The 47,372-nt window shown below is 63.9% G+C and carries 47 protein-coding genes and 1 pseudogene (1 of these 48 only partly in view); 16 read left to right on the top strand and 32 right to left on the bottom strand.

Features of this window, described 5'->3' with window-relative positions:
* Nucleotides 1-255 precede the first annotated feature (255 nt).
* Nucleotides 256-1,008 (top strand): DUF5131 family protein, encoded by a 753-nt coding sequence (locus NKJ75_RS20935; protein WP_352500131.1) that lies wholly within the window; start codon nucleotides 256-258, stop codon nucleotides 1,006-1,008.
* Here the strand turns inward: NKJ75_RS20935 and tcmP are convergent.
* Together tcmP and NKJ75_RS20925 are read right to left on the bottom strand one after the other, a co-directional pair.
* Nucleotides 978-1,877: a three-Cys-motif partner protein TcmP gene (gene tcmP / locus NKJ75_RS20930; RefSeq protein WP_352500130.1), complete on the bottom strand. Its 900-nt coding sequence runs from the start codon at nucleotides 1,875-1,877 to the stop codon at nucleotides 978-980. The two genes, NKJ75_RS20935 and tcmP, sit on opposite strands and share 31 nt — an antisense overlap.
* A gap of 141 nt (nucleotides 1,878-2,018) precedes the next feature.
* Nucleotides 2,019-2,108 (bottom strand): annotated as a pseudogene (locus NKJ75_RS20925) (transcriptional regulator); the annotation flags it as partial.
* 643 nt (nucleotides 2,109-2,751) lie between these two features.
* Between NKJ75_RS20925 and NKJ75_RS20920 the strand changes: the two are divergent.
* A complete protein-coding gene (locus tag NKJ75_RS20920) occupies nucleotides 2,752-3,213 on the top strand; it encodes a hypothetical protein (protein WP_352500129.1) in 462 nt (153 codons plus the stop codon).
* Between the two features lie 35 nt (nucleotides 3,214-3,248).
* Here NKJ75_RS20920 and NKJ75_RS20915 read toward each other — a convergent pair whose 3' ends face one another.
* The 3 genes from NKJ75_RS20915 to NKJ75_RS20905 all read right to left on the bottom strand — a co-directional run bounded on the left by NKJ75_RS20915 (nucleotide 3,249) and on the right by NKJ75_RS20905 (nucleotide 5,738).
* Entirely contained in the window at nucleotides 3,249-3,410 is a 162-nt protein-coding gene (locus tag NKJ75_RS20915; RefSeq protein WP_352500128.1) for a hypothetical protein, read from the bottom strand.
* 14 nt (nucleotides 3,411-3,424) lie between these two features.
* On the bottom strand, nucleotides 3,425-4,783 hold the full coding sequence (locus tag NKJ75_RS20910) for a tyrosine-type recombinase/integrase (RefSeq protein ID WP_352500127.1): 1,359 nt from the start codon (nucleotides 4,781-4,783) through the stop codon (nucleotides 3,425-3,427).
* 412 nt (nucleotides 4,784-5,195) lie between these two features.
* Nucleotides 5,196-5,738 carry an autotransporter gene (locus tag NKJ75_RS20905; protein ID WP_352500126.1) on the bottom strand — a complete coding sequence of 181 codons (543 nt, stop codon included), beginning with the start codon at nucleotides 5,736-5,738 and terminating at the stop codon, nucleotides 5,196-5,198.
* A 159-nt stretch (nucleotides 5,739-5,897) separates the two neighbouring features.
* Between NKJ75_RS20905 and NKJ75_RS20900 the strand changes: the two genes are divergently transcribed.
* A complete protein-coding gene (locus NKJ75_RS20900; protein ID WP_023714481.1) occupies nucleotides 5,898-6,626 on the top strand; it encodes a GntR family transcriptional regulator in 729 nt (242 codons plus the stop codon).
* 30 nt (nucleotides 6,627-6,656) lie between these two features.
* On the opposite strand, the gene NKJ75_RS20895 is transcribed toward NKJ75_RS20900, so the two are convergent.
* Nucleotides 6,657-7,547, bottom strand: coding sequence for a sigma-70 family RNA polymerase sigma factor (locus tag NKJ75_RS20895; protein ID WP_023732742.1), 891 nt, complete (start codon nucleotides 7,545-7,547; stop codon nucleotides 6,657-6,659).
* A gap of 32 nt (nucleotides 7,548-7,579) precedes the next feature.
* Nucleotides 7,580-7,888: a hypothetical protein gene (locus NKJ75_RS20890; RefSeq protein ID WP_023687449.1), complete on the bottom strand. Its 309-nt coding sequence runs from the start codon at nucleotides 7,886-7,888 to the stop codon at nucleotides 7,580-7,582.
* A 147-nt stretch (nucleotides 7,889-8,035) separates the two neighbouring features.
* Here NKJ75_RS20890 and NKJ75_RS20885 point away from each other — a divergent pair, with 147 nt between their 5' ends.
* Both NKJ75_RS20885 and NKJ75_RS20880 read left to right on the top strand, forming a co-directional pair.
* Complete coding sequence (locus tag NKJ75_RS20885) at nucleotides 8,036-8,401, top strand: VOC family protein (RefSeq protein WP_352500125.1); 366 nt, start codon at nucleotides 8,036-8,038, stop codon at nucleotides 8,399-8,401.
* A 53-nt stretch (nucleotides 8,402-8,454) separates the two neighbouring features.
* On the top strand, nucleotides 8,455-9,303 hold the full coding sequence (locus tag NKJ75_RS20880; RefSeq protein ID WP_352500124.1) for an alpha/beta fold hydrolase: 849 nt from the start codon (nucleotides 8,455-8,457) through the stop codon (nucleotides 9,301-9,303).
* A gap of 85 nt (nucleotides 9,304-9,388) precedes the next feature.
* On the opposite strand, the gene NKJ75_RS20875 is transcribed toward NKJ75_RS20880, so the two are convergent.
* The 4 genes from NKJ75_RS20875 to NKJ75_RS20860 form a co-directional block, all read right to left on the bottom strand.
* Nucleotides 9,389-10,375 carry a Gfo/Idh/MocA family protein gene (locus NKJ75_RS20875; RefSeq protein WP_023834596.1) on the bottom strand — a complete coding sequence of 329 codons (987 nt, stop codon included), beginning with the start codon at nucleotides 10,373-10,375 and terminating at the stop codon, nucleotides 9,389-9,391.
* A gap of 78 nt (nucleotides 10,376-10,453) precedes the next feature.
* Nucleotides 10,454-11,029, bottom strand: a complete 576-nt coding sequence (locus tag NKJ75_RS20870) for a YceI family protein (protein ID WP_023681381.1) — start codon at nucleotides 11,027-11,029, stop codon at nucleotides 10,454-10,456.
* A gap of 68 nt (nucleotides 11,030-11,097) precedes the next feature.
* Complete coding sequence (locus NKJ75_RS20865; RefSeq protein WP_023834597.1) at nucleotides 11,098-11,676, bottom strand: cytochrome b; 579 nt, start codon at nucleotides 11,674-11,676, stop codon at nucleotides 11,098-11,100.
* A gap of 150 nt (nucleotides 11,677-11,826) precedes the next feature.
* Nucleotides 11,827-12,717 (bottom strand): LysR family transcriptional regulator, encoded by an 891-nt coding sequence (locus NKJ75_RS20860; RefSeq protein ID WP_023828832.1) that lies wholly within the window; start codon nucleotides 12,715-12,717, stop codon nucleotides 11,827-11,829.
* A 96-nt stretch (nucleotides 12,718-12,813) separates the two neighbouring features.
* Here NKJ75_RS20860 and NKJ75_RS20855 point away from each other — a divergent pair, with 96 nt between their 5' ends.
* Nucleotides 12,814-13,809, top strand: a complete 996-nt coding sequence (locus NKJ75_RS20855) for an aldo/keto reductase (protein WP_023834598.1) — start codon at nucleotides 12,814-12,816, stop codon at nucleotides 13,807-13,809.
* A gap of 148 nt (nucleotides 13,810-13,957) precedes the next feature.
* Here NKJ75_RS20855 and NKJ75_RS20850 read toward each other — a convergent pair whose 3' ends face one another.
* The 8 genes from NKJ75_RS20850 to infC all read right to left on the bottom strand — a co-directional run bounded on the left by NKJ75_RS20850 (nucleotide 13,958) and on the right by infC (nucleotide 21,222).
* Entirely contained in the window at nucleotides 13,958-14,560 is a 603-nt protein-coding gene (locus tag NKJ75_RS20850) for a nucleotidyltransferase family protein (RefSeq protein WP_023834599.1), read from the bottom strand.
* 159 nt (nucleotides 14,561-14,719) lie between these two features.
* Nucleotides 14,720-17,128 carry a phenylalanine--tRNA ligase subunit beta gene (pheT, locus tag NKJ75_RS20845; protein WP_352500123.1) on the bottom strand — a complete coding sequence of 803 codons (2,409 nt, stop codon included), beginning with the start codon at nucleotides 17,126-17,128 and terminating at the stop codon, nucleotides 14,720-14,722.
* A gap of 2 nt (nucleotides 17,129-17,130) precedes the next feature.
* Nucleotides 17,131-17,577 carry a GFA family protein gene (locus NKJ75_RS20840; protein WP_023696009.1) on the bottom strand — a complete coding sequence of 149 codons (447 nt, stop codon included), beginning with the start codon at nucleotides 17,575-17,577 and terminating at the stop codon, nucleotides 17,131-17,133.
* Nucleotides 17,574-18,626 (bottom strand): phenylalanine--tRNA ligase subunit alpha, encoded by a 1,053-nt coding sequence (gene pheS / locus NKJ75_RS20835; RefSeq protein WP_032885996.1) that lies wholly within the window; start codon nucleotides 18,624-18,626, stop codon nucleotides 17,574-17,576. Before pheS ends, NKJ75_RS20840 begins: the two co-directional genes overlap by 4 nt.
* Nucleotides 18,627-18,922: 296 nt before the next feature.
* Nucleotides 18,923-19,324 carry a 50S ribosomal protein L20 gene (gene rplT, locus NKJ75_RS20830; protein ID WP_023672281.1) on the bottom strand — a complete coding sequence of 134 codons (402 nt, stop codon included), beginning with the start codon at nucleotides 19,322-19,324 and terminating at the stop codon, nucleotides 18,923-18,925.
* A gap of 39 nt (nucleotides 19,325-19,363) precedes the next feature.
* The gene (gene rpmI / locus NKJ75_RS20825; RefSeq protein WP_006201248.1) at nucleotides 19,364-19,567 is read right to left on the bottom strand and encodes a 50S ribosomal protein L35; all 204 of its coding nucleotides are present in this window, start codon (nucleotides 19,565-19,567) and stop codon (nucleotides 19,364-19,366) included.
* 347 nt (nucleotides 19,568-19,914) lie between these two features.
* Nucleotides 19,915-20,553 carry a methyltransferase family protein gene (locus tag NKJ75_RS20820; protein WP_023755491.1) on the bottom strand — a complete coding sequence of 213 codons (639 nt, stop codon included), beginning with the start codon at nucleotides 20,551-20,553 and terminating at the stop codon, nucleotides 19,915-19,917.
* A gap of 132 nt (nucleotides 20,554-20,685) precedes the next feature.
* Entirely contained in the window at nucleotides 20,686-21,222 is a 537-nt protein-coding gene (gene infC, locus NKJ75_RS20815; RefSeq protein WP_023744911.1) for a translation initiation factor IF-3, read from the bottom strand.
* A gap of 246 nt (nucleotides 21,223-21,468) precedes the next feature.
* On the opposite strand from infC, the gene NKJ75_RS20810 reads away from it, so the two are divergent.
* The 4 genes from NKJ75_RS20810 (at nucleotide 21,469) to NKJ75_RS20795 (ending at nucleotide 24,942) form a co-directional block, all read left to right on the top strand.
* Nucleotides 21,469-22,233 carry an alpha/beta hydrolase gene (locus NKJ75_RS20810; RefSeq protein WP_352497043.1) on the top strand — a complete coding sequence of 255 codons (765 nt, stop codon included), beginning with the start codon at nucleotides 21,469-21,471 and terminating at the stop codon, nucleotides 22,231-22,233.
* A gap of 6 nt (nucleotides 22,234-22,239) precedes the next feature.
* On the top strand, nucleotides 22,240-23,382 hold the full coding sequence (locus NKJ75_RS20805; protein ID WP_023681390.1) for a benzoate/H(+) symporter BenE family transporter: 1,143 nt from the start codon (nucleotides 22,240-22,242) through the stop codon (nucleotides 23,380-23,382).
* 117 nt (nucleotides 23,383-23,499) lie between these two features.
* Nucleotides 23,500-23,985: a DUF2852 domain-containing protein gene (locus NKJ75_RS20800; RefSeq protein WP_352500122.1), complete on the top strand. Its 486-nt coding sequence runs from the start codon at nucleotides 23,500-23,502 to the stop codon at nucleotides 23,983-23,985.
* A gap of 198 nt (nucleotides 23,986-24,183) precedes the next feature.
* Nucleotides 24,184-24,942: a M48 family metallopeptidase gene (locus NKJ75_RS20795; protein WP_023681391.1), complete on the top strand. Its 759-nt coding sequence runs from the start codon at nucleotides 24,184-24,186 to the stop codon at nucleotides 24,940-24,942.
* A gap of 18 nt (nucleotides 24,943-24,960) precedes the next feature.
* On the opposite strand, the gene NKJ75_RS20790 is transcribed toward NKJ75_RS20795, so the two are convergent.
* Nucleotides 24,961-25,179, bottom strand: coding sequence for a hypothetical protein (locus tag NKJ75_RS20790; protein WP_023672288.1), 219 nt, complete (start codon nucleotides 25,177-25,179; stop codon nucleotides 24,961-24,963).
* A 109-nt stretch (nucleotides 25,180-25,288) separates the two neighbouring features.
* Between NKJ75_RS20790 and NKJ75_RS20785 the strand changes: the two genes are divergently transcribed.
* From NKJ75_RS20785 to NKJ75_RS20760, 6 genes are all read left to right on the top strand, one after another.
* Complete coding sequence (locus NKJ75_RS20785; protein ID WP_286461238.1) at nucleotides 25,289-25,948, top strand: phosphoribosylanthranilate isomerase; 660 nt, start codon at nucleotides 25,289-25,291, stop codon at nucleotides 25,946-25,948.
* Between the two features lie 90 nt (nucleotides 25,949-26,038).
* On the top strand, nucleotides 26,039-27,289 hold the full coding sequence (gene trpB / locus NKJ75_RS20780; RefSeq protein ID WP_023681393.1) for a tryptophan synthase subunit beta: 1,251 nt from the start codon (nucleotides 26,039-26,041) through the stop codon (nucleotides 27,287-27,289).
* Between the two features lie 2 nt (nucleotides 27,290-27,291).
* Nucleotides 27,292-28,131, top strand: coding sequence for a tryptophan synthase subunit alpha (gene trpA / locus NKJ75_RS20775; protein WP_023693067.1), 840 nt, complete (start codon nucleotides 27,292-27,294; stop codon nucleotides 28,129-28,131).
* Between the two features lie 101 nt (nucleotides 28,132-28,232).
* Nucleotides 28,233-29,159 (top strand): acetyl-CoA carboxylase, carboxyltransferase subunit beta, encoded by a 927-nt coding sequence (gene accD / locus NKJ75_RS20770; RefSeq protein ID WP_023672292.1) that lies wholly within the window; start codon nucleotides 28,233-28,235, stop codon nucleotides 29,157-29,159.
* A 62-nt stretch (nucleotides 29,160-29,221) separates the two neighbouring features.
* A complete protein-coding gene (locus NKJ75_RS20765) occupies nucleotides 29,222-30,547 on the top strand; it encodes a bifunctional folylpolyglutamate synthase/dihydrofolate synthase (protein ID WP_352500121.1) in 1,326 nt (441 codons plus the stop codon).
* Between the two features lie 27 nt (nucleotides 30,548-30,574).
* Nucleotides 30,575-30,994: a VOC family protein gene (locus tag NKJ75_RS20760; RefSeq protein ID WP_023687435.1), complete on the top strand. Its 420-nt coding sequence runs from the start codon at nucleotides 30,575-30,577 to the stop codon at nucleotides 30,992-30,994.
* 438 nt (nucleotides 30,995-31,432) lie between these two features.
* On the opposite strand, the gene NKJ75_RS20755 is transcribed toward NKJ75_RS20760, so the two are convergent.
* The 12 genes from NKJ75_RS20755 to NKJ75_RS20700 all read right to left on the bottom strand — a co-directional run.
* The gene (locus tag NKJ75_RS20755) at nucleotides 31,433-31,714 is read right to left on the bottom strand and encodes a cupin domain-containing protein (protein ID WP_023681396.1); all 282 of its coding nucleotides are present in this window, start codon (nucleotides 31,712-31,714) and stop codon (nucleotides 31,433-31,435) included.
* Between the two features lie 128 nt (nucleotides 31,715-31,842).
* Entirely contained in the window at nucleotides 31,843-32,166 is a 324-nt protein-coding gene (gene trxA / locus NKJ75_RS20750; protein WP_023672297.1) for a thioredoxin, read from the bottom strand.
* Between the two features lie 72 nt (nucleotides 32,167-32,238).
* A complete protein-coding gene (gene addA / locus NKJ75_RS20745; protein ID WP_352500120.1) occupies nucleotides 32,239-35,760 on the bottom strand; it encodes a double-strand break repair helicase AddA in 3,522 nt (1,173 codons plus the stop codon).
* A complete protein-coding gene (gene addB / locus NKJ75_RS20740; RefSeq protein ID WP_286489094.1) occupies nucleotides 35,757-38,894 on the bottom strand; it encodes a double-strand break repair protein AddB in 3,138 nt (1,045 codons plus the stop codon). Before addB ends, addA begins: the two co-directional genes overlap by 4 nt.
* Nucleotides 38,891-39,595, bottom strand: a complete 705-nt coding sequence (locus NKJ75_RS20735; RefSeq protein ID WP_031197320.1) for a nucleotidyltransferase family protein — start codon at nucleotides 39,593-39,595, stop codon at nucleotides 38,891-38,893. Before NKJ75_RS20735 ends, addB begins: the two co-directional genes overlap by 4 nt.
* 14 nt (nucleotides 39,596-39,609) lie before the next feature.
* Nucleotides 39,610-41,121 (bottom strand): tRNA (adenosine(37)-N6)-threonylcarbamoyltransferase complex ATPase subunit type 1 TsaE, encoded by a 1,512-nt coding sequence (gene tsaE / locus NKJ75_RS20730; RefSeq protein ID WP_023672299.1) that lies wholly within the window; start codon nucleotides 41,119-41,121, stop codon nucleotides 39,610-39,612.
* 8 nt (nucleotides 41,122-41,129) lie between these two features.
* Nucleotides 41,130-43,694 carry a sensor histidine kinase gene (locus NKJ75_RS20725; RefSeq protein WP_023672300.1) on the bottom strand — a complete coding sequence of 855 codons (2,565 nt, stop codon included), beginning with the start codon at nucleotides 43,692-43,694 and terminating at the stop codon, nucleotides 41,130-41,132.
* Between the two features lie 308 nt (nucleotides 43,695-44,002).
* The gene (gene ahcY / locus NKJ75_RS20720) at nucleotides 44,003-45,403 is read right to left on the bottom strand and encodes an adenosylhomocysteinase (RefSeq protein WP_023681401.1); all 1,401 of its coding nucleotides are present in this window, start codon (nucleotides 45,401-45,403) and stop codon (nucleotides 44,003-44,005) included.
* A gap of 207 nt (nucleotides 45,404-45,610) precedes the next feature.
* Nucleotides 45,611-45,901: an HPr family phosphocarrier protein gene (locus tag NKJ75_RS20715; RefSeq protein WP_023672303.1), complete on the bottom strand. Its 291-nt coding sequence runs from the start codon at nucleotides 45,899-45,901 to the stop codon at nucleotides 45,611-45,613.
* Nucleotides 45,898-46,299 carry a PTS sugar transporter subunit IIA gene (locus NKJ75_RS20710; protein ID WP_023672304.1) on the bottom strand — a complete coding sequence of 134 codons (402 nt, stop codon included), beginning with the start codon at nucleotides 46,297-46,299 and terminating at the stop codon, nucleotides 45,898-45,900. Before NKJ75_RS20710 ends, NKJ75_RS20715 begins: the two co-directional genes overlap by 4 nt.
* A 164-nt stretch (nucleotides 46,300-46,463) precedes the next feature.
* Complete coding sequence (locus NKJ75_RS20705) at nucleotides 46,464-46,925, bottom strand: HPr kinase/phosphorylase (protein ID WP_023687429.1); 462 nt, start codon at nucleotides 46,923-46,925, stop codon at nucleotides 46,464-46,466.
* Nucleotides 46,926-46,937: 12 nt separating this feature from the next.
* Nucleotides 46,938-47,372, bottom strand: the 3' end of a protein-coding gene (locus NKJ75_RS20700) for a sensor histidine kinase (RefSeq protein ID WP_023672307.1). Its footprint extends 1,347 nt past the window's final position; the window shows 435 of its 1,782 coding nt (coding positions 1,348-1,782); its start codon lies beyond the right edge, outside the window; the stop codon is at nucleotides 46,938-46,940.

The following is a 47,372-nucleotide window of genomic DNA, read 5'->3' as shown; positions in this document are numbered from 1 at the left end:
AAGCCATGGCGACCGCGCTGCTGTGGCTGCTGGCGAGCCCCGAGCGCGTCATGCCGAAACTCTCGATCGAGGAAGAGGCTGCCGAACAGAAGCGCGTCGACATCGCCCGCAAAGGCCGCGAGAACGCGAAACGGCGACGGCTTATCAAGGCGGCCGGCGACAGCCAGGCCGTCGCATAGGCCCGAGCGGTGCCTCAACGTTCGCACAAGCCCCAAGATGTAGCTAAGTTTGGCAAAATATAGGAGGATGGACCCTATGGCCGAAACCTCGATTGAATGGACCGACGCGACGTGGAATCCGGTGGCGGGCTGCACGATCCTGACTGCTGGCTGCACGAATTGCTATGCGATGCGTATGGCCGCGCGTCTCGAGGCGATGGGTATGGAGAAGTACCAGGGGCTGACACGCAAGACCGGTGGCCGAGCGAAATGGACCGGTAAAGTCGTCACCGACTCAAAATCACTGGCGATCCCTGCAACCTGGTCAAAGTCGCGTCGGGTGTTCGTCAACTCAATGTCCGACCTGTTCCATATCGACGTGCCGGCAGATTTCATCCGCCAAGTCTGGACTGTGATGGAGCAGACGCCGCGGCATACATATCAAATTCTGACGAAGCGCCCAGCGATGATGGCTGAGGTCCTGAGTCGCGGGGACTTTCCTATTCTGCCGAACGTTTGGCTTGGGACCAGCGTGGAAGATAGTCGCGTGCTCGATCGCCTCGACGACTTGCGCCGCGTGCCGGCCGCAATCCGCTTCGTCTCGCTTGAGCCCTTGATAGGCTCCGTAGCGGGCGCCAACCTGACCGCCATCCACTGGGCGATTGTCGGCGGCGAGTCGGGGCCGGGCGCTCGCGATATGGATCCGCGTTGGGTCGACGAGATCGAGACGATGTGCCGGCGCAGCGGAACGGCTTTCTTCTTCAAGCAGTGGGGCGGCCGCAACAAGAAGGCGACAGGCCGGACGCTTAATGGTCGAACTTACGATGAGATGCCCCGCTTGAGTATATGACTGCCGAACTTGCGTGCCAGGCCTAATGCTCGCGGATCGTCGTTCGACACCGCAAAAAAGAGCGAAAACAATTGGGGGCGACGGCGTACCGGCAGCGCGAAAGGTTCGAGAACCAATGGAAATATGGTGAGTAGTCGCCTCCGCACATAAGCCTCAAGGCCGGCGACGTCAGCATGACGCTGCCGGATTTCCGGTTGTTCAAGACCGCTGAAAATATCGTGTTGGCCCTGGTCAACCGAACTGTACAGCTCCTGTTCCCAAGCGTCCGTGCCGAGCATTCGGGTGAGCGCTCGACGTTTCGTCGGATCGACAGCCTCGATATTTCGGGCCGCCTGCCGATACAGGCCCGAAAGAGAAAACAGATACCACACGTCCACAGCTTTGGTATTAGCGATTGCCTGCAGCGTCTCCCACTCAACCTGCATTCCATACGGGTCAAGAAACATCACCGCTCTGGTGCTTCGCCAATCCGCCGCACGCAAAGCATCTGGGATCAGTTTGTTGGCGTCGCCGGCTAGGACAAGGATATCGCGGTCGCTATGAGCCTCGCGGAGCGCCATGAGCGCAGCGACATGCTTCGGCAACGCGTCCATTAAGAAGATTTTGTCGAACCTCGGCTCGATGTCGATGGCTATCGTGGCCGAGCCCCTGCGTTGCTCAACGCGCTCGGGATACCCTTCAGTCAGGAAGTCGGCCTCTTTGCCTGGGATCTTGACCGACCACGTCCCGGTGCCAGCAAATGCGTCGAAATACCAGAGCCTACGGAATTTCCCCCGAAGAGCTTTCGTGTAGGTTTCAAGGTACTCTCGAACGAGCGATAGCTTGATTTCTGTGTCTGCTGTCCCGAAAAAATGCGTCGGATCTGACATTTGTGAAGCGCCCGCTCTCGGCCAGGTGTGCCGGGAAGGCCCGATCGATCCGAGAGCTGGTAATTACGCACGGCGCGCCAGTCGGCGCAAGGCGCCCGGCAATGGGCCCGGTAGCCTTAGCCGCTCCCGACGATACCGCTGTCAGCTTTGTGCGCTCTTGCGCAATCTCACCCCGGCGCCGCCGCCGTTCTCCGGGATTAACTCGACGCCGGCGGCCTCGAGGGCGCGTCGAGATCGCGCGCAAGGGGCGCTAGAACGCGAAGCGGCGACGGATCAAGGCTGAATCAGAAAAGGCCGCCAGGTTTCCCTAAGCGGCCTTTCCAGGTGTCCGTGGTGGTTCCAACATTAACGGGCGATTTCAGACCCTCAACCTGGGGGCCTAACTCCCAGGAGCGCTCTACTCGGGAACCGCTGCTAATCGGGGCTGCAGCTGCTCAGCTACCCGAACCGAGGCGCCAGCCGAAGCCAGCTCCACGGACTAATCAGGAATACCGCAGGTGGCTGGCTTTACGCAATCGAATTGACGCGCATCAATGGGTTATCCCCAGGGGGGAGTTTCGCTTGTGCTTGACGAGAATCGGTGCGGAGAGCATCGTGTCCGTGGGCTTAGTAACCCGGACCTGGATACGGCGGCGCAACCCTTGGCGGGGCGGCTTCACCGAATAGCGTAGGAAGCCTGCACGGCTTCTGTGCGTATGTGGTGCGCCTTGGCGGGCGTCCCAACTCGGCTTTTATGGCCGGGGGCGGACGCCATGTCCAGAGGGAAACCTTAAAAGCGATCCGGCTTGTCTTCCAGGCAAGTTACTAACCCCCGGCTGCCGCGCCCGCTGCGCGGTGCGGGCCTTAGTAAGCCCTTACCTGGGGACACTTCAACATGACATCAGAGGCAACAACCATCGACCGGCGGCGCGTGCTGTTCGGTGCGGGGACAGTGGTCGCGGTATTGGGCGCCATTCCAGCCGCAGCGGGGCCAGGACGAGCGATCGGCGCTCCGGAGGTCCCAGACACCGCGCCAACCCTTCCGCAGCCACCTCTGGCGCGCCTGCATGCCCTGCATGATGAACTTTGCGAACTGGTCGGGGCACGTAACCAGCACTGTGGCGGCAAGTGGGAGTTGCGCGTCCGTGCACCCGCTGGCGACGGCTATCCTCCGATCGTCTATATGAACGTCGGATCGATAGCGCCGAGGGATCGCTTTGAGATGGCACGGCGCGAATTTATCGACGCCACGAAAGCGATGCATCCTGGTATCCATCTCTGGACCGTCCACGGCGAGGACTTCACTGGTGATCTCCCTGGATTTTCACTGATCTACGGGCAACGAGTGCAGGCCTAACCCGCCGTCGGCCCGCCGTCGAAAGGCGGCGGGCTTCAGCCCGCGAAAACCAACCCCACCGCAATTCCGACGCCGATCGCAATGCCGGTGGTTAAGTTCCCTGCCAGGCGCAGCGCCCAAGCCATCGCGACATCGCGCCAGTGCCGTTCTGGCAACGAGTGGAGAGCGTCAATCAGATCGTCGAAAACCCTATCCACGATGATCTCCCGTGCTATCTCACCTTCAACTGCGTGACGTTCTCAGGTCGCTTGATCCCGGCGACGATCTGCTCGAGCAGCAACGCCCATGCGTCGAGCGCACGCCGCTTCTCAGGCAGATAGTCGTTGTGATCGTAGTGCTTGCCTGTGACCGCCGCAGCACCGCCCGTATCGCCGGCATGGGCGATGATCTGCGAGACGATGAAACGGGGAAAGCCGATTCGCTCGCTGGTGAGCAGCGTGGCGCCAGTACGCCGCAGATCATGAGGGGTGGCCGCGCCTATCTTGACCGCCTCGACAAGTCGCTTCATCGCCCGCGAGAACGCCCGCCGGTCTAGCGGCTGGTCGTCTTCCGATCGAGGTGACGGAAACACATAGTCGCTGCCATTGCCTTCAACTGCGGCCTGCGCCTCGTCGAGCAGCGCAAGAGCGGCGGCGCTGAGTGGCACCATGTGCGCTTTCTTCCCCTTCATGCGCTCGGCCGGGATAAGCCAGGTCTTGGCTGCGCGGTCGATCTCGGCCCAGCGCATGCCGACCACCTCACCGCCACGCTGCAGGGTCACCGCCGCCATTCTGAGCGCGATACCCATCAACAGCGAGAGAGCCAGGTCGTCGACGTCCTGTGGCCGCTGGCAAGCTCGCCAGAAGGCTTTGAGGTCATCATCCTTGATCACCGTCGTCCCGACCTCTGGCGCCGCCACAGCGATGTCATGCGCCGGGTTGTGATCGATGACGCCTTCGCGTACTGCGAAGCTCATCAACTGGCGGATGATGTTCCGGCAATGCCGGCCGTTGGACTTGGCGCGTTTCCCCTGCTTGGTCACAAATTCGCGGATCTCAATACGCGTGATGCTGGCAACCGCGCTGTCGCCGAATTTCGGTTTGACCAGCTTGTCGAAGATGCGTTGTTCTTCGGCGATCGTGCTGGCACGCTTCGGGGCCGACTTCGGGCCTCCTTTGTGAGTCCCCTCTGCCGCCGCGATGAAATAGGCGTCGGCCAGGCCGGAGAGCTTGTGTAGGTGCTTACGACGTTGCTCGGCCTTGCTGGCACGATCGAGAGCCACGACATCGGTTCCAGTGGCGACGAGGCCCTTTGCCTTCCGTGCCTCGTCCCGCGCCTTCGCGAGCCCGACAGACGGGAAATAGCCAAGGTTCTTGCGACGGTGCTCGCCGGCGGCGTTGCGGTAGCGCACGGACCACGACCGAACGTCCTTGTCGGTGACCCGGAAGATCAGGCCGGCCTCGACGTCGTCGCGAATTTCAAGCCGCTTTCCATTCACTGGCATGGCATTCTTGACGACATCATTTGTCAGTTTCGACATGGAGCAAATTCTCCGGGGGCACACCGGGGGCACAAAAATGTTGCGCAACATCGCTTTTCCTTGCACATTGTCGCACACAAAGCAATTCAGCAAGTGGCGGTATTGCAAGGTTTCCGGGGATTTCGGGGATGGCTTCGCACAAGCTCGCACGCAGGCGTTCCCAGACTACGAATCTGGGGGTCAGGAGTTCGAATCTCTTCGGGCGCGCCATTTCCGCCGAAACTGTGATTTCCTGCGATCCGCTAGCCGGTCTTGGGCTCACATATGAAGAGCAGGTCGCGGAACACGTTGCCGAGCACCGCCTCATTCGAGTGCTGGAGAACTGGACGCCGCTTATTCCAGGCTTCTTCATGTATTACCCCAGTCACCAGCATCAGCCTGCCGCACTAACTGCGCTAGTCAACGCGCTGCGGTGTTCTTGAAATGGGCCGGTATGCGGCGACCGTTATTCCGCTTTCCCGGATCAGGGCCCAATCGGCCTCGCCCCAGCCAGATACCGCTCATTGTCGAACGGCTCGGCGTGGGTGCTGTCCGGGCTCCACATGTGGCGGTGGGTCTCGGTAAGATTGCCGAGATAGACATGCAGTGCGCCTGAGCGGGCGCTGCCGGTGTTGGCGACCGCGTGCACAGTATCAGGGGTCATGTGCACCACGGCGGGCGCCGCGATGTCGTGGCGTTCCGGCGCATCGATCTCGCTGCCGTCAACGGGATAGATGAAGTTGGTCTCGCTACCCTTGTAGATGCCGATCAGCGCATCCATCAGATGGTTGTGCGGCGGGTACTGCAGGCCGGGCGACAGCGTGATGTGGTAGATGGTCAAGTCAGGGCTGGCATGCAGCAGCACCTCATCGTCGTGTTCCTCATGCGCGAGCACGCCTGATGCATGGAAGCGATCGGTGTGTTCGCGCAGCACCGCCTTGACCCGTTCGAAGGCATGAGCACCTTTGGCTGCGTTGACGATATCGGCGGTTACGGCGTAGAGAGGCGAGTTGGCGGCAAGAGACATTGTCGTCATCTCCATTGGGAAGCTCAATCAATACAACTGAGATGCTCAGGCTAGCGAATGCCGGCAGACCCGTCAACCGGATGGTCGAAACCGGCAAGCAGACTACGCGGGCAGACCACGCGGGCAGACCACACGGGCAGACCACACGGGCAGGCAGATATGGCTCTTCCGAAATCAGTGTCACCGTCCGCCGTCAAGGCGCCGTCGACCGCCGACATATTGCGCAGCGAGGAAGCTTATGAGCAGCTGAAGAGCGACATCGTCGCCTGCGTCCTGCAACCCGGCGAAAGCCTGACCGAAAAGCAGATCGGCGACCGCTACCAGATCAGAAAGGCGACGATCCGCTCGGCTTTGGCCCGCCTGACGCAGGAAGGGCTGATCAAGAGCGAGCCGCGCCGCGGCTATGTCATCGCACCGCTTAGCCTGCGCGACGTCAACGAGATCTTCGACGTCCGCAGCCTGATCGAACCGGAAGTGTTCCGGGTGGCCGCGGCAAACCTCACCGAACGCGGGCTCGACGACATCAGGCTGGCGGCGCAGAAGGTGCTGAAGCCGGAGACGCTGCGCAGCCATGTCGCCTTTCTGGCGGCCGACCGCGCCTTTCGCCTGGCCCTGGCCGAACTCTCCGGCAATCTGCGGCTGGTTCGCCTGCTCGACCAAACGCTCGACCAGTCGGAGCGTGTCCTCCATCTCGGCTTCAAATCGCGCGACTTCACGCAAGCGATCATCGGCCAGCAGAAGGAGTTGGTGCTTGCCTGCGAGCTGGCCGAAGTCTCGGCCATCGCAAAGCTTGCCCGCTCGCAGTGCCTGTCGCTCAAGAAGCAGGTGCTCGAGGCCTTGCTCGCCGGCTCCAAGCTGCAGGACGCCAATTTGCAAAGCTTCGCCTGAGGCGCGAAGCCCGCGCTCTCTGGCCGATGCTTACTCGTCGATGAAGCGGATGTCCGCATCGGCAAGGCAATAGGGCGCGTAGCGGAAATCGCGGATATGGCTGACCTTTCCATCCTGCCAGTCGACCAGCATGAAGCCGCGCACGGCGTCATCTCCCGCTTGCGGGCTGCGGATCAGGATGGCCGGCCTGCCGTCGACGAAGCCGAGCGACAGCGCCCAATCCTGGACACGGTCGTAATTGCCGAAATAGTTGGAAACCTGCGCCTTGCCGCGCATGCGGGTGCGATTGACGACTTCAAGCTGGATGTCCTCGGCGATCAACGCGCGCACGGCGTCGAAGTCGCGCGCGTTGAACAGGTCGACATAGCGGCGCAGGCGCCGCTCGTCACCGGCGTCGAGTTTTGGGGCAGGCGCCTGCTCGTCCTGTGACGCCAGCAGGCGCAGCTGCGACCGCCCGCGATGCAGCGCTGCCTTGGTCGCGGCCAGCGTCGCGCCGGACACTTCGCAGGTTTCGTGCAGGCTGAGGCCAAGCACGTCGACAAGGATCACGGCGCTGCGCTGCACTGTTGCCAGCTGCATGAAGCTTCGCAGGCTGGCGGCGGTGGCGAGCCTCGCATCGGCGCTTGCGGAGGGGTCTTCGATCGTCGTCATGTCGGTCTCGCTCATGCGCGCCTGCTCCCGCTGGCGCCGGCGCAGATGATCCTGCGCGGCATTGTGGGCTATGCGGAACAGCCATTGCTCCGGACGCTCGACCGCGGCGTCGCCGTCGATGGCCTGCAGTGCCTTGATCAGTGTCTCCTGGACGATGTCCTCGCCATCGATCACCGAGCCGGCCATGCGGGCGCAGTAGCGGTGCAGCTTCGGTCGCAAGGAGCCGAGCATCGCCTCCAGGGCAACGCGGTCGAGTTTTGCTGTGTTCATCCTGTCCGTTCCCAAAATGCCGGTCTTTGCATTCAAGCCGGCACGACCTCGCCGGCCAGCATACGATAATTGCCGACGATCTTTGCCGGCGATCTGGCAAGCGGCGTCGAGCGGCGTCCGGCATGATCGGCGCTGAAGGCCTTGAAGGCTGCGAGCCCGGTCAGGCCGTCGCCATCCTGGCTGACAAGATGGATGAACTCGCCATTCTCCAGTTCCAGGACGAGGTAGCGCACGGATTGCGGCTTCGTGTCGTCGAGTGCCTCGAACACCTGTGCAACCAGCATACGGTTCTCGGCGATGCTTTCGTCCTTCACGCCGTAGCGGACGAGATTGTAGCCCATTGTCGTCTCCTATTTTTCAACTCTGCACGGAGAAGACGTTTCGCGACCTCGAAAAGATTCGTCGGCCGGCGAATCTTTTCGATCGTCCGGATCGTCTTTCCCGTCGACGGCTGCGCGGCAGCCATCGAGGAGCAGGAGAGATCCATCATGCACATCCAGTTTGCCGAATTGCCGGTGTTTGACCAGGACCGCGCCAAGGCCTTCTACACCGGCCATCTTGCTTGCCAGGTGGCGGAGGACCAGCTGATGAGCGACAGCGGCTGGCGCTGGATCGAGCTGACATTTCCCGGCGCCGTCACCAATTTGCATTTCGTCAAACGCCCCGATGACACGCCGGGCACTGAGCCCGTGCTGGTGCTCGTTGATGGCGATGTCGAGGCAACGGTCGCGGGCCTGAAGGCGCGCGGCGTCGAAATCATCACCGAGCCGCAGGAAGCGCCTTGGCAGCCGGGCCGCACGGTCGCCGAATTCCGCGACAGCGAGGGCAACCGCATGGTTGTCGCCAGCAAATGATCGGACCCGGCGCAAAGCCGAACTTTGACATGAGAACAACAGGAGAGATGGACATGACCCCCCAAACGTCGACGCTGAAAGTACCGGGCGCCAGCCTCTATTATGAGATGCGCGGTTCCGGCCCCGTACTGTTGATAATCCCCGGCGGACCGCAGGACGCCGGCGTCTTCGCCGATGTCGCGGGCCACCTCGCCGACCGCTACACGGTGGTCGCCTATGATCCGCGCGGCAATTCGCGCAGCACCTTCGACGGAGAGCCGCAAGAGCAGGACCTTGATGTCCATGGCGACGATGCCGCGCGATTGATCGAGGCGCTTGGCGCCGGACCGGCCTATGTGTTCGGCACCAGCGGCGGCGCCCAGATCGGGCTCAACCTCGCCGCCCGCCATCCCGGCCGGGTTCGTGCACTGGTGGCGCATGAGCCGCCCAGCATGATGCTGCTCGACGACCCGTCGCCGTCACTGGCCGGCATGCGCGACCTGCACGACACCTATCGCAGCCAGGGCGTCGAGGCGGCGATGCAGAAATTCTTCAGCGAGAACAGCCTGTCGGAAGGGCCGGGTCAGGATGAAGACGGGCCGCAGGACGGACCGCCTTCGTTCGAACCGTCGCCCGAGGAGGCCGAGACCTTTGCCAGGGTCAGCGGCAATTTCGAATACTGGCTGGCGCATGGCGTCATGCCGCTGTCGCTCTACCGTCCTGATATCGAGGCGCTGCGCGGCCGCCCGGTCGTGGTCGGCATCGGCGAAGAGTCCATCGGCCAGCCGATCGACGGCATGGGCAAGGCGCTGGCCGACAGGCTCGGCAGCAAGCGCGCCGCCTTCCCCGGCGACCATATGGGCTTTGCGCCCTATCCCGACCGCTTCGCCGAGACCTTGCACCTGACGCTCAGAGGCGCGTGAGATCGTCAGTCCAATAGGAAAGGAGCGTCCGCATGCACAATGCGGACGCCCTTCTCCCATGAAATTACCGGCTAAGATTGGTGTATCAGACGGCCTCCCAGCCTTCCTTGCCGCCGGCGCGGAAGATGGCGTCGATGACCTTCTGGTTGAGCACGGACTCCTCCAGCGTGAAGACACGCTCCTTGCCGCCCTGTGCCGCCCTGGCAAACGTCTCTACCTCGCGCCGGTATTGCTGGGTGCCGGGAAAGCGGAACACCTGCGCCTCCGTATGGTTCTGGTTGTGCAGTTCGATGCGGTGATGGTCGTAGAGCCCGGCATTGAACGGCGAGAACACCTCGATGAAACCTTTCTCGCCGTGGAACACCATCACCTGCCGCGCCGCCATCTGCGTCGACAGATAGAAGGACAGTTCGAAATCGCCGAAATCGGCGCGGATCGAGGAATAGATGTCGGTGCCGAATTTCTTGTCGCGCTCGATCGTCGCCTGCACGCGCAGCGGCTCCTTGCCGGTCGAAAACCGCGTCGACACCGTCGGATAGACGCCGATATCAGGCAGCGCGCCGCCGCCGAGATCGAGCTGGTTGCGCATGTTGGTGGGATCGACATTGTAATAGGAGAAGGCGCCCTGCACATGGCGCAGCCGGCCGATGGCGCCATCGGCGATGAGATCGCGCACCTTGATCCATTGCGGGTGGTAGATGACCATGAAGGCCTCGCAGACCAGCACCTTCTTCTGGTCGCGCAGCTTGATCAGCGGCGCGATGTCCTTGGCGTCGAGCGCCAGCGGCTTCTCCACCAGCACATGTTTTCCCGCTTCGATGGCCTTGGCCGTCCATTCGACATGCTGCGAGGTCGGCAGCGGGATGTAGACGCCGTCGACGTCTTTCGAAGCGAGCAGCTCCTCATACGAACCAAAGGCATGCCTGGCGCCGAACCGCTTGCCCAGGGCCTCGGCCTTCGACAGGTCGCGGCTGGCGATCGCGGACAAAACGCCATTCTCGGCCTCGACGATTGCCGGCAACAATTGCTCGCGGCCGATCTTGGCCGTCGACAAAACACCCCATCGGAACATCAGGCTTCTCCTATCGATTTACAGGCGAGGAGGTTTGCCCGAAATTGCGGGAAAAGCCAATGCGGATCGCTGGTCCTGCTAGCCTCGCTTGCCCGTCAGCGTCATGTCGAAATTGACGATATTCGAATAGATCGGCGTGCCGACATCCATGCCGTACCGGGAGCGCAGCACCTTGCCGGTGACGTGGAATTTAATGACGCCGCCCTTCAGCCCGCCGAGCTCGGCAGTGAATTTTTCCGCAAACGTCTTGCCGCGCGCCGTCAGCCGGCCGCTGACCAGCGCCGTGGTGTCGCTGGTTCGGGTTACGCTGGTCGAGCGGAACTGGATTTCGGGGCTGTTGGCCACGTCGAACACCGCATCGGAGCGCAGGAAGGCGTCGATGCGGCCCTGGCCGGTGCCGACGCTTTCGGGATAGATGGTGAAGTTGACCGCGGAACGGCCGACATCGCTGTTGTCGATGCGGATGGAGCCCTTGAAGCGGCCAAAGGCGCCGTCGAGGCCGCCGCCACCGACCTTGCCGATGGAGAAGCGAATGCTGGAGCTGGCCGGGTTGACCGTGTAGCTGCCGGCGGCGTCGCCGAGGTCCACAGCGGCGGAGACAGGCATGGCAAGGCAAGCGGCAACAGCCGCCAATCCGAAGATGCGCGCATACATGGGTTTTGTCCTTCTGGGGCAGGCGAAGTGTTGCGCCCTCACTCCAATGAACGAATGCGCGGCGCGCGCTATTCCATGTCCTGATCTGACGAAGGCGTGATCATGCGCGTGAGCACGCTGTCGCGCAGCCAGAAATGATGCCGCAGCGCCGCCAGCGCATGCAGCGCAACCAAGGCAATGCCGGCATAGGCGAGATACCAGTGTGCTGCCGCCCAGAAGTTTTCCGCCGCATCGGACACGCCGAGCGGCAGGTTCGGCATCACGAACAGATTGAACGGCATGCTGGGTATCTCCAGCATCGACACCGAAACCAGTGCCCAGCCGGACAGCGGCACCGCGAGCTGGAAGCCATAAAGTGCCAGATGCGCCAGCGGCGCCGTCCGACGCTCCAGGCCTCCGACCGAGGCCGGCAAGGCCGGGGCCGTATTGCCGAGCCGCCAGGCAATGCGCAGGATGAGGAGGCCGAGCAGCAGGAAGCCGAAGGATTTGTGCAGCTGGATCAGCTCGAAGGCGGTGCGCTGGCTGGTCAATAGCACCATGATGAAGCCGAGCATGAACTGGCCGATGAACAGGATGCCGATCAGCCAGTGGAGGACGATCGCCGCCCAGCCGTAGCGGGTTGAGTTGTTGGTGATGGATGCCGGCATGGTTGGTGAACGAATGGCAGATGGGCTTTCTTCCACCCTCCCCCTTGTGGGGAGGGTCGGCGCGAAGCGACGGGGTGGGGGTGTCGCCCTACGAAGACCCCCACCCCGATCCGCTACGCGGATCGGCCCTCCCCACAAGGGGGAGGGTGGCTAACCACTCACCTTGAAGAAATCCACAAACGCCCGCAGCGCCGGGCGCATCTGGCGGCGGCTGGGGTAGTAGACGAAGAAGCCGTCGAAGGGCGGACACCAGTCTTCCAGTACGTGGATCAAGCGGCCGTCAGCGAGCGGTGCGCGCACATAATCGTCGAAGACGAAGGCGAGCCCTGCGCCGTCGACCGCTGCCTGGGCGATCAGATGGTCTTCGTCGAGGATCAGCGGCCCTTGCGCCGCGATCTCGATCTCTTCGCCGTCCTTCTCGAATTCCCAGCGGTAAAGAATGCCGCTGGAAAAACGGAAGCGGATGCAGCGGTGGTCGGCAAGATCGCGCGGATGACGGGGTCTTGGCATGGTCGCGAAATAGGATGGCGCGCCGACCACGGCGCCGCGAAGGTCCGGTCCGATGCGCACCGCGATCATGTCGCGCTGCAGGCTCTCACCGAGCCGCACGCCGGCATCGAAGCCGCCTTCGACGACGTCGGTGAAGCGATCCTCGATGACGATTTCCAGCACGATGTCGGGATAGGCCGCGGCAAAGCCGCCGAGCCTGGGCGTCAATGCCAGGTGGGCCGCGGTGCGCGGCACGGTCAGCCGCAGGTTGCCGGCCGGCCGGTCGCGCGCCTCAATCGCCGTTTCCAGCGCCAGATCGATCTCGGACAGCGCCGGCCGCAGCCGTTCGAGCAGCTGCGCGCCCTCTTCCGTTGGCGCTACGCTGCGGGTGCTGCGCGCCAAAAGCCGCACGCCGAGCCGCGCCTCCAGGCTGGACACGGCATGGCTCACTGCCGAGGGCGCGATGGCCAGTTCGCGCGCCGCGCCACGAAAACTGCCGCATTGGGCGACTGTTGCCAGTACAGCCAGTTGAGAAAGATGCGCTCGGTTCATTGCTCTATTTTATAGAACAGCCCGTGCGAATGACAGCCGATTATCGAACGTAAAGCCAGGCGCTATCTCCCTTTCATCGCAACAAGGAGACGCGCCATGAAAACCCGCAAACTTGGTACTGAACTCGAAGTCTTCCCCGTCGGCCTCGGCTGCATGGGCATGAGCTTCGCCTATGGCGGTCAGGCAGAGGTTGACGCAATCGCCACGCTGCGCCGCGCTGTCGAGATCGGCGTGACGTTTTTCGACACCGCCGAAGTCTATGGTCCCTTTGAGAACGAGATCCTTCTCGGCAAGGCGTTGAAGCCGGTGCGCGACAGGGTGACGATCGCGACCAAATTCGGCTTCAAGATCTCCGAGGAAGGCTCAGGCCTCGAACGCATGGTCGGCGTCGACAGCCGCCCGGAGCACGTCAAGGCGGTGGCGGAAGCCTCGCTGAAGCGGCTCGATGCCGATGTCATCGACCTCTACTACCAGCACCGCGTCGATCCCAACGTGCCGATCGAGGACACGGTCGGCGCCATGGCGGAACTGGTGCGCGACGGCAAGGTACGGGCGCTGGGCCTGTCGGAGGTCAGTGCCGCCACCATCCGCCGGGCGCACGCCGTGCATCCGATTGCTGCCGTGCAGAGCGAATACTCGCTGTGGAGCCGCGACCCCGAAGACGAGGTGTTAGATCTCTGCCGCGAACTCGGCATCGGCTTTGTCCCCTACAGCCCGCTCGGCCGCGGCCTGCTTACCGGCACCATCGCCAAGCCCGAGGCCCTGAGCGACGACGACTGGCGCCGCACCTTGCCCCGCTTCCAGGCCGACGCCATGGCGGCCAATGCCAAGGTGATCGCCACGCTGGAAAAGCTGGCGACGGAAAAAGGCGTCACCTCGGCGCAACTGGCGCTGGCCTGGGTGCTGCACCAGGGCGACTTCATCGTGCCGATCCCCGGCGCGCGGAAAATCCGCCATCTCGAGCAGAACACGGCGGCGGCCGGGATCGAGCTGAGTGCGGCCGAAGTGGCGGCGATCGGCGATGCGCTGTCGCCGGACAAGGTGGTTGGCAAGCGCTATACGGAGGAGCTGTTGGCGCTGGTGAATGGGTGAGTGCCTTTACCCTCCCCCTTGTGGGGAGGGTCGATCCGCGAAGCGGTTCGGGGTGGGGGTCCTCGTGAGGCGCACCCCCACCCCGTCTCTCTGTCTCCGCCTCGCTGCGACAGCGAGCCGACCCTCCCCACAACGGGGAGGGTAAGTCTCACCAAGGCACCACCGTAATCTCCGGCCAGCACGCCTTCGCCCTCGCCCCCTTGGCCTCATGCGTGCGCCTGTTATCCATCAGCCGGTTGGGCGTGATGCGAAACGCGAAGAGGTCATCCAGCCCGAACGGCGCCACGACCTCAAGCTGCCCGTCGGCATCGTATCGCGCCCCGACCGCATGCGTCTTCGAGGCGAAATAGCTCACCGACTCGCTGGAGCTCGTATAGCGCGGGCAGGGCTGGCCGAATTTCTGCGGATACCACAGATGCACCCGTGCCTGGTTGCGCACCTCGGCCGGCAGAGCCAGCCCCTCGAAATGCTGCGCCGCCCGGCGGATGACCGCGTCCTCGGCCTCGTAGGACAGGTCGCTGTCATCGAAGTAGAAGAGATCGACATCCTTGATGCCGTAGCCCGGCGGCTTGCCGGTCAGATGGTTCCAGATGCTGTTGTAGAGCGCGCCGGACACCACCAGCCAGTCCGGCAACGCCAGCGTGCGGGCCCGCTCCAGCGCGTCGCTGACGAGCGCATCCGCCAACACCATGGCGACAAACGCTTCGCGCTGGGCTTCGAACGGCAGACCGGAATAGCGCAGATGGTCCATCGCCCTTTGGAGAGCGATTCGCAACTGCCGGCAATCCTCAGAAGCAATTCCAGGAAAAGTGTGTAGCGGTTTTCCTGGGAAAGCGCGCCGCGCTTTCCCTAAGACGCGCTTTCCCTAAGAATTGCGTGGAGTCGAAATACGTAGGCGGCGTTAGCCGCTCTACGTTCTCAGCAAGCCGCCCGTTTGCTTGCCGACATTGTCGACGATGCGCTTGGCCAGCGCCTCGAAATCCTCGTCGGTGAGCGTCTTTTCAACCGGCTGGATAGATACTTCGATGGCAATCGACTTCTTGGCGGCCCCGAGAGATGCCCCCTCGAAGACATCGAACACCGAAACGCCGGTGATGAGCTTCTTGTCGGCGGCGAGCGCCGCGCGCACCAGCGCGCCGGCCTCCACCGTCTTGTCGACGACGAAAGCAAAGTCGCGCTTCACCGCCTGGAAGGCGGACAGCTCCAGCTTTGGCTTGGTTTTCGTCGGCTTGGCCTTCGGCTCCGGCACGGCGTCGATATAGACCTCGAAGCCGCAGATCGGTCCGGAAACGTCCAACCCCTCCAGCGTCTTCGGGTGGAACTCGCCGAAGGCGCCGAGCACCGTCTTCGGGCCGAGCTTGATCGTGCCGGAGCGGCCGGGATGATACCAGGCCGGACCGCCTGGCTCGATCTGCAGCCTGTCGACCGGCGCGCCGCAGGCTTCCAGCGCTGCAATCGCGTCGGCCTTGGCGTCGAATACGCCGACCGGACCGGAATTGCCGGCCCAACTGCGGCCGGAGCCGTCGAGCTTGGCGGTGCCGCGGCGCACACCGGCCGCAACGCGCCGCTGCTGGTCGGGGCCGTCGCCCTCATAGGTACCGGAGACCTCGAACAGCGCGACATCGCCGATGCCCTTGTCGGCATTGCGCTGCGCGGCGACGATCAGGCCGGGCAACAGCGAGGGCCGCATATCGGACATGTCGGCTGCAATCGGATTGGCGAGCTTCAGCGCCGTCTGGCCGCCGCCGAACAGTTCGGCGTGTTTGGCCGGGATGAACGACCAGGTGAGAACCTCCAGCATGCCCCGCACGGCGAGCGAGCGCTTGGCAGTGCGGGTGCGAACCTGCAGCGTCGTCAGTATCTTGGAGTTGACCGCGTCATGCGCGCCGAGCGGCTGCGGCGCGATGTTGTCGACGCCGTGGATGCGCATCACTTCCTCGACCAGGTCGGCCTTGCCGTCGACGTCAGGACGCCAGGACGGCACAGCGACATCGACGACGTCGCCCGCGCCTGACGGCTTGAAGCCGAGGCGGGTCAGGATGTCGAGGCTTTCCGCCTTCGGCACCTCGATGCCGGTCAGCCGCTTCACTTCCGAGATCGGGAAGGAAACGATCTTCGGCGTATGGCCGGCATAGCCGACGACTTCCGTCTCGGTCGGCTCGCCGCCGCAGAACTCCAGCACAAGCTTTGTCGCCAGCTCGACGCCGGGCACAATGAATTCCGGGTCGACGCCACGCTCGAAACGGTAACGGGCATCGGTGATGATGCCGAGCGTACGGCCGGTGCGGGCCGTGGTGATCGGATCCCAAAGAGCGGATTCGATCAGCACGTCCGTGGTGTTCTCGTCGCAGCCGGAATGCTCGCCGCCCATGACACCGGCGATCGATTCGACGCCATTGTCGTCGGCGATCACGCACATCTGCGGCGTCAGCGTGTATTCGCGCCCGTCAAGCGCCAGCACCTTCTCGCCGTCGCGTGCGCGGCGCACGACGAGATTGCCGGCGACCTTCTTGGCATCGAACACATGCAGCGGCCGGCCACGGTCGAAGGTGACGTAGTTGGTGATGTCGACCAGCGCGCTGATCGGGCGCAAGCCGATGGCGATCAGCCTTTGCTGCAGCCATTTCGGCGACGGCCCGTTCTTCACGCCTTTCACCAGGCGCAGCGCGAAACCGGGGCAGAGCTCCGGCGCCTCGATGGTCACCTTGACCGGCGTTTCACCTTTGCCAAGGACCGCTTCGACCGGCGCGGTCTTGAGCCGGCCAAGCCCGCTTGCCGCCAGGTCCCGGGCGACGCCGTAAATGCTGGTCGCATCCGGCCGGTTCGGCGTCAGATTGATCTCGATCACCGGATCGTCGAGATGCGCGTAAGCCGCGAAGCTGGTGCCGACAGGCGCATCGGCCGGCAGGTCGATAATGCCATTGTGCTCATCCGACAGCTCCAGCTCGCGCTCGGAACACATCATGCCATGGCTCTCGACGCCCCGGATCTTGCCGACGGTCAGCGTCACGTCGATACCGGGCACATAGGCGCCGGGCGCGGCGAAGGCGCCGATCAAGCCGGCGCGGGCATTCGGCGCACCGCACACCACCTGGACAGGGGCTGCGCCATTGCCGGTGTCGACGGTCAGCACCCGCAGCCGGTCGGCGTCGGGATGCTGCACCGCCGTCAGCACCTTGGCGATGACGAACGGCTTCAGGCCGGCCTTGTCGTCGACATGCTCGACTTCGAGGCCGATCGAGGTCAGCCTCTCGACGATCTCGTCGAGCGTGGCGTCGGTGTCGAGATGATCCTTGAGCCAGGAAAGGGTGAGTTTCATCACTATGTTCCGTTTTGTCTGTACCCGCCCGGACCTTGTCCATCGGGTCTGGGTACGCTTGTCTTCAAATGGCGCGGCAAGTCGTCGGGCATATGCACGAAGGGCAGCTGCTCGCGCACATAGGCATGGTGCGTCGGCCGGAAATAGGCCGGCATGTCCATGGCGCCCAGCATGAAATAGATGTGGTCTTCCAGCCGCTCGTCGACATAGGCGATAGGCGAGCCGCAAATGCCGCAGAACGAGCGCGTCACCGGCCCGTTCTCGTACATCTTCAGCGCCTTGCCGGTGAAAGCCACCTGCTCGGTCAGGAAGCCGACAAAGGCCGACACCGGCGCGCCGCTGGCGCGCCGGCAATCGCCGCAATGGCAATAGCTGATATGGTGCGGTTCGACTGATGCCTCGAACCGTACCGCGCCGCAGCGGCAGCCACCCGTGTGCGGCGCCGTCATGCGGAAAGACCTCCGAACAGCGTCGGCATGTCGAGCGGCCTGAAACCGTAATGCGACAGCCAGCGCACATCGGCGTCGAAGAAGGCGCGCAGGTCCGGCATGCCGTATTTCAGCATGGCGATGCGGTCGATGCCCATGCCCCAGGCAAAGCCCTGATATTCGTCGGGATCGAGCCCGCCGGCGCGCAGCACATTGGGGTGGACCATGCCGCAGCCGAGGATCTCCATCCAGTCGGAGCCTTCGCCGAATCGCACTTCGCCGGGCCGCGAGCGGTCGCACTGGATGTCGACCTCGAGGCTGGGCTCGGTGAACGGGAAAAAGGACGGCCGGAAGCGCATCTTGACCTGCGGCACCTCGAAGAAAGCCTTGCAGAATTCTTCCAGCACCCACTTCATGTTGGCGACATTGGCCGATTTGTCGATCACCAGCCCCTCGACCTGATGGAACATCGGCGAGTGGGTAGCGTCGGAATCCTGCCGGTAGGTCTTGCCGGGAATGACGATGCGGATCGGCGGCTTCTGCTTCTCCATGGTGCGGATCTGTACCGGCGAGGTGTGCGTGCGCAACAGCTTGCGCTCGCCCTTTTCGTCCGGCTGGAAAAAGAAGGTATCGTGCATCTCGCGCGCCGGATGCCCTTCGGGGAAATTCAGCGCGGTGAAATTGTAATAGTCGCTCTCGACATCGGGACCTTCTGCGATGGCAAAGCCGAGATCGCCGAAGATCGCCGCGATCTCGTCGATGACCTGGCTGATCGGATGGATGCGGCCGCGCTCGGCCGGCGATTGCCGCACCGGCAGCGTCACGTCGACCGTCTCGGCGGCAAGGCGCGCCGTGACCGCCACATCCTTCAGCTCGACCTTGCGTGTCGTCAGCGCTTCGGTGACGCGGTTCTTCAGGCCGTTGATCGCGGGGCCCTTGACCTGGCGCTCCTCGGCGCTCATCGCGCCCAGTGTCTTCAGCAATTCCGAGATCGACCCCTTTTTGCCGAGAGCCGCGACGCGCACGGCTTCGATAGCAGCCTCATCGGCGGCCGACGCGACGTCGGCCATCAGGGAGTTTTCGAGAGTATCCAAGCCGGTAGCTATGTCGTTCACGGTCAAACTCGCTGTGTTGGGAGTCAACTTTGAGGTGAAAGTCACTTTCAAGTTGAAAGTTCAGCCATAAGAAAAACCCGCGCCAGCCGTGCCAGCGCGGGTTCCCCAATCAGAATTGCGAATGCTGGGAAGCGCTGGGCTCGGAGCCCGATCCCGAAAAGTTGCAGACTTTTCGGAAAGATCGCGCTCCTCGCTAAATTTCCCTGAGCATGATGTTGTCCAAAAAGTCAGCAACTTTTTGGCATCATGCTCTAGGCGACAGCGCTTTCAAAAGCATTCGGGGTGGTGTTCTTCAGATATTCGAGCGCGACCTTGGCCTTGGCCACGAGTGCGGCGAACGCCTGCGGTTCATGGATGGCCATGTCGGACAGGATCTTGCGATCGATCTCGATACCGGACTTGTTGAGGCCGTCGATGAAGCGGCCATAGGTCAGGCCATGCTCGTGCGTCGCGGCGTTGATGCGCTGGATCCACAGCGCGCGGAACGAGCGCTTGCGGTTCTTGCGGTCGCGATACGCATACTGCATCGACTTTTCGACCGCCTGCTTGGCGATGCGAATGGTGTTCTTGCGGCGGCCGTAGAAGCCTTTCGCGGCTTTCAGGACCTTCTTGTGCTTGGCGTGCGAGGTGACGCCTCTTTTTACGCGTGCCATCTCATGATCTCCTTAAACGCTGTTCCTGAAACCGAATGCTCAGAGGCCGTTCGGCAGAAAATTCTTGATGACCTTCTTGCCATCCGGTTCAGCCAGAACCATCGTGCCGCGGGCATTTCGAATGAACTTGTTGGAACGCTTGATCATGCCGTGACGCTTGCCGGCCGCAGCCGACAGGACTTTACCCGTACCTGTGATCTTGAACCGCTTCTTGGCGGCCGATTTGGTCTTCATCTTGGGCATTTTGCTACTCCGTATTGGTGGCGCACAATCGCGCTTCTGGTTCGCTTCGGGCGGACCAAAGCCCGAAAAGCAAATGAAACCGCCACGGCATGCCCTGCCGGGCGGTTTTCTTGGAACGGCGGTCCTATACGTCAAAGCGGGCTGGCGCGCAACACCCGAGCGGCTGCGATGCTCTGTCTTAATTCACGGTGCAAGCCTGGGCTCCGATAGGTGGGTCGAGATTCAGGTCAGGCCGAGCCGAAAACGGCTGATGCCGAGAACCGGAGCGGAGCGTACTTAAGTACGTGAACACCGGAAGCGCAGGGATCGGCCGTTTGCAGGTCGGCCTCACCTGAATATCAGCCTACCTAGGGGAGCCTGAACAGCACCGGGAGTATACCCGATTGCTGGGCGCCATCGATGGTCTCGAACACCGGCAACGCCACCAGAAACACCAGCCCGTCGAGCAAGGTGGTCAGCAAGAGGCGCGGCTTGAAGCTGCCGGTGTCGCCTTCCTGGTAGAGCGACAGCTTGGGGAAGAAACGCGGCACCCGCGCCAGATAGGCTGTGTAGGGCGCGCCGAGAACCTCCTTGAGATACCGTTCCTCGCGCAGGATGACGATGTGGAAGGCGCCGGCGCACAAAAGCGCAAACAGGACGATGCCGGAGAACGAGCCGATCTGCGCCCCGACGCCGGCGGCGGCAACGGTCGAGAACACGTAGAGCGGATTGCGGGTGATCGAATAGGGTCCGCCGGTGACCACTTCGGAGGATTTGCGCCCGCCGATATAGAGTGTCGACCACAAGCGGCCTACGACGCCAAGGAAGATCAGCAGCACGCCGACCATCTCGATCGTTTCATGCACCGGGGTATCGGGCGGGAAGGTCGACTGGCCGAACAGCAGTGCCGCAAACAGCACCACCACCAGCACCGCAAGGACCATGCGGCGCATGTGCTGGTAGCCGCCCAGCTCCTTGATGGGCGCAGGGTTGATTTCATTGGCCATGTCGGGAATCCGATCGTCGAGAAGCTTTGCCGGCGATCGCGGCGTCTGGACAGGAGAATCGGCGTCCCGCCGATCGCCGGGACGCCATGAGACAGGATTCAGGCGGATTTAGAGCGCAACGCCCGAACTGATCTAGCGCGGCGCCAGCACCATCATCATCTGGCGGCCTTCCAGCTTCGGCTCGGCTTCGACCTTGGCGATGGTAGCCGTCTCCTCGCGCACCTTGTTCAGGAGCTGCATGCCGAGTTCCATATGCGCCATCTCGCGGCCGCGAAAGCGCAGCGTCAGCTTGACCTTGTCGCCTTCCTCGAAAAAGCGCCGCACGGCCTTCATCTTGGTTTCGTAGTCATGGCTGTCGATGTTCGGGCGCATCTTGATCTCCTTGATCTCGATGACCTTCTGGTTCTTGCGCGCCTCGGCCGCCTTCTTCTGGTTGGCGTATTTCAATTTGCCGAGATCGAGAATTTTGACGACAGGCGGCACCGCATTGGGCGAGATCTCGACCAGATCGAGCCCTGCCTCTTCGGCGAGCAGCAATGCGTCGTTGATGGAAATATCGCCGCGGTTCTGGCCATCGGCGTCGATCAGCTGGACCCGGGGAACCCGGATATCACGGTTGGAGCGCGGGCCATCTTTGGTGGGCGCCGCTGCTTTGAAAGGTCTGCGAATGGTCGTGGTCTCCTTGGCCGTTTCGTTCAGGGTTTCAATCTAGAATGTTCAGGACGCGCCAATGTGGTGAGCGCGCGGGCGGAGTCAATAGCACAGCGCTGACAGAAAATCACCCTGATCGCAGGCCTGCACCAAACAAAGGATGTCGCGAGCACTTTCCGCCTCGCCTGTGCCTGTGTCAAAAGACCGGCGAGTAAAATCAGGCTCCCACAATCAGGCCCCCAGAACCAGGATTGATCCACAGCCATGACCACCCCAACCCTACTGGATGTCGACGGCATTGATATCGCGGTTCGCCATTCCTCGGGCGCAACGCCCGGCGTCGTCTGGCTCGGCGGCTACAAATCCGACATGCTGGGCACGAAGGCGCAAACGTTGTCGGATTGGGCGGCCAGGGAAGGCCGCGCATATCTGCGCCACGACTATTCCGGCCATGGCGAATCCGGCGGCGCCTTTGCCGACGGCACCATCTCGAAATGGCTTGGCGAGAGCCTCGCCGCCTTCCGGCGTTTCACCGAGGGCAAGCAAATCCTGGTCGGCTCGTCGATGGGCGCCTGGATCGCGCTGCGCATGGTGCAGGAAATGCGCAAGGCGGGCGACAGCAATGTGGTTGGCCTGGTGCTGCTCGCGCCGGCGCCGGATTTCACCGCCGAGCTGGTCGAGCCGGCTCTGACGGAGGAACAGAGGCGCGACCTCCGGGAGAAAGGCTTTTTCGAAGAACCTTCGGACTATTCCGCCGAGCCTTACATCTACACAAGCGCGCTGATCGAGGACGGCAGGGCGAACCGGGTCATGACCGGGCCGATCGATACCCATTGCCCCGTCCACATCCTGCAGGGTCTGGCCGACGCCGACGTGCCGGCAAGCCATGCGCTGAAGCTGGTCTCGCTGCTGCCAGCCGACGACGTCACCTTGTCGCTCATTCCCGACGGCGACCACCGCCTGTCGCGGCCGCAGGATCTCGACATGCTGCTGAGGGCGGTGGGCGACATGGTTCAGCGGGCGGGGTAGGCAAGAATGCGCATTTCCATCCCGATATCCGCCTTTGTCGCGGCAATCGTCGGCTTCGGCGGCACGCTGGCCGTCGTCATTGCCGCCGCCAAGGCGGTTGGCGCCACGCAAGCCGAAACCGCGAGCTGGGTGACGGCAGTGTGCGTGGCGATGGCGATCGAATGCTTGTGGCTGTCCTGGCGCACGAAAATACCCATCATCACCGCCTGGTCGACACCGGGCCTGGCGCTGATGGCGGCATCGAGCGGGTTTACCATGGCCGATGCGGTCGGCGCCTTCATCGTCACCGGCCTAATGTTGATCGCCACCGGCCTGTTCAAGCCGCTGACCCAGCTGATATCAAGGATACCGGCGTCAGTCGCGTCCGGCATGCTGGCGGGCATCGTCGTCACCTTCGCGCTCAATGCCGTCAAGACCATTCCGGTCGACCCCTGGCTGATCCTGCCGCTGATCGCGGCCTTCTTCGTCATTCGCCTGTTCAACCCGGCGCTGTCGGTGCTGGCGGTGCTGATCGGCGGCGGCATCGCCGCCTTCCTGACAGGCCGCGTCGGCGGACTGCCGGCACCGGAACTGTCGACGCTGACGCTGATTGCTCCGCATTTCAGCGCCGCAGCTGTCATCGGCCTGGCGCTGCCGCTCTACCTCGTCACCATGGCGTCGCAGAACCTGTCGGGTCTCGCCGTCTTGCGCGCCGCCGGCTATCACCCCGAACCCGGCCCGCTGATCGGCGTCACCGGCCTGTTCTCGCTGCTGTCGGCGCCGTTTGGCGGCTCGACCACCAATCTGGCCGCGATCTCTGCGGCGATCTGCACCGGGCCGGACGTCCATCCCGACCCGGCCGAGCGCTGGAAGACCGGACCCTTCTATGCACTTGCCTATCTGATCTTCGCGGTTTTCGGCGCCTCGCTGGTGGCGATCTTCGCAGTGCTGCCGCAAAGCCTGATCGTGCTGGTGGCCGGCCTGGCGTTGATGGGGTCGCTGGCCAACGCGCTGGCGATCGCGCTCAAGGACGAGGACCAGCGCATGGCGGCTACTGTCACCTTCGTTGTCACCGCGTCGGGGCTGACTTTGTTCGGCGTTGGCGCCGCCTTCTGGGGTCTGGTCGCCGGCCTGGTCGTGCTTTTCCTCGAAGCGGTCAAAAAGCGATAATCAATTCAGGACCTTGTCCGGTTTTGGCGGACGTTGTCTTGAATCGCCGTTTTTCTCATCCCATTTCGAATCCACGCAGCCGCTCTTGGCTGTCTCCAACCGAAGGAATGGGAGAAAATGAACACATCCGCATTGATCCGCCCGGCCTGGACGCCGGCGACCATCGCGCTGATGGTGATCGGCTTCATGGTGTTCTGGCCGCTTGGCTTCGCCATGCTCGCCTACATCATCTGGGGCGACCGGCTTGACGGCTTCAAGCGCGACGTCAACCGGGCCACCGACGGCATCTTCGCCGGCTGCCGCCGCGGTTCCGACAAGGCCGCGCGCTGGGGCCACGGTTCGGCCCGCACCGGCAATGTCGCTTTCGACGACTGGCGCGAGAAGGAACTCGAACGCCTCGCCGAAGAGCGTCGCAAGCTCGATGAGATGCTGAGCGAGTTCGACGAGTACGCCCGCGAATTGCGCCGCGCCAAGGACCAGGACGAGTTCGACCGCTTCATGGCCAACCGCAACAAGTCGACAGCGCCTGCGAAGACAGGCTCGGCCGAAACGGCCAAGCCCGCGACGCCCAAGCGCAAGGGCCCGAGCCTGCTTGACGACTGAGGCTGCGCGCATGACCCCGAAAATCGAAACCGATTTTCGGAAAGGTTCATGCGCCGAATTAGAGTGCTACAGCGTCCTTTGCGCGTCAGAGACGCGCGGCGCTCTAAGACAGGCCTTGGCATGATGGACGGCGTCGCGCGAGCGGCGCCGTTTCTTTTTTGTTCTGGTCGTTTTCCTCGAATCGCGTATCGTTCAGCCATGTCCTTCGGCTTTTTCCGCAACCTGACCAAACCAAAACCCTCGCCTGTCGAAGAGCGAGAGCACGTCGTTGCCGGCCGCACACTGCCGCTCAGGATCGTCGAGAGCGCCCGCGCACGGCGGCTGACGCTGCGCATCGATTCGGGCGGCCAGGGGCTGCGCATCACCGTGCCGCCGGGCCTGCGCCGCGGCGAGGTGGAGAAATTCCTTCACCGCCATCAGGGCTGGCTGGAGCAGCGTCTGGCCAAGGTACCGACACGGCCGCAAGTGCGCCCCGGCATCAAGATCCCGATACGCGGCGTCGCGCATCGCATCGTCCACGAACCGTCGAAACGCGGCACCGTCACCGTGTCGCGCGACGAGCGCGGTCCGCTGCTGATCGTCCATGGCGAGCGCATACATTTGCCGCGCCGCATCGCCGATTTCCTCAGGCGCGAGGCCAAGAAGGACATCGAGAAGCTGGTGGTCAAGCATACCGAGGCCATCGGCAAGCGCGCCAAGGCTATCCGCTTCAAGGACACGTCGAGCCGCTGGGGCTCCTGCACTTCCGACGGCAATTTGTCCTTCTCATGGCGCATCATGATGGCGCCGACGCCGGTGATAAACTACTTGGTCGCGCATGAGGTGGCGCATCTCAAGGAGATGAACCACGGCCCGAAATTCTGGAAACTGTGCGAGCAGCTCTGCCCCGACACCGACCGCTGCAAGGACTGGCTGAAGCGGAATGGTGGGGCATTGCAGGCGATTGTGTTCGATTAGCCTTCGCCGGCGGCGCGCTCAATCATCATTGGCCGCATTAAGCTCTTCAGGCCGCAGCCCTTCGTCGCCATGGCGCGGCCATGGCAGGAAATTCTGCTCGAACGCATCGCTGCCGAAATAATCCAGGACCCGGTGCGCTTCCGCCCCGTCGAAGGCGGCCTTTTGCATCAGATGGGCGATGACGTCGCGCGCTTGCGCGATCTTCTGCCTGAGTTCGGCTATGCTCTGGTCGGCCATTCGTCTGCTCCGCCTTGCTTCTCCCATCAATAGGTAGCGCCTTTGGCGTTGCCGGCAAACAGCATGCTTTTTCTCGACTCTTGGCCGGTTTCGTGCCAAGCCCCGCGCCATGGCGCTCGATATCAAGATCTGTGGATTGAAGACCGATGAGGCAATGGCCGCGGCCCTGGCCGGCGGCGCCAGCCATGTCGGCTTCATCTTCTTTGCTAAAAGCCCGCGCTATGTCGAGCCTGCGGCAGCCGGCCGCCTGCGCGAGGCGGCAATCGGCAAGGCCAGGGCGGTCGCCGTGACGGTCGATGCCGATGACGCGTTCCTGGACGAGATCGTCGAAAAGATGCGCCCCGACATGCTGCAGTTGCACGGCACGGAGACGCCCGAGCGGGTGGCCGAGGTGAAAGCTCGCTACGGCCTGCCTGTCATGAAGGTGTTCTCCGTCAGTGAGGTAGCCGATCTCGAGCGGCTAAAGCCGTTCATCGGCGTTGCCGATCGCTTCATGTTCGATGCCAAGCCACCAAAGGGCTCGCAACTTCCGGGCGGCAATGGCGTCGCCTTTGACTGGCGCATCCTGGCCGGCCTTGACGCCGGGCTCGATTACATGCTTTCCGGTGGGCTCAACGCCGCCAATATCGGCGACGCCCTGATATCAGCCAATCCGCCCGCGATAGACATTTCGTCGGGGGTGGAAAGCGGCCCGGGCGTCAAGGATCCGGCGCTGATCGAGCAGTTCTTCCGGGCCGTCAGGGCCGCGCGCGACGACCGCGCTGCCTGAGGCACTTCTTTCGAACCCGAGCATGTTCCGGAGAAGTGGGAACCGGTTTTCCGATAAGACATGCTCAGAACCAAGACCAGGAGATCGGCGATGAACAAGCCGGCGACACCCAATTCCTTCCGCACGGGACCCGACGAACAGGGCATGTTCGGCATCTTCGGGGGCCGCTTCGTGGCCGAGACGCTGATGCCGCTGATCCTCGACCTCGAACGGCACTGGAACGAGGTCAAGAACGATCCGGACTTCAAGGCCGAACTGACCGACCTGTCGACCCATTATGCCGGTCGGCCATCAAAGCTGTATTTCGCCGAAGGGCTCACAAAACACCTTCGTGAGGTTTCCTCGGCGAAGGGCCTCGGGGGCGGCGCCAAAGTCTACTTCAAGCGCGAGGATTTGAACCACACCGGTTCGCACAAGATCAACAACTGCCTCGGCCAGATCCTGCTGGCCAAGCGCATGGGCAAGAAGCGCATCATCGCCGAGACGGGCGCTGGTCAGCACGGCGTTGCCGCGGCCACGGTCGCGGCGCGCTTCGGCTTTCCCTGCGTCGTTTATATGGGCGCCACCGATGTCGCCCGCCAAAGCCCCAACGTCTTCCGCATGAAGCTGCTCGGCGCCGAAGTGCGGCCGGTGACCGCCGGTCACGGCACGCTGAAGGACGCCATGAACGAAGCGTTGCGCGACTGGGTCACCAATGTCGAGGACACTTATTACCTGATCGGCACTGCCGCCGGCCCGCATCCCTATCCGGAGCTGGTGCGCGACTTCCAGTCGGTGATCGGCATCGAGGCGCGCGCCCAGATCCTCGAACAGGAAGGCCGGCTACCCGACACCATCATCGCGGCTGTCGGCGGCGGCTCGAACGCCATCGGCCTGTTCCATCCGTTCCTGGATGACAAAGAAGTCCGCATCATCGGCATCGAAGCCGGCGGCCGCGGCCTTGACGGCATCGAGCATTGCGCCTCGATGAATGCCGGCGCGCCCGGCGTGCTGCACGGCAACCGCACCTATCTCTTGCAGAACGCCGACGGCCAGATCCTCGACGGCCATTCGATCTCAGCCGGCCTCGACTATCCCGGCGTCGGCCCCGAACATTCCTGGCTGCGCGATTCCGGCCGCGTCGAATATGTGCCGATCCTCGACGACGAGGCGCTGGAAGCCTTCAAGCTGACGACGCGCGTCGAAGGCATCATCCCGGCGCTGGAATCCGCCCACGCCATCGCGCATGCGGTGAAGATCGTGCCTGATATGGACAAGGACCAGATCGTCATCGTCAACCTGTCGGGACGCGGCGACAAGGATGTGCACACAGTGGCCTCGATGCTGGGCATGGAGATCTGATCATGGTGACCCGCATCGACCGCCGCATGGCAAAACTGAAAGCCGAGGGCCGCCCGGCGCTCGTCACCTATTTCATGAGCGGCGACCCCGACTATGACACCGCTTTGTCGATCATGAAGGCGCTGCCCAAGGCCGGCGCCGACATCATTGAAATGGGCATGCCGTTTTCCGATCCGATGGCCGATGGACCGGCGATCCAGGCCGCTGGCCTGCGGGCGCTGAAAGGTGGCCAGACCCTGGTCAAGACGCTGAAGACGGCGGCTGATTTCCGCGCCACCGACAATGAAACGCCGATCGTGCTGATGGGCTACTACAACCCGATCTACATCTACGGTGTCGATCGCTTCCTCAAGGACGCCATCGCCAGCGGCATTGACGGGCTGATCGTCGTCGACCTGCCACCGGAGATGGACGAAGAACTCTGCATTCCGGCGCTGAAGGCCGGCATCAACTTCATCCGCTTGGCAACGCCGACCACCGACGACAAGCGCCTGCCCAAGGTGCTGCAGAATACGTCGGGCTTCGTCTATTACGTGTCGATGACCGGCATCACCGGCTCGGCTTTGGCCGACACCGGCAAGGTTGCCGCCGCGGTCAAGCGCATCAAGGGCCACACCAATCTGCCGGTCTGCGTCGGCTTCGGCGTCAAGACCGCCGAGCAGGCGCGCATTATCGGCGCCAATGCCGATGGCGTCGTCGTCGGCACCGCGATCGTCAACGCGGTCGCCAATGTGTTGGGACCGAAGGGCGAGAAGACCGCCGACCCGGCCGAGGCCGTCGCCACCCTGGTCAGCGGACTGTCTCAGGGCGTGCGTTCGGCCCGCCTTGCTGCTGCCGAATAGTTTCCCTACTTAGGCCTTGTGCAAGTCGTTATCCCAAAACCGGTTCCCACTTTTGGGCGACATGCACGAGCCAACTCTTCGTCAGGACAGGAGCCGAAGCGATGAACTGGATCACCAATTACGTTCGCCCGAGGATCAATTCGATGCTCGGTCGGCGCACCGACATGCCCGAGAATCTCTGGATCAAGGATCCCGAGACCGGCGAGATGGTGTTTCACAAGGACCTGGAATCCAACCAGTTCGTCATCCCGTCATCGGGCCATCACATGAAGATTTCGGCCAAGGAACGGCTGAAATTCTTCCTCGACGACGGCAAATACGAGCAGCTTGAGAACCCCAAGGTCATGCAGGACCCGCTCAAGTTCCGCGACGAGAAGCGCTACACGGACCGGCTGAAGGACGCCAAGGCCAAGACCGGCCTGGAAGACGCCATCATCAACGCGCTGGGCACGGTCAAAGGCCTGCCGGTTGTGGTGACGGTGCAGGATTTCGCCTTCATGGGCGGCTCGCTCGGCATGGCCGCGGGTGACGCCATTGTGCACGGTTTCGAGGTCGCCTTGCAGCGCAAGCGGCCGCTGATCCTGTTTGCCGCCTCCGGTGGCGCGCGCATGCAGGAAGGCATTCTGTCCCTGATGCAGTTACCGCGCACCACGATCGGCGTCGACCGGCTGAAGGAAGCCGGCCTGCCATACATCGTCGTCTTGACCAACCCGACCACCGGCGGCGTTACCGCCTCCTACGCCATGCTGGGAGACGTCCACATTGCCGAGCCCGGCGCGCTGATCGGCTTTGCCGGCCCGCGCGTCATCGAGCAGACCATCCGGGAGAAACTGCCGGACGGTTTCCAGCGCTCCGAATATCTGATGGAGCACGGCATGGTCGATATGGTGGTGTCGCGGCTGGAACTGCGCGAGACGATTTCACGGCTGTTGAAAATCCTGCTCAAACTGCCGCAGGAGCAAAAGCCGCTGGAGCCGGAAATCCTGCCGCCGTCGGTCATCCCGACGGAAGCCCGCCCGCAGGCCTGACGCGACATTTCTGGCCGCAAACCGCGATTGCGTGCACCTGCGCGCATGCGTAGGATTCGCTCATGACAACGCTTGCCGCAGATCGTGAAATCGAAGCCCTGATGGCGCTGCATCCGAAAGGCTTCGACCTTTCGCTCGACCGCATCACAAGGCTGCTCGAACGCCTCGGCAATCCGCAGGAGCGGCTGCCGCCGGTCATCCATATCGCCGGCACCAACGGCAAGGGCTCGTGCGCGGCCTTTTCGCGCGCGCTGCTCGAAGCCGGCGGCCACCTTGTCCATGTCCACACTTCGCCGCATCTGGTGAACTGGGCCGAGCGCTACCGACTGGCGGCCGAGGGCGGCGGCCGGCTGGTCGACGACGAGACCTTCGCCGAGGCCATCGCCCGCGTCGCCCGGGCCAATCAAGGCCAGAAGATCACCGTCTTCGAAATCCTAACCGCCGTCACCTTCATCCTGTTTTCCGAACATCCGGCTGCCGCCGCCATCATCGAGGTCGGCCTTGGCGGCCGCTTCGACGCCACCAATGTCGTTGCCCGGCCGGCGGTGTCGGTGATCATGCCGGTGTCGATGGATCACGAAGCCTATCTCGGCGACCGGGTCGAACTGATCGCCGCCGAAAAGGCCGGCATCATGAAGCGCGGCTGCCCGGTGGTCATCGGCGCGCAGGAGAGCGAGACGGCGCTGCAAGTGCTGATCGAAACCGCCGAGCGGCTGGATTGCCCGACCTTCGTCTACGGCCAGGATTTTCTCGCCTTCGAGGAAAACGGCCGCATGGTCTATCAGGATGAGGACGGGCTGATGGACCTGCCGCCACCGCGCCTGCCCGGGCGCCACCAGTTCGCCAATGCGGCGGCAGCGATTGCCGCCGTCAAGGCCGCCGGTTTCGAAATCAGTCATCGCGCCACTGAGAAGGCGATGGCGAGCGTCGCATGGCCGGGCCGCATGCAGAAATTGGCACAGGGCCGGCTGGCGGACCTCGCTCCCAAGGGCGCCGACATCTGGCTCGATGGCGGTCACAATCCGGGCGCCGGCGTGGTGGTGGCGGAAGCCTTGGCCGAGCAGGAGGAAAAGAACCCGCGGCCGCTGTTTTTGATTGCCGGCATGATCAACACCAAGGACCAGAGCGGCTATTTCCGCGCCTTCAAGGGCCTGGTCCGCCATGTCTACACCGTGCCGGTGAGCATGAGCGACGCCGGTGTGCCGAATGACGAACTGGCGATCCGGGCGACCGAGGCCGGCCTCATCGCCGAGCCGGTCAGCTCCGTCGCCAGCGCGCTGATGCTGCTGCGCGACACCTGGGACGGCCCGGCGCCGCGCATCCTGATCGGTGGTTCGCTGTATCTCGCCGGTGCGGTGCTGGCCGAAAACGGCACGCCACCGACCTGAATCCACACTTTCGCGAGGGAGCCGGTGATGATCAAGGTGAAGCAACTCGCCCATGTCTGCATCTTCGCGCATGATCTGGAAGCGACGCGGGCCTTCTACCGCGACGTGCTCGGCCTCGACACGCAGTTCAACTTCCTGCGCGACGGAAAGGTGTTCGGCTTCTACCTCAATTGCGGCGATCGCAGCCATGTCGAGGTGTTCCAGAAGGACGGCACCAGCCATAGCGAGCTCAACCAGATCAACCATTTCTGCCTTGAGGTGGAAAACATCGATGCGGCGATCGCCCACATCAAGTCGAAAGGCATTGATATCACGGCCAAGAAGCATGCCTGCGACGACACGTTTCAGGCCTGGATCCGCGACCCCAACGGCGTGAAGATCGAGCTGTTCGAATACACCGCAAAAAGCGCGCAATTCACCGGCGGGGATCGCATCGCCGACTGGTAGTATTTTGGCCCGGGGAATCTATCGGGCGGTTGCCCCTCGGGCAGAAGCCCCGATATGCTTGGCGAAGCATGGAGGCAAGCTCGAATGGTTGTGAAGTGTCTTGTTACCGTCGACAACGACCCGCCGGAGGAGCTGATATTTGAATATGCTCCGCGGGTCGGCGATCATGTGATGTTACCGGGAGCCATCGAGCCACCGCACCCAATTGTTCGAGTGGCCCACAGACCGACGCGCCCCAATGATGCATCCGGCCAGCCCAGTGTCGCGTATTTCGTAAGCCGAGAGACGTTTCTCTATCGTGTGTATACGGGCGCTATAGAGGGATATGGGCAGGTCCTGAAGCCCGCGACCGGACGGAAGCCCGGCAAGCCTAGGCAGGCCAAAAAAACCGTGGCTCAAACTAAATAGACATCGGCGGCCGCGGCACCAGTCTGAGGCCTATTTCAGCTCGATCTCGATGAAGGCGTATTCGCCGTCATTGGCGCTGATGACGTCGTGCTCGACGCCTTCCTTGCGGAAGTAGGGCGCGCCCTTCTTCATTTCAGCAAAACTCTCGCCGTCCTTGGTCACCAGCTTCACCTTGCCGTCCATCAGCGGCACCACGACGTAGTCATGGCCATGCCGGTGCCAGCCGGTGTTGTCGCCGGGCTGGAAGCGGTATTCGGTGACGATGACGCGCTCATTGTCGATGAAGACGGTGGCCTTGGCGGATCCGGTCATTCTGTTTCTCCTGTCCAGCCTCAGCAGAAGACATGGAGGCTTCAGGCGCGAGTGCCAGAGAGGTCAGGCGATAACGCCAAAGAAAAGCCCGGCGCGAGGGCCGGGCTTAACGTGAAATTTCTACAGGATCAGGCGAGGCTGCCATTGATCCAATGCGACAGCGCGGTCTTCGGGGCGGCGCCGACCTTCATGTCGGCGACTTCGCCGCCCTTGAAGATCATCAGCGTCGGGATCGAGCGCACGCCGAACTGGGCGGCAAGCTCGGGGTTCTCGTCGATGTTCAGCTTGGCGATCTTGATCTTGTCGCCGAGTTCGTTGGCGATCTCTTCCAGCGACGGACCGATCATCTTGCAGGGGCCGCACCATTCGGCCCAGAAATCCACGACGACGGGCTGCGAGGCGTTGAGCACATCGGCCTGGAAATTGCTCTTGTCGACCTTGACGGTGGCCATGCGAAATCCTTTCGAAATTTATCTCGCACCAAATGTGGTGGTTGAGCAGCCCTTCTTCAAGCAGAACTTGTGTCACGCTCCCGTGAGTCGGGCAAGGGCGTCATCCATCGCCTGCGCCGGCAGTTCGATAAGCCTCGGTGCCTCGGTGAACAGCAGTGCTGCCGTCACCGCGCGGCCGGGGTAAAGCGGCTGGAGCAGCGCGCGGTAGAGCGCCAGCTGCAGTATATAGGCCGGCGGCACCTGGGCCAGGCCTGCGGGCGCCGGCCGGTTGGTCTTGTAGTCGACGATCGATACGCGCCCGGGCGTCACCGCCAGCCGGTCGATCTTGCCGGAGATCGAGCGCAGCCTGCCCTTGACCTCGATACTGCCCATGACGGCCACTTCGGCGCGGGACGACGGCGAAAACAGCCCGGCAAAACGCGAATCTCTGAGGATCGCCATCACCGAAGCCAGCGCCTTGTTGCGCTCGGCCTCCGACCAGTCGGCGCCGGCTCGAATGAGATACTGCGCCGCCGCGCCTTGCCGTTCGTCTTCGGCAAAACCGGGCAGCATCTGCAGCAGCTTGTGCAGCGCCAGCCCGCGCATCACGGCAAAACCGGGCTCCGCTTCGCTGTCCAGCACCGGCGAACGCGTATCGACGACCGCCTCCTTGCCCTCGTCGATCAGCGCCGAAGCGCCGGAAGGCGATAGCGGGCGCGGCAGTTCTTCATAAGGCGGCAAAGGGCGAAACAGGTTTGCCGGCAAGAACGGCAAAAGCGGTTGCGGCAGCCGCGCCTCGTCGGCGGCTGCCAGCGCCACCGGCGGCAGCTTGGTGATGACGAAGCGATGCACCGGCTCGCCGCTGGCGGGATGATGGCGCTCCGTGCTTTCCGGCGCTGCCAGCAGCGCGCGGCTGACGATCGAATGCCAGGTGCCGGTGCTGGGCTGACGCTTGCCGTGATAGCCGCAGACGATCAGCCGGTCCTCGGCGCGTGTCATGCCGACATAGAGCAGCCGCCGGTATTCGTCGTCGGCAAGCTCCCGCGCCCTGGCCGAGGCCGCCTTGGAGAAGCCGTTGGCGACATCGGCGGCCGAGCGCCAGAGATAGCCCTTGCCGTCGAAATTGCGGCCCGAAGCGTCGAACGGCATGAGCCGCGGCAGATGCTGGTCGCTGAACGGCGCCGACCCGCCATCGACCAGGAAGACAACAGGCGCTTCCAGGCCCTTGGCGGCGTGCACGGTCATCACGCGGACCTCGTCGCGCGTCTGGTCCATCTCGCGCTTGATCTCCGGGCCGGTGTTCTCCAGCGTCGCCAGAAAGGCTTCCAGCCCCGGCAGTCCGGTGCGTTCCTCGGCCAGGCAGAAACTCAGGAATTCGTCGAGGATGTCGCCGGCTTCCGGTCCAAGCCGGGCGATCATCTTCTTGCGCAGGCCGTCGCGCGCCAGCACCCCGGCGTAGAATTCGAACACGGGCCGGAACGCCGCCTCGTTGGCCCAGCCGTCGAGCCGGGCAACGACATCGGTCAGCGCGGTATTGTCGCCAGCATGCTGGCGTAGTGAGGCGATCAGCGATGTTCCGGCTGGCCGTCCGGCGCCAAGCGTAAAAAGCGTCTCCTCCGACACGTCGAAAACCGGGCTGCGGAGCACGGCGGCGAGCGACAGATCATCCTGCGGCTGGATGAGGAAATGGCCGAGTGCGATCAGGTCCTTGACCGCGATGTGGCCGGGCAGGCTCAGCCGGTCGGCGCCGGCGACGGGAATATCGCGGTCCTTCAGCGCGCGCGACAGCGCATGGACGAAGCGGTCGCGCTTGCGCACCAGCACAAGAATGTCGCCGGCCCTCAGCCTGCGTCCCTTGCCCTCGATGATCTCGCGGTCCTTGAGCCAGGCCTGGATGGTCGCAGCCACGTGCTCGGCCACCCGCACAGCCGGCGCGCTGGCATGATTGACCGGCAACGTCCAGTCGTCGGGCTCCTCGACGGCGTCAGCGCCGAGCGACGGCCAGACCTCGACATAGCCAGGCGCGTCGTTGCGGATCGCCTTATGGTCGAGCGGATCGGGGTCATGGCTGATGCCGCGCCGCACGCCCGGATCGGCAAAGACGCGGTCGACGGCGGCAAGCACGTCGTCGGTCGACCGGAACGACCAGGTCAGTTTCAGGTCGGCAAACGAAGCATTGGCGGCGTTCACGCGTCCGGAAAACAAGAGCCGGCTGTCGGCGAAGGAATCCGGCGCGGCACCCTGAAAGGAATAGATCGACTGCTTTTCGTCGCCGACGGCGAACACCGTGCGATTGGTCGTGCCGCGCTGGCCGTGGCCGGCAAAGAACTCCTCCGCCAGCCGCTTCACCACCTCCCATTGGTCGGGGCTGGTGTCCTGCGCCTCGTCCAGCAGGATGTGGTCGATACCCTGGTCGAGCTTGTACTGCACCCAGGGTCCGGCATCCGGCCGCGCCAGAAGGTTGACGGTGCGGGTGATGAGGTCGTTGAAGTCGAGAAAGCCGCGGCTGCGCTTCAGGCGCTCGTACCGCACGATCAGCCAGTCGGCTATGGTCAACGCCGCGACCGTGCCTTCCAGCATCCGGAACAGCGCCAGCCGGTCGGAGACCTCTGTTATCGCCTTGACGGCCGCCAGATAGCGCTCGGGAAGGTCGGGCAGCCGGCCGAGCAGCGCCTTCTTGAACAACTTTGAGGGATCATAGGGGTCGCCATCGGCCTTGAGAAAGGCTTTGCCGAGCATCTGCAGCCGGCGGGTCGGGTCCGTCTCGGCAAAGGCCAAGCGGGCATAGGGCAAGAGATTGTTGAGCACGGTGCGGGCGTCGGCGGCCTCGGCGGCACTGGCGAACACTGCAAAGAAGTCCAGCAGGAAACCCGGCAGCGGCCATACCGATGCCGCTATGTCTTCGGCGTTCTGCCCGGGGCGAAAATGGAATTCGTCGAACAGGGCCCGAAAGCCGGCGCCGTCGCGCCGGACCGCATCGATGAAGCCGCGTAAGCCGTCGCGCTTGCGCACGATTTCGGCGAGCAGCGCGTCGAGCCCGTGTTCGCCGCCGCGCTCCAGCACGGTGGCAAAGGCCTCGGCCAGTCCGGTGTCTCCGGCTGACGTGCCCGAAATCATGTCGCGTCGCGCCGCGGCGAACAGCGAGGCCTCCATCTGCGGATCGAGCATTTCGAAATGCGCCGGGATGTTGGCCTCCAGCGGAAACTGGTGCAGCACCGATTCGCAAAAGGCGTGGATGGTCTGGATCTTCAGCCCGCCCGGCGTTTCCAGCGCTTCGGCAAACAGCCGGCGCGCCCGCCGCATCGTGTCGCGGTCGGGCCGGCGGTCGTCCACCGCCTCAATCTTTGTGGCAAGCTCGGCATCGCCGAGCGCCGTCCATTCCGACAGGGTCGAGAACACGCGGTTCGACATGTTGGCGGCCGCCGCCCGCGTATAGGTCAGGCACAGGATCTTCGACGGATCGGTGCCGTTGAGCAGCAGCCGGATGACGCGCTGGGCCAGCACATGCGTCTTGCCCGAGCCGGCATTGGCGGACACCCAGGCCGAGTTCTTCGGGTCGGAAGCGCGCGTCTGGCTGGCGGCGGTTTCGCCGGGAATGGGATAGGCTTTCTTCATGCCTCCCCCGCCTCGTCATCGCTGTCGCCGCCGGCGGACCATTCGAGCACGCGCGCCAGGTGGTCGTAGTCGCCATCGCTCTCGCCTTCGCGAAACGGCAGCGCCCGCGACAGATAGCCGGTCGTCGGATCGGCATAGTGGACCAGCAGCTTTTCCAGCCGCGCCCAGGCCTCTTCGGCGAGGTCTTCTGCGGTCCGGGGCTGGCGGTTGTAGTCGAGGATGGATTCCTCGAACACTTCGCCATTCGGCTTCAGCCGCACGAATGCAAGCTGCGAGGGTTCGCGCGCGCCAAGCCCCTTGAAGGCGCCGCGCCGGAGCAGCGCCCCTTCGAGCGCCAGCTGTGGCGCCAGCAGCGTGTGCGCCTGCGCCTTGGACGGCGAGGAGCCGGTCTTGTAATCGAGAATGTCGGCCATGCCACCGGCCAAAAGGTCGACGCGGTCGGCATAGCCGGACAGCGTCACACCGGTACGGCCGACAGCCGTCTTTTCGGCGCGCTCCTCGGCATGCCGCCGGGCGACGGCAGGGGCGCGGCCGCGCTCCCATTCGATGATGTTGGCGGCGAGCTTTTCGAAGCGCGGCCACCACACCGCCTCGACATCGGCGGGTAGGGCAATGTCGGCGAAGCAGGTCCGGCCGGCAGCGATGAGGCGTTCCAGAGCTTCGGGCGCGCGGGGATCCGCCACCTCTGTCGAGAACAGATGCAGGATGTCATGAAACAGCGTGCCGCGCTCGGCCGCACCGGGATCGCGGATCACCGGCTCGAGCGGCAGAAGGCTCAGAATACGCTTGGCATAGACCGCATAGGGGTCGCGGCGCAGCGTCTCGATCTCGGTCACCGAGAAGTGGGTGGGCCGCATGCTCAGCGGCGGTTTCGGCTGCGGTCGCGGCGCGAAATGCTGCCGCTCGCCGGCATCGAGCGCGCGCGCCCAGGCAAGCAATTCGTCGCCGCGCCCGCGCAATGCGGCCGCCGGATCCTTGCCGATGAAGGTGAGGATGCGCTGCAGCCAGCGCGACGGCACCGCCGGTGCGTCGCCGGCTCGGGCGGAGCGCGTCAGCACCACCTTTTTCGCCCCCATCGCCATCTGGAAGTCGTGGGCGGCAAGGCCGATACGGCGCTCCGGCGGCTCGAGATCGATGCCGGTCTTCATCAACCGCGACATGAAGCGATCGCTTTCCGGCTTGCGTGGCCACACGCCCTCGTTCAGCCCGCCAATGACCAGCGTGTCGACATTCTGCAGCCGCGCTTCCAGCGCCCCCCAAATGGCGATGTTGCGGTCGGTGCCTTGCCCGGGCTTGACCGTTTCCGGTGCTACCAGCGCGTCCATCACATCAGGCCATTCGTCGGCCGGGAAGTCGAACGAGGCCGAGGCCGCGACCACACCGCGCAGCAGCTCGGCGAGTTTCTCGCCGGCGTCGCCGGCATAAAATTCAGCCAGGCTGCGCTCCGCCGTGCGGCCGAGATTTTCCAGCGCGGCGACGCTCGCTCTGGTCAACGCGACAAGATCGGCATTCTCTTCACCGCGAAAGGCGGTCAGCGGCGCCAGTGCCGTCACAAGCCGGCTCAGCATATCGCGGGCATCGTCGATGCCGCGCACGCTCAGGCGCGAAAACCAGAAGGGCTGGCGCTTGTCCCCGCTCAGCCCGGCGAGACGCTCCTCGAACAGTGCTGGCAAGGCGGCGATGTCGGGGCGTCCGGTGCCGCCGCGCAGCGCCACGAGTTCGATGAGCTCGGCGGCATGGCGCACGCCGGTGCGCTCAAGTCCGAGCCCGAGCAGCGGATGCTTGAGCAGCGACAAAAGGCCGACGGGATCGCCGGGCCGGAATACCGCTTGAAGTGTGAGCCGCAGCAGGCTGGCGGCAGGCGTGTTGGCGAGCGGCGTGCCGCCGGAATCGTCAGCGATCACACCGAAGCGCAACAGCTCGGCCGAGACGCGCCGCGCCAGCCCGCGGTCGCCGGTAACGAGCGCTGCCCTGTGCCCCGGCTGTTCCACGGCGGTTTTCAGCGCGATGGCGATCGCCGCCGCCTCGTCGCGTTCGCTGGCGGCTTCGACCAGCGTCACATCGGCGAAGGCCTCGGCGATATCCAGGGCGTTGAAGCGTATGCGGGTCTCGGCCCATAGTTCCGTGGTCTCGGCCGGACGCAGCGCCTCGCCGACAAGGGCCGCGCGGAGCACCAGTGCGGGCTCGGCGGCGACCACTTCCTCGACATCGCCACGCAGCACGCCAACCTTGCCGATCAGCTTGGCCATGCCGTATTGTGGGTGGCCGAGCAGTGCCGGCCGCGCACCGGGCGCCGCAATCGCGGCAAAAGACGGTTCGTCCAGCATCCCATCGAGCCCGGGCAGCACCACGGCGCCGTTAGGCAGGCTGGCGACCGTGGCAAGCAGTTCAGCCGTGGCCGGAATAGAGCCCGTCGAGCCGGCGGCGATCACCGGGCCTTTGGGCGGGTTGCGTTCCAGCCGCTTCGCCTCGCGCCGGATCAGCGCATTGCGGTGCGCGGCCGGGTTGGAGCGGTCGCGCTCCTCCAGCAATTTCGGCCAGGCCTCGGTGACGATACGGAGGAAATCGAGCGTCACCAGCCACCAACCGGCAAGATTGCCGGTGACCAGATCGGCAAGCCTGGTCCAGTCCGTGCCTTCGGTTTCGATTTCGTCCATGAGCCGGGCGAGGTCGCGCGCCAGCCAGATCGCATCGGCGGCGGAGGCCGGCACGACAATCTCTTCGTTGAACATATCAAGGACATGCGCCGGCAGGGTGCGCTTCCAGGCCTGCACCAGCGGCGCCAGCAGCAGCAGGCGTTCGATGGCTGCGATCGGCGGCGCCATTTCAAGCTCGGTCGGCGTGCCGGCGTCGAAGGCGGCTTCGTCCTGGTCGAACTCTCCGAGCGGGCGGATGACCGGCAGGATCGCCGAACGGCGGCTCCCTCCCGGTCCCGAAAGCGCGTCGACAAAGGCGCCGCGCAGCGCACGGGCCGCGCGCCGTGTCGGCACATAGATGGTGACATCAGCCAGCGCCAGCGGATCGCCGTCGAACCGGAAGCCGGGCACCAGCCGTCCGGCCAGCAAGGCCTCGGCCAGAGTCGGCAGGAATGGCGCTCCGGGCGGGATCGAAAGAACGCGGCGCGCGCCGCTCATACCACCTTCGCGAGAGCTTCGGCGGCGGCCGCTTCCGCCTGCGGAATGGCGTCGGGAGTGCCGACGGTGATCCAGCTTCCGCGCATCTGCATGCCGAACAGACGGCCAGAGGCGATTGCCTTGTCGAAATAGGTGTTGAGCGAATGCGCCCCGGCCGGCGCATCCCTGAAGATGGCGGGATTGACGATTGCCGCTCCGGCATAGATCAACCCGGCCGGATCGCCTTTCGAGCGCCGCAGGCCGCCATCCGGCGCCATCAGGAAATCCGTGCCGACACCGTGTCCGGTGGCCGAGTCGAGATCGGTAAGCATCAGCAGAATATCCATTTTCGCGCCGTCCCATGCAAGGGCAAGGCGCTCGAGGCTGGGCTGGCCGCTGTCGATCCAGAACGTATCGGCGTTGATGATGTAGAAGGGGTCGCTGCCCAGCAGCGGCAATGCCTTGACGATGCCACCCGCCGAATTCAGCAGTGCGTCGCGCTCGTCGGAAATGACGATCTTTGGCGCCCGCCTGTGGGCGATATGGGCGACGATCTGGTCCGGCAGATAGTGCACGTTGACGATGGCTTTCTCGACGCCGGCCGCTTCGAGACTGTCCAGCCCCCAGTCGAGCAAGGTCCTGCCGGCGATCCGCACCAGCGGCTTCGGCATGGTGTCGGTGATCGGCCGCATGCGCTTGCCAAGACCAGCCGCCAGCACCATCGCTGTGGTCAAGGTCACGGGAGCCGTTCCTCCAGCAGGCCATGTGCCATGTAAAACTCCTTCAACTGAGCCAGCGCCGGGTGCGCCAGCGCCCGCCTGAGATAATCGCGGATGCGCGGCAGGTGTCGGAGATAATAGGGCTTGCCGTCGCGCTTTTCGAGCCGCACGAAAATGCCGAGGATCTTCGAATTGCGCTGCGCCGCCATGATCGCATAGGCCGCGCGGAAGGCGTCCTCATCGAAGCCGCCGGCGGCGTGGCGCGCAGCGACATAGGCGTCCACGGTCCGCTGCTCGATATCGGGCGAAACGGTGACGCGGGCATCCATGGCCAGCGACGCAACGTCATAGGCCGCCGGACCCATCAGCGCGTCCTGGACATCGACGATGCCCAGCCGGTCGTGGCCTTTGCGGTCACCGCGCCAGATGATGTTGGGCGAATGGAAGTCGCGCAGCATCAGCGTGTATTCCTGTGTGTCCAGCCGATCGAGAACCGCGTTCCATTCCCTGTGATAGCCGGCGCGTAAAGCCTCGCTTGCCGGGCTGCCGGTCACCATCGGCACATACCAATCGACCAAGAGATCGGCTTCGATCAGCATGGCGGCGCGATCGAAGGGCGGCACCTCGTGGAAGACGCCCGGCACGGCCTCCATGCGCTGCGGCCAGGTCTTCCCATGCATCATCGCCAGCAATTCGGCCGCTGCCGCGTAGCGCTCGGCCACCGGCTCATCATTGCCGTCGAGAAAACCTTCCGAGCCCAGATGCTCCAGCAGCAGAAAGCCCCGTTCGAGATCCTCGGCATGGATTTTTGGGACACTGACACCTTGCGCCAGCAGCGCCTTGTCGATGGCGACGAAAGCGGTGACCGACTGCGCCGTGTGGGCGATCACGGCATAGGGCTTGCCGTCGCGCACCGGCGGCCCCAGCACCAGCCTTGGCGAATTCATCAGCACGCGCGGCGCAAGGCCGGCGAGCGAAACAATCTCGTAAGAGCGCGCCGAGGCGTCGCCGACGAAATGGCGCCGCGCGGCGTCGCCCCAACCGGCCGTTTTGAGGAAATCGCGCATCGCCAGCGATCGCGCCACGCGTTCGAAGGCAACGCCTTGGCCCGATAGTTTCGCCAATCGTCCTTCGTCCTGATGGACGAGTTCGATCCAGATCGACGTTCTCGGAAGAGCGGCCTCCGCCCGTTCCGGCCACTCGACAAGGGCAGCGCCCTGCAGCAGCGCCTCGTCGAAACCCAGCTCGTCCATCTCGCCGGCCGAGGACAGGCGATAGAGATCGAAATGGTGCACGGGGATGCGCGTGTCGTAGCTTTGCACCAAGGTGAAGGTAGGGCTCGGCACATCGAGGCCGGCATCATCGGCCAGCGCCCTGATCAGGGCCCGCGCCAGCGTCGACTTGCCGGCGCCGAGATCGCCCTTGAGCGCCAGCACGTCGCCCGGCCGCAGCGCCATGGCCAGGTCTTCGCCGAGCCTTGCGGTCGCAGCCTCGTCGGCGAGAAAACGCTCCAGCACAACAACAGTCATCGAGCGCGCTACTCGGCCGCGGCGCGGATGCCCGACGGTGCATCGGGGAAGGTGCAGATGACGGTGGTGCCCTTGTCCTTGCCGGTCTCGATGCGCACGCTGCCGCCGTGCAGCTCGACAAAGCTCTTGACGATCGACAGGCCTAAGCCCGCACCGCGCCGGCGCCCGCCATTGGTGCGCGGCTCGAAGCGGCGGAACACCGAATCGAGCAGGTCCGGCGGCATGCCGGGGCCGTTGTCATGGACGGAGAATTCCACACCTTGCTCCAAATGCCGGCAGGCAAGCGTGATAGTGCTCGCCTCCGGCGCGTAATTGGCGGCGTTGCTGAGCAGATTGTAGAGGATCTGGCGAACCCGGGTCTCGTCGCCGTGAAAACTCTTCGGCGCCGCAGCGGCGTCGATCCGGAGCTTGATCGAATGCTCTTGCAGCCGGTCGGCGACCAGTTCGGCCGCGGCCTCGATGGTGCGCTCGACGCTTACTTCCGAAATGTCGAGCTGCATGATGCCGGCGTCGACGGTGGCGAGGTCGAGTATGTCGTTGACGATGGTGAGCAGCACCGAGGATGACGAGCCGACATGCTCGACATATTCGCGCTGCTTTGGGCTGAGCGGCCCGGTCGCCGGCAGCGACAGAAGCTCGGTGAAGCCGATGATGTTGGTCAGCGGCGAGCGCAGCTCGTAGGAGACATGCTGCACGAACTCGTTCTTCAGCTGGTCGGATTTCTGCAGCGCTTCGTTCTTGTCCTTCAGCGCGCGCTCGACATTGACGCTGTCGGTGACGTCCACAAAGGTCATCATCACCTGGCCGTTGGGCAGCGGGATGACGGCGTAGCTGAGCACTGTGCCGTTCTTCAGTTCGGTCTGGCCATGGCGGTCGCGGCGCTCGTCGTCGAAACCGGTGATGGCGGCGACGAACCCGCCCCACGGGCTGTCGACGGCGCGCTGGTCGCTGAGATCGCGGATCGCCGAGACATGGACGTTGGGCTTGATCACATCCTGGCTCAGTCCCCACAGCGCGACAAAGGCCGGGTTCGACAGGCGCAGCCGCCCATCGGGACCGAACACGGCGACGCCTTCGGCCAGATTGTCGAGCGTTTCGCCCTGGACCCGCACCGCCGTCTGGTAGCGGCTTTCGAGGTCCATCTTCTCGGTCAGGTTCTCGAACACCCAGGTCACGCCGCCCTTCGGCTGCGGGTTGGCCACCACGCGGATGGTCTTGCCGTCGGGCAGATGCCACCAATGCTCTTGCGATTCCACCGCGCGGTAGGCGCCAAGCAGGCCTTCTTTCCAGCGCCGCCATTCCGGCTGCTCGGCGATCTTGCCTTCGCTGCGCAGCCGGTCGAGCAGCAGCGCATTGTCGGGCGCGCTGTGCAGGAAGCCCGGGTCCAGCCCCCACAGTTTCTGGAACGCCTGGTTGAAGAAGCGCAACTTCTCGTTGGCATCGAAGATCGCCACCGCCGTGTTGAGCTGGTCGAGCGTGTCGGCATGGCTGCGCACCGTGCGCTCATATTCGCCGCGAATGGTTTCGGTGGCGCTGGTGTCGCAGGCAAGACCGGCCGAGCCGTCGGCACCGGCGAAGTCGGTGACGGCGAACACCCGGCGGTCGCCCTCGATCACCGTCGACAGCGTCTGTTCGAAGATCGGGCGCGATTTGTGCTGCGCGGCGATCTGTTCGCGCGCTTGGGCGCCGAGGAATTCCTTGGCTTCGCGCACCGCGGTCTCGGCGTTCGGTGCCTCGACCGCTCCGGCATAGGCACGGTTGACCCATTTCAGCCGCCCGTCGGTGGCGCGCAGCCAGGCCGGCATCGGCAAGGCGTCGAGCAGGCCGATCATCGTCTCGTAGTCGGCGGCCAGCCGCTGGTTCTCGATCTTCAGCCTGGCCTGGCTTCGCTGCGTCTCCGACAGCGAGACGAAGCGCACCAGCACATGCGCGGCGCTCTTGCGGCCATGCACTTCAAGCGGCGCCCCGGCCTGCGATTCGATCACGAGATCAAAGGGTTTCGCTTTCTCGCGCAGACCAGCGACGGCATTTTCGAGCGCCGCCGCCGAGCGCGGCATCAGCCAGCGGCCGAAGGCGAGGAAGGCTGCACGGTCGTCCGGCGCACCGCTTTCCAGCGGCAGCGTGCCGATCAGCTCCGGCTTCTTGTTCTCCGACGCCCAGACGATGACGCGCTGGTCACGCAGATTGAGCAGCGCCTCGGAGCGCTGCAGCGCCGCATTGATGTCGGCAATGCGGGCTCTGAGTTCGACATTCTGCGCCGAGGTGCGGGCTCTTTCGCGGATCAGGAAGATGGCCGAGACCAGTGCCGCGCCCATGACGCCGACGAACATGGCGAGCTGGATGACTTCGACCGCGCTGACCGACAGTCCGGCCTTCTGCGCAATGGCCGGCTCGGCATGGGCGGCAAACGAGGTGAGCGGGCCGGCAAGAGCTGAGGTGGCAAGAAAGCCGGCGGTGCGGGCGCCAACGCGCCTCTTCAGGCCACCGCCTGTCGTGACGGAGCCATTGCTATCGGAATCGTCATGGCCGCCGGAAACGGCCGATCCCGCGCGAGGCGGGTTTTCCCCCGGCATGCCTTGGTCCTCTTCGCCGCCTGAATGCAAGACCGCCTAGATCAGGATCACGTTTGATGGAAACGCCCTTCTGACCTAACTCTTTTCTAAAGGGCATGATCTTTTCCGAAAACCGCTTCCCACTTTTCGCTGACGCGGTCCTTCGGTTCGAATCATGCTCTCGATGCGTACGCCGGCCTCGTCCCCGGCCCACGAATCAGCACAATAGCGCGTGCTGGAATCGGCGTGAAGAATCATCCGCGCAAAAAAGAAGCCGGGCGAAAAGTCAATCGCCCGGCTTCAATATCTAGTGGTAAACGCCGCTTTGGCTAATAGCGGTAGTGTTCCGGCTTGAACGGACCCTGCGGGGTCACGCCGATATAGGCGGCCTGTTCGCCGGAAAGTTCGGTCAAGCGGGCTCCAAGCTTGTCGAGATGCAGACGCGCCACCTTCTCGTCGAGGTGCTTGGGCAGCACATAGACCTGGTTCTGGTACTGGCCGGGCTTGGTGTAGAGCTCGATCTGCGCCAGCACCTGATTGGTGAACGAAGCCGACATCACGAAGCTCGGATGACCGGTCGCGTTTCCGAGGTTGAGCAGGCGCCCCTCGGACAGCAGGATCATCCGCTTGCCGTCCGGGAAGGTTATCATGTCGACCTGCGGCTTGACGTTGGTCCATTGCAGGTTGCGCAGCGACGCGACCTGGATCTCATTGTCGAAGTGGCCGATATTGCCGACGATCACCATGTCCTTCATCGAGCGCATGTGGTCGAGGGTGACGACATCCTTGTTGCCGGTGGTGGTGATGACGATGTCGGCGGTCGGTGCGGCATCTTCCAGCGTGACGACTTCAAAGCCGTCCATCGCCGCTTGCAGCGCGCAGATCGGATCGACTTCGGTGACCTTGACGCGGGCGCCGGCGCCCTTGAGCGAAGCCGACGAGCCCTTGCCGACGTCGCCATAGCCGCAGACGACCGCAACCTTGCCGGCCATCATGGTGTCGGTGCCGCGGCGGATGCCGTCGACCAGCGATTCCTTGCAGCCATATTTGTTGTCGAACTTCGACTTGGTGACCGAGTCGTTGACGTTGATCGCCGGGAAGGGCAGCAGGCCCTTCTTCTGCAGCTGGTAGAGCCGGTTGACGCCCGTCGTCGTCTCTTCGGTGACTCCGCGAATGGCTTCCTTCTGCTTGGTGAAGAAGCCGGGTGAGGCCTTCAGGCGCTTCTTGACCTGGGCGTAGAAGTATTCCTCTTCCTCGCTCTGCGGGTTGGACAGCACGTCCTCGCCGGCCTCGGCGCGGGCGCCGATCAGTATGTACATGGTGGCGTCGCCGCCATCGTCGAGGATCATGTTGGAGAGGCCGCCATCGGCCCACTGGAAGATCCTGTCGGTGTAGTCCCAATACTCCTCGAGCGACTCGCCCTTGACGGCGAACACCGGGATGCCGGCCTCGGCGATGGCTGCGGCCGCATGGTCCTGGGTCGAGAAGATGTTGCACGAGGCCCAGCGGATATCGGCGCCAAGCGCCTTCAGCGTCTCGATCAGCACCGCAGTCTGGATGGTCATGTGCAGCGAGCCGGTGATGCGCGCACCTTTCAACGGCTTCTTGTCGCCGAATTCCTCGCGGCAGGCCATCAGGCCCGGCATTTCGGTTTCGGCGATATCGAGTTCCTTGCGGCCCCAGCCGGCAAGCGAGATGTCGGCGACCACATAGTCCTTGCTACCTGTCATGGCAGTGCTCCGGTGTGATTTGTCTTCAGAATGCGCCTGCGCCACACGGCGCGTCCAAGGGCGCGGGATGCCGGCCTGACTAGCAGATCGCCGCCAAGACGACAATGGGATATAAAGAAATCTTTATGCGCGTATGTGTTTTACGGGGATGCATGCCGCCCAAAAGTATCCCGCGGTTTTGGGACAACGGCGTCCAAAGCAAAAACTTCAGCACTCTTCGCCGAAGCGCGAGGCGACCAGCTGCTCCAGCGCGTCCATCGCCGCTGCGGCTTCAGCGCCGCTGGCGGTGACGCGGATCGAATAACCGGGGCTCGCCGCCAGCATCATCAGCCCCATGATCGAGGTGCCGCCGACCTTGAGACCATCCTTCTCGACATGGACGGTGGCGTCGAAGCCGCTGGCGACCTGGACGAACTTCGCCGAGGCGCGCGCATGCAGGCCGCGCTGGTTGACGATCGGGAACTCGCGCACGATCTCACCGGGCGACAGCGCGTTCATTTGCTGCTCAGCAGCTGACTTGCGACGTTGATGTATTTGCGCCCCGCGGCCTGCGCCTCGTCGAGCGCGGTCGCCATGTTGTCGCCCTTGCGGATCGACGACAGCTTGATCAGCATCGGCAGGTTCATGCCGGCGATGACCTCGGTGCGACCGGATTCCATCACCGAAATGGCGAGGTTGGAAGGCGTGCCGCCGAACATATCGGTCAGAACGATGACGCCGGTCCCGGTGTCGACGCGGCCGACGGCGTCGACGATATCGCGCCTACGCTGCTCCATATCGTCGTCGGCGCCGATTGCCACGGTTTCGAAATTGTCTTGTGGCCCCACGACATGTTCCACGGCATGGCGGAACTCGGCGGCCAGTTGACCGTGCGTTACAAGCACGAGTCCGATCATTCTATGGTGGCTCCCGTCATCGCCGCTTCACAGGCGCTTTTTATGCTCGCCGGCCATCCCAGGCGGCGGGAGCGCTATCTTGTCGACGCGCGGCGCGTTGACAAGCCCAAAATTGCGTCGGCCATGGCCAATTTGACGCATTGCAGCAAAAAACCGGCGGCGGATCATACGAAAGGCGCAATCGCCAGCCGCGCCATTACCGCCGGCAAAGCCGCAGTGACGTTGCGCTGAACGAGGTCGATGCGCGGCACCACACAGCCGGCAATGGTCGCGCTCGACTCTTCCTGGAAACGCTCCACAGCGTTAGCGGCAACCAGCTGGATCGTAAGGTCGATGACTCCCACAGATTGGAACAAAAGCGGCTTCGGACCAAGTCCGGGCACCTCTGCGAGGCCGGCAATGCTGGCGGGCGCATGGCAGACCAGCCGCCCGAAACGCGCCGCGACAAACAGCTGGTCGTCGCCGATCAGCCGCGCAAACAGCCCGAGCCGGCTGAAATGGTCGATGAGCGCCAGCGCCAGCGTTGTCTTGCCCGAGCCGGACGGCCCGGTGATCAGGACGCCCCGCTCGCCAATCAGGACTGCGGTGGCATGGATGTTCTCGGGTTCCGCGGTGGGATCGGGCATGCGCAGCCGCGATCAGCCTTCGGCCGGCAGCGTAACGACGAAGCGCGCGCCCTTGATGTCGCCGGGCTTGGTGCCGGGGATGTTCTCGGCGGTCAGCGTGCCGCCATGGGCTTCGACGATCTGCCTGGATATCGACAGGCCAAGCCCCGAATTCTGGCCGAACGCCTCGCCGGCCGGGCGGTCGGTGTAGAAGCGCTCGAAGATGCGGTCGATGGCGTCGGCGCGGATTCCGGGGCCGTTGTCGTCGACGGTGACGATGTTGACCTTGCCCGAGCGTGCCAGGGAAATGGCGATATGGCCGTGGTCCTCCGGCACGAAGGAGCGGGCATTCTCGATCAGATTGGTGATGACCTGGCCGATCCTCAGATCATGGCCGGTGACGAAATAGCCTTTGACGCCTTGCGGCAGCTTGGCGGCCTTGAATTCGATCTCGACAGCCTTTTTGTT

It is taken from the genome of Mesorhizobium sp. M0058 (assembly GCF_040323095.1).
Classification (GTDB): domain Bacteria; phylum Pseudomonadota; class Alphaproteobacteria; order Rhizobiales; family Rhizobiaceae; genus Mesorhizobium.
Note: the sequence above shows the minus strand (reverse complement) of the source record. Positions and strands in the feature narration are given on the sequence as shown.

Bases quoted from the DNA above. Each gene is read 5' to 3' on its own strand.
- NKJ75_RS20935 (WP_352500131.1), top strand. From the start codon at position 256: ATGGCCGAAACCTCGATTGAATGGACCGACGCGACGTGGAATCCGGTG.
- tcmP (WP_352500130.1), bottom strand. From the start codon at position 1,877: ATGTCAGATCCGACGCATTTTTTCGGGACAGCAGACACAGAAATCAAG.
- NKJ75_RS20920 (WP_352500129.1), top strand. From the start codon at position 2,752: ATGACATCAGAGGCAACAACCATCGACCGGCGGCGCGTGCTGTTCGGT.
- NKJ75_RS20910 (WP_352500127.1), bottom strand. From the start codon at position 4,783: ATGTTGCGCAACATTTTTGTGCCCCCGGTGTGCCCCCGGAGAATTTGC.
- NKJ75_RS20905 (WP_352500126.1), bottom strand. From the start codon at position 5,738: ATGTCTCTTGCCGCCAACTCGCCTCTCTACGCCGTAACCGCCGATATC.
- NKJ75_RS20900 (WP_023714481.1), top strand. From the start codon at position 5,898: ATGGCTCTTCCGAAATCAGTGTCACCGTCCGCCGTCAAGGCGCCGTCG.
- NKJ75_RS20895 (WP_023732742.1), bottom strand. From the start codon at position 7,547: ATGAACACAGCAAAACTCGACCGCGTTGCCCTGGAGGCGATGCTCGGC.
- NKJ75_RS20890 (WP_023687449.1), bottom strand. From the start codon at position 7,888: ATGGGCTACAATCTCGTCCGCTACGGCGTGAAGGACGAAAGCATCGCC.
- NKJ75_RS20885 (WP_352500125.1), top strand. From the start codon at position 8,036: ATGCACATCCAGTTTGCCGAATTGCCGGTGTTTGACCAGGACCGCGCC.
- NKJ75_RS20880 (WP_352500124.1), top strand. From the start codon at position 8,455: ATGACCCCCCAAACGTCGACGCTGAAAGTACCGGGCGCCAGCCTCTAT.
- NKJ75_RS20875 (WP_023834596.1), bottom strand. From the start codon at position 10,375: ATGTTCCGATGGGGTGTTTTGTCGACGGCCAAGATCGGCCGCGAGCAA.
- NKJ75_RS20870 (WP_023681381.1), bottom strand. From the start codon at position 11,029: ATGTATGCGCGCATCTTCGGATTGGCGGCTGTTGCCGCTTGCCTTGCC.
- NKJ75_RS20865 (WP_023834597.1), bottom strand. From the start codon at position 11,676: ATGCCGGCATCCATCACCAACAACTCAACCCGCTACGGCTGGGCGGCG.
- NKJ75_RS20860 (WP_023828832.1), bottom strand. From the start codon at position 12,717: ATGAACCGAGCGCATCTTTCTCAACTGGCTGTACTGGCAACAGTCGCC.
- NKJ75_RS20855 (WP_023834598.1), top strand. From the start codon at position 12,814: ATGAAAACCCGCAAACTTGGTACTGAACTCGAAGTCTTCCCCGTCGGC.
- NKJ75_RS20850 (WP_023834599.1), bottom strand. From the start codon at position 14,560: ATGGACCATCTGCGCTATTCCGGTCTGCCGTTCGAAGCCCAGCGCGAA.
- pheT (WP_352500123.1), bottom strand. From the start codon at position 17,128: ATGAAACTCACCCTTTCCTGGCTCAAGGATCATCTCGACACCGACGCC.
- NKJ75_RS20840 (WP_023696009.1), bottom strand. From the start codon at position 17,577: ATGACGGCGCCGCACACGGGTGGCTGCCGCTGCGGCGCGGTACGGTTC.
- pheS (WP_032885996.1), bottom strand. From the start codon at position 18,626: ATGGCCGACGTCGCGTCGGCCGCCGATGAGGCTGCTATCGAAGCCGTG.
- rplT (WP_023672281.1), bottom strand. From the start codon at position 19,324: ATGGCACGCGTAAAAAGAGGCGTCACCTCGCACGCCAAGCACAAGAAG.
- rpmI (WP_006201248.1), bottom strand. From the start codon at position 19,567: ATGCCCAAGATGAAGACCAAATCGGCCGCCAAGAAGCGGTTCAAGATC.
- NKJ75_RS20820 (WP_023755491.1), bottom strand. From the start codon at position 20,553: ATGGCCAATGAAATCAACCCTGCGCCCATCAAGGAGCTGGGCGGCTAC.
- NKJ75_RS20810 (WP_352497043.1), top strand. From the start codon at position 21,469: ATGACCACCCCAACCCTACTGGATGTCGACGGCATTGATATCGCGGTT.
- NKJ75_RS20805 (WP_023681390.1), top strand. From the start codon at position 22,240: ATGCGCATTTCCATCCCGATATCCGCCTTTGTCGCGGCAATCGTCGGC.
- NKJ75_RS20800 (WP_352500122.1), top strand. From the start codon at position 23,500: ATGAACACATCCGCATTGATCCGCCCGGCCTGGACGCCGGCGACCATC.
- NKJ75_RS20795 (WP_023681391.1), top strand. From the start codon at position 24,184: ATGTCCTTCGGCTTTTTCCGCAACCTGACCAAACCAAAACCCTCGCCT.
- NKJ75_RS20790 (WP_023672288.1), bottom strand. From the start codon at position 25,179: ATGGCCGACCAGAGCATAGCCGAACTCAGGCAGAAGATCGCGCAAGCG.
- NKJ75_RS20785 (WP_286461238.1), top strand. From the start codon at position 25,289: ATGGCGCTCGATATCAAGATCTGTGGATTGAAGACCGATGAGGCAATG.
- trpB (WP_023681393.1), top strand. From the start codon at position 26,039: ATGAACAAGCCGGCGACACCCAATTCCTTCCGCACGGGACCCGACGAA.
- trpA (WP_023693067.1), top strand. From the start codon at position 27,292: ATGGTGACCCGCATCGACCGCCGCATGGCAAAACTGAAAGCCGAGGGC.
- accD (WP_023672292.1), top strand. From the start codon at position 28,233: ATGAACTGGATCACCAATTACGTTCGCCCGAGGATCAATTCGATGCTC.
- NKJ75_RS20765 (WP_352500121.1), top strand. From the start codon at position 29,222: ATGACAACGCTTGCCGCAGATCGTGAAATCGAAGCCCTGATGGCGCTG.
- NKJ75_RS20760 (WP_023687435.1), top strand. From the start codon at position 30,575: ATGATCAAGGTGAAGCAACTCGCCCATGTCTGCATCTTCGCGCATGAT.
- NKJ75_RS20755 (WP_023681396.1), bottom strand. From the start codon at position 31,714: ATGACCGGATCCGCCAAGGCCACCGTCTTCATCGACAATGAGCGCGTC.
- trxA (WP_023672297.1), bottom strand. From the start codon at position 32,166: ATGGCCACCGTCAAGGTCGACAAGAGCAATTTCCAGGCCGATGTGCTC.
- addA (WP_352500120.1), bottom strand. From the start codon at position 35,760: ATGAAGAAAGCCTATCCCATTCCCGGCGAAACCGCCGCCAGCCAGACG.
- addB (WP_286489094.1), bottom strand. From the start codon at position 38,894: ATGAGCGGCGCGCGCCGCGTTCTTTCGATCCCGCCCGGAGCGCCATTC.
- NKJ75_RS20735 (WP_031197320.1), bottom strand. From the start codon at position 39,595: ATGGTGCTGGCGGCTGGTCTTGGCAAGCGCATGCGGCCGATCACCGAC.
- tsaE (WP_023672299.1), bottom strand. From the start codon at position 41,121: ATGACTGTTGTTGTGCTGGAGCGTTTTCTCGCCGACGAGGCTGCGACC.
- NKJ75_RS20725 (WP_023672300.1), bottom strand. From the start codon at position 43,694: ATGCCGGGGGAAAACCCGCCTCGCGCGGGATCGGCCGTTTCCGGCGGC.
- ahcY (WP_023681401.1), bottom strand. From the start codon at position 45,403: ATGACAGGTAGCAAGGACTATGTGGTCGCCGACATCTCGCTTGCCGGC.
- NKJ75_RS20715 (WP_023672303.1), bottom strand. From the start codon at position 45,901: ATGAACGCGCTGTCGCCCGGTGAGATCGTGCGCGAGTTCCCGATCGTC.
- NKJ75_RS20710 (WP_023672304.1), bottom strand. From the start codon at position 46,299: ATGATCGGACTCGTGCTTGTAACGCACGGTCAACTGGCCGCCGAGTTC.
- NKJ75_RS20705 (WP_023687429.1), bottom strand. From the start codon at position 46,925: ATGCCCGATCCCACCGCGGAACCCGAGAACATCCATGCCACCGCAGTC.